46 protein-coding genes and 3 tRNA genes (2 of these 49 running past the window's edge) are annotated in these 56,907 nt (G+C 68.2%); 22 read left to right on the top strand and 27 right to left on the bottom strand.

All coding sequences use genetic code 11. The annotated features are described in order from the left end of the window. The 3 genes in view from E1J61_RS14020 to ligD are tightly spaced (at most 30 nt apart) and all read right to left on the bottom strand, a layout consistent with a single transcriptional unit that may run on beyond the window. On the bottom strand, positions 1-160 hold the 5' portion of the coding sequence (locus tag E1J61_RS14020; protein ID WP_133094638.1) for a tetratricopeptide repeat protein. It extends 659 nt beyond the left edge of the window; only the first 160 of its 819 coding nucleotides appear in the window; it begins with the start codon at positions 158-160; the stop codon falls past the left edge of the window. Next, the gene (locus E1J61_RS14025) at positions 157-1,053 is read right to left on the bottom strand and encodes a Ku protein (RefSeq protein WP_133094639.1); all 897 of its coding nucleotides are present in this window, start codon (positions 1,051-1,053) and stop codon (positions 157-159) included. Before E1J61_RS14025 ends, E1J61_RS14020 begins: the two co-directional genes overlap by 4 nt. Before the next feature lie 30 nt (positions 1,054-1,083). Then, complete coding sequence (ligD, locus tag E1J61_RS14030; RefSeq protein WP_133094640.1) at positions 1,084-3,621, bottom strand: DNA ligase D; 2,538 nt, start codon at positions 3,619-3,621, stop codon at positions 1,084-1,086. A 300-nt stretch (positions 3,622-3,921) separates the two neighbouring features. Here ligD and ilvD point away from each other — a divergent pair, with 300 nt between their 5' ends. The 3 genes from ilvD to E1J61_RS14045 all read left to right on the top strand — a co-directional run bounded on the left by ilvD (position 3,922) and on the right by E1J61_RS14045 (position 7,645). Then, on the top strand, positions 3,922-5,781 hold the full coding sequence (gene ilvD, locus E1J61_RS14035; protein ID WP_133094641.1) for a dihydroxy-acid dehydratase: 1,860 nt from the start codon (positions 3,922-3,924) through the stop codon (positions 5,779-5,781). Positions 5,782-6,060: 279 nt separating this feature from the next. Next, the gene (locus E1J61_RS14040) at positions 6,061-7,113 is read left to right on the top strand and encodes an alpha/beta fold hydrolase (protein ID WP_133094642.1); all 1,053 of its coding nucleotides are present in this window, start codon (positions 6,061-6,063) and stop codon (positions 7,111-7,113) included. An 82-nt stretch (positions 7,114-7,195) separates the two neighbouring features. Continuing rightward, entirely contained in the window at positions 7,196-7,645 is a 450-nt protein-coding gene (locus tag E1J61_RS14045; RefSeq protein ID WP_133094643.1) for a DUF3574 domain-containing protein, read from the top strand. Here E1J61_RS14045 and E1J61_RS14050 read toward each other — a convergent pair. Beyond that, positions 7,642-8,064: an NUDIX domain-containing protein gene (locus tag E1J61_RS14050; protein WP_133094644.1), complete on the bottom strand. Its 423-nt coding sequence runs from the start codon at positions 8,062-8,064 to the stop codon at positions 7,642-7,644. The genes E1J61_RS14045 and E1J61_RS14050 overlap by 4 nt on opposite strands. A 372-nt stretch (positions 8,065-8,436) precedes the next feature. Between E1J61_RS14050 and E1J61_RS14060 the strand changes: the two genes are divergently transcribed. The 3 genes from E1J61_RS14060 to E1J61_RS14070 all read left to right on the top strand — a co-directional run bounded on the left by E1J61_RS14060 (position 8,437) and on the right by E1J61_RS14070 (position 10,577). Continuing rightward, positions 8,437-8,655: a hypothetical protein gene (locus E1J61_RS14060; RefSeq protein ID WP_243736861.1), complete on the top strand. Its 219-nt coding sequence runs from the start codon at positions 8,437-8,439 to the stop codon at positions 8,653-8,655. Between the two features lie 227 nt (positions 8,656-8,882). Beyond that, on the top strand, positions 8,883-9,455 hold the full coding sequence (locus tag E1J61_RS14065; RefSeq protein WP_243736862.1) for an AraC family transcriptional regulator: 573 nt from the start codon (positions 8,883-8,885) through the stop codon (positions 9,453-9,455). 219 nt (positions 9,456-9,674) lie between these two features. Beyond that, positions 9,675-10,577, top strand: coding sequence for a LysR substrate-binding domain-containing protein (locus E1J61_RS14070; RefSeq protein WP_133094646.1), 903 nt, complete (start codon positions 9,675-9,677; stop codon positions 10,575-10,577). A gap of 51 nt (positions 10,578-10,628) precedes the next feature. On the opposite strand, the gene E1J61_RS14075 is transcribed toward E1J61_RS14070, so the two are convergent. From E1J61_RS14075 to E1J61_RS14100, 6 genes are all read right to left on the bottom strand, one after another. Then, positions 10,629-12,161, bottom strand: coding sequence for a class I adenylate-forming enzyme family protein (locus E1J61_RS14075; protein ID WP_133094647.1), 1,533 nt, complete (start codon positions 12,159-12,161; stop codon positions 10,629-10,631). Positions 12,162-12,250: 89 nt separating this feature from the next. Then, positions 12,251-13,549, bottom strand: coding sequence for a CaiB/BaiF CoA-transferase family protein (locus E1J61_RS14080; RefSeq protein ID WP_133094648.1), 1,299 nt, complete (start codon positions 13,547-13,549; stop codon positions 12,251-12,253). Positions 13,550-13,625: 76 nt separating this feature from the next. Beyond that, positions 13,626-13,943, bottom strand: a complete 318-nt coding sequence (locus tag E1J61_RS14085) for an acyl-CoA dehydrogenase family protein (protein ID WP_371704018.1) — start codon at positions 13,941-13,943, stop codon at positions 13,626-13,628. Further along, the gene (locus E1J61_RS14090) at positions 13,879-15,087 is read right to left on the bottom strand and encodes an acetyl-CoA C-acetyltransferase (protein WP_133094649.1); all 1,209 of its coding nucleotides are present in this window, start codon (positions 15,085-15,087) and stop codon (positions 13,879-13,881) included. The genes E1J61_RS14085 and E1J61_RS14090 overlap by 65 nt, the downstream gene beginning before the upstream one ends. Before the next feature lie 46 nt (positions 15,088-15,133). Then, complete coding sequence (locus E1J61_RS14095) at positions 15,134-16,450, bottom strand: acetyl-CoA hydrolase/transferase family protein (RefSeq protein WP_133094650.1); 1,317 nt, start codon at positions 16,448-16,450, stop codon at positions 15,134-15,136. A gap of 14 nt (positions 16,451-16,464) precedes the next feature. Further along, positions 16,465-17,358, bottom strand: coding sequence for a MaoC/PaaZ C-terminal domain-containing protein (locus tag E1J61_RS14100; RefSeq protein ID WP_133094651.1), 894 nt, complete (start codon positions 17,356-17,358; stop codon positions 16,465-16,467). Between the two features lie 302 nt (positions 17,359-17,660). Here E1J61_RS14100 and E1J61_RS14105 point away from each other — a divergent pair, with 302 nt between their 5' ends. Beyond that, on the top strand, positions 17,661-18,827 hold the full coding sequence (locus tag E1J61_RS14105) for an acyl-CoA dehydrogenase family protein (RefSeq protein WP_029048285.1): 1,167 nt from the start codon (positions 17,661-17,663) through the stop codon (positions 18,825-18,827). Between the two features lie 599 nt (positions 18,828-19,426). After that, on the top strand, positions 19,427-20,902 hold the full coding sequence (glnA, locus tag E1J61_RS14110) for a type I glutamate--ammonia ligase (RefSeq protein WP_133094652.1): 1,476 nt from the start codon (positions 19,427-19,429) through the stop codon (positions 20,900-20,902). 550 nt (positions 20,903-21,452) lie between these two features. Here glnA and E1J61_RS14115 read toward each other — a convergent pair. Beyond that, positions 21,453-22,190, bottom strand: a complete 738-nt coding sequence (locus E1J61_RS14115; protein ID WP_133094653.1) for an IclR family transcriptional regulator — start codon at positions 22,188-22,190, stop codon at positions 21,453-21,455. Between the two features lie 131 nt (positions 22,191-22,321). Between E1J61_RS14115 and E1J61_RS14120 the strand changes: the two genes are divergently transcribed. From E1J61_RS14120 to E1J61_RS14145, 6 genes are read left to right on the top strand one after another with little or no spacing between them, the layout of a single operon-like run. Beyond that, positions 22,322-23,941: an acyl-CoA carboxylase subunit beta gene (locus tag E1J61_RS14120; RefSeq protein ID WP_133094654.1), complete on the top strand. Its 1,620-nt coding sequence runs from the start codon at positions 22,322-22,324 to the stop codon at positions 23,939-23,941. Between the two features lie 50 nt (positions 23,942-23,991). Beyond that, positions 23,992-25,152: an acyl-CoA dehydrogenase family protein gene (locus E1J61_RS14125; protein WP_133094655.1), complete on the top strand. Its 1,161-nt coding sequence runs from the start codon at positions 23,992-23,994 to the stop codon at positions 25,150-25,152. A gap of 15 nt (positions 25,153-25,167) precedes the next feature. After that, positions 25,168-26,013: an enoyl-CoA hydratase/isomerase family protein gene (locus E1J61_RS14130; RefSeq protein WP_133094656.1), complete on the top strand. Its 846-nt coding sequence runs from the start codon at positions 25,168-25,170 to the stop codon at positions 26,011-26,013. 53 nt (positions 26,014-26,066) lie between these two features. Beyond that, positions 26,067-28,082: an acetyl-CoA carboxylase biotin carboxylase subunit gene (locus tag E1J61_RS14135; RefSeq protein WP_133094657.1), complete on the top strand. Its 2,016-nt coding sequence runs from the start codon at positions 26,067-26,069 to the stop codon at positions 28,080-28,082. Then, positions 28,079-29,908 (top strand): acyclic terpene utilization AtuA family protein, encoded by a 1,830-nt coding sequence (locus tag E1J61_RS14140; protein ID WP_133094658.1) that lies wholly within the window; start codon positions 28,079-28,081, stop codon positions 29,906-29,908. Before E1J61_RS14135 ends, E1J61_RS14140 begins: the two co-directional genes overlap by 4 nt. A gap of 30 nt (positions 29,909-29,938) precedes the next feature. Then, complete coding sequence (locus E1J61_RS14145; protein ID WP_133094659.1) at positions 29,939-30,937, top strand: tripartite tricarboxylate transporter substrate binding protein; 999 nt, start codon at positions 29,939-29,941, stop codon at positions 30,935-30,937. A gap of 53 nt (positions 30,938-30,990) precedes the next feature. Here the strand turns inward: E1J61_RS14145 and E1J61_RS14150 are convergent, their stop codons facing one another. From E1J61_RS14150 to E1J61_RS14165, 4 genes are read right to left on the bottom strand one after another with little or no spacing between them, the layout of a single operon-like run. After that, the gene (locus tag E1J61_RS14150; protein WP_133094660.1) at positions 30,991-32,142 is read right to left on the bottom strand and encodes an acyl-CoA dehydrogenase family protein; all 1,152 of its coding nucleotides are present in this window, start codon (positions 32,140-32,142) and stop codon (positions 30,991-30,993) included. Positions 32,143-32,151: 9 nt separating this feature from the next. Further along, positions 32,152-33,036: an SDR family oxidoreductase gene (locus E1J61_RS14155; RefSeq protein ID WP_133094661.1), complete on the bottom strand. Its 885-nt coding sequence runs from the start codon at positions 33,034-33,036 to the stop codon at positions 32,152-32,154. Positions 33,037-33,056: 20 nt separating this feature from the next. Further along, positions 33,057-34,052 (bottom strand): tripartite tricarboxylate transporter substrate binding protein, encoded by a 996-nt coding sequence (locus tag E1J61_RS14160; protein WP_133094662.1) that lies wholly within the window; start codon positions 34,050-34,052, stop codon positions 33,057-33,059. Continuing rightward, positions 34,049-36,211, bottom strand: coding sequence for an acetate--CoA ligase family protein (locus tag E1J61_RS14165; protein WP_133094663.1), 2,163 nt, complete (start codon positions 36,209-36,211; stop codon positions 34,049-34,051). The genes E1J61_RS14160 and E1J61_RS14165 overlap by 4 nt, the downstream gene beginning before the upstream one ends. 284 nt (positions 36,212-36,495) lie before the next feature. On the opposite strand from E1J61_RS14165, the gene E1J61_RS14170 reads away from it, so the two are divergent. The 3 genes from E1J61_RS14170 (at position 36,496) to E1J61_RS14180 (ending at position 36,755) form a co-directional block, all read left to right on the top strand. Next, positions 36,496-36,571 (top strand) — tRNA-Asn (locus tag E1J61_RS14170). A 6-nt stretch (positions 36,572-36,577) separates the two neighbouring features. Beyond that, positions 36,578-36,653: transfer RNA gene (locus tag E1J61_RS14175), tRNA-Gly, on the top strand. A 27-nt stretch (positions 36,654-36,680) separates the two neighbouring features. Then, positions 36,681-36,755: transfer RNA gene (locus E1J61_RS14180), tRNA-Thr, on the top strand. Between the two features lie 52 nt (positions 36,756-36,807). On the opposite strand, the gene tolA is transcribed toward E1J61_RS14180, so the two are convergent. Then, positions 36,808-37,563, bottom strand: a complete 756-nt coding sequence (gene tolA / locus E1J61_RS14185; protein WP_133094664.1) for a cell envelope integrity protein TolA — start codon at positions 37,561-37,563, stop codon at positions 36,808-36,810. A 183-nt stretch (positions 37,564-37,746) separates the two neighbouring features. Between tolA and E1J61_RS14190 the strand changes: the two genes are divergently transcribed. Beyond that, a complete protein-coding gene (locus E1J61_RS14190) occupies positions 37,747-38,388 on the top strand; it encodes a TetR/AcrR family transcriptional regulator (RefSeq protein ID WP_133094665.1) in 642 nt (213 codons plus the stop codon). Between the two features lie 7 nt (positions 38,389-38,395). Next, entirely contained in the window at positions 38,396-39,505 is a 1,110-nt protein-coding gene (locus E1J61_RS14195) for an alkene reductase (RefSeq protein WP_133094666.1), read from the top strand. 14 nt (positions 39,506-39,519) lie between these two features. On the opposite strand, the gene E1J61_RS14200 is transcribed toward E1J61_RS14195, so the two are convergent. The 7 genes from E1J61_RS14200 to E1J61_RS14230 all read right to left on the bottom strand — a co-directional run bounded on the left by E1J61_RS14200 (position 39,520) and on the right by E1J61_RS14230 (position 45,920). After that, positions 39,520-39,900: a response regulator transcription factor gene (locus E1J61_RS14200; RefSeq protein ID WP_133094667.1), complete on the bottom strand. Its 381-nt coding sequence runs from the start codon at positions 39,898-39,900 to the stop codon at positions 39,520-39,522. 36 nt (positions 39,901-39,936) lie between these two features. Next, positions 39,937-40,215, bottom strand: coding sequence for a XapX domain-containing protein (locus tag E1J61_RS14205; protein WP_133094668.1), 279 nt, complete (start codon positions 40,213-40,215; stop codon positions 39,937-39,939). Positions 40,216-40,246: 31 nt separating this feature from the next. Further along, positions 40,247-41,878 carry an MFS transporter gene (locus E1J61_RS14210; protein WP_133094669.1) on the bottom strand — a complete coding sequence of 544 codons (1,632 nt, stop codon included), beginning with the start codon at positions 41,876-41,878 and terminating at the stop codon, positions 40,247-40,249. Positions 41,879-41,883: 5 nt separating this feature from the next. Continuing rightward, positions 41,884-42,324, bottom strand: a complete 441-nt coding sequence (locus E1J61_RS14215) for a DoxX family protein (RefSeq protein ID WP_133094670.1) — start codon at positions 42,322-42,324, stop codon at positions 41,884-41,886. A 22-nt stretch (positions 42,325-42,346) separates the two neighbouring features. Next, entirely contained in the window at positions 42,347-44,287 is a 1,941-nt protein-coding gene (locus tag E1J61_RS14220; protein WP_133094671.1) for an amidohydrolase, read from the bottom strand. 5 nt (positions 44,288-44,292) lie between these two features. Continuing rightward, a complete protein-coding gene (locus E1J61_RS14225) occupies positions 44,293-45,114 on the bottom strand; it encodes an alpha/beta fold hydrolase (protein ID WP_133094672.1) in 822 nt (273 codons plus the stop codon). 119 nt (positions 45,115-45,233) lie between these two features. Continuing rightward, a complete protein-coding gene (locus tag E1J61_RS14230; protein ID WP_133094673.1) occupies positions 45,234-45,920 on the bottom strand; it encodes a hydrolase in 687 nt (228 codons plus the stop codon). A gap of 332 nt (positions 45,921-46,252) precedes the next feature. Here E1J61_RS14230 and E1J61_RS14235 point away from each other — a divergent pair, with 332 nt between their 5' ends. The 3 genes from E1J61_RS14235 (at position 46,253) to E1J61_RS14245 (ending at position 52,673) form a co-directional block, all read left to right on the top strand. Then, positions 46,253-46,912: a response regulator transcription factor gene (locus E1J61_RS14235; RefSeq protein ID WP_133094674.1), complete on the top strand. Its 660-nt coding sequence runs from the start codon at positions 46,253-46,255 to the stop codon at positions 46,910-46,912. Continuing rightward, a complete protein-coding gene (locus E1J61_RS14240) occupies positions 46,909-51,249 on the top strand; it encodes an AAA family ATPase (RefSeq protein ID WP_243736863.1) in 4,341 nt (1,446 codons plus the stop codon). Before E1J61_RS14235 ends, E1J61_RS14240 begins: the two co-directional genes overlap by 4 nt. 191 nt (positions 51,250-51,440) lie before the next feature. Continuing rightward, entirely contained in the window at positions 51,441-52,673 is a 1,233-nt protein-coding gene (locus E1J61_RS14245) for a TetR/AcrR family transcriptional regulator (RefSeq protein ID WP_133094675.1), read from the top strand. A 48-nt stretch (positions 52,674-52,721) separates the two neighbouring features. Here the strand turns inward: E1J61_RS14245 and E1J61_RS14250 are convergent, their stop codons facing one another. The 4 genes from E1J61_RS14250 to E1J61_RS14265 form a co-directional block, all read right to left on the bottom strand. Continuing rightward, positions 52,722-53,813: an ABC transporter ATP-binding protein gene (locus E1J61_RS14250; RefSeq protein WP_133094676.1), complete on the bottom strand. Its 1,092-nt coding sequence runs from the start codon at positions 53,811-53,813 to the stop codon at positions 52,722-52,724. Then, positions 53,800-54,777, bottom strand: coding sequence for an ABC transporter ATP-binding protein (locus E1J61_RS14255; protein ID WP_133094677.1), 978 nt, complete (start codon positions 54,775-54,777; stop codon positions 53,800-53,802). The genes E1J61_RS14250 and E1J61_RS14255 overlap by 14 nt, the downstream gene beginning before the upstream one ends. Before the next feature lie 28 nt (positions 54,778-54,805). Then, entirely contained in the window at positions 54,806-56,530 is a 1,725-nt protein-coding gene (locus E1J61_RS14260) for an ABC transporter substrate-binding protein (protein WP_243736864.1), read from the bottom strand. 66 nt (positions 56,531-56,596) lie between these two features. Further along, on the bottom strand, positions 56,597-56,907 hold the final stretch of the coding sequence (locus E1J61_RS14265; RefSeq protein WP_133094678.1) for an ABC transporter permease. The gene runs 616 nt beyond the window's last position; the window shows 311 of its 927 coding nt (coding positions 617-927); the start codon falls outside the window, past its right edge — the gene reads right to left on this strand; it ends in the stop codon at positions 56,597-56,599.

Here is a 56,907-nt window from a genome sequence, read left to right on the forward strand (position 1 = left end):
TGCGGATCAGCACCACGTCCTGGAACGAGAACACATGCTCGCCGCGCGGACCGCGCGCGGGCGTGACCAGCCCGGCGCTGACCAGGCTGCCGATCAGCCGGCGCGATACGCCCAGGCGCGCCTCCAGCGCCCGCGTGGTCAGGCCTTCGCCGCGGTTCACGCCGATTTCTTCGCGGTGCGCCGGATCGGCGTGGGCGCTGCCGGCGTTGCGGCGCGCTTGCCGGGACGGCGGGCGGACGCCGTTTCCGCGGCGGCCTTGCCCCTGGCCGCAGGCGCTCCCTTCTTCGACAGGCTGGCGCGCAGTGCATCCATCAGGTCGATGACCTCGCCGCCGGCGGCAACCTCGGCCGGCTCCGGCGACACGATCTGCTTGCCGGCGATCTTGGCGTCGATGGCGGCGAGAACCCTGGCCTTCTCTTCGTCCTTGTACTGGGCCGGGTCGTACTGGTCTTCCGATGCCTGCTCGATCAGCTGGACCGCGAGTTTCAGCTCGGCATCCGAGACCGCCACCTCATCGATATGCAGTTCCGCGATATTGCGCACTTCATCGGCGAACAGCAGCTGCTGGAACACCAGCCCGCCTTCGACCGGCCGGATCTGCACGATATGCGACTTGCCCTTGGCGGCCCACTTGGCGATGGCGCAGCGCCCGGTCCTGGCCATGGCTTCGCGCAGCAGGCTGTAAGGCTTGCCGCCGCGCTTGTCCGGCGCGATGAAATAGGCCTTGTCGTAGTACAGCGGATCGACGCTTCGCTCGGGAATGAACGCGACGATATCGACCATGTGGCTGGCGCTTTCTTCCAGCGCCTTGAGCTCGTCGGGAGAGAAGGTCACGAAGCGGCCCTTCTCGAATTCATAGCCCTTGACCATGTCGGCCCGCTCGACCACCTCCTGCGTCTGCTCGGAGATGTACTGCTGCTTCAGGCGCGAGCCTTCCTTGCTCAGCAGGTTGAAGCGCACCGCCGAGCTGGTTTCGGTGGCCGTGTAGAGCTTGACGGGGATCGATACTAGGCCGAAGGAGAGGGACAGCGAGGCGAGGGATCGGGCAGGCATGGAAGTCTCCGCAATGCAGTACGGCTGGAATCAGCTTAAGCGCTCGATGGCGGCGGTCAAAGTCTGGCGGCTGTCCCAATAGGACTGCCACGGGTCGGCGACCTGGAAGCTGAGGTACTCGCGGGCATCGCGGATAGTCCACTGTGCGCCACTTTTCAGCTTGCCAAGTTGCTCCCACGACACCGGCATCGAGACCCCGAGCCCCGGCCTGGCCCGCGCCGAGAACGCCGCTGCGGTGGTCTGGGAAAAGCCGTTGCGCAGGTAATCGACAAAAATCCGCCCCTTGCGGTTGGCCGCGCCGGAGCGGGCGGTGAAGCGGCGGGGCAGGGTGGCGGCCAGGTGCTTCACCGCCGCCCGTGAGAATGCCTTGACTTCATCGTACGAGCGGCGCGGCGCCAGCGGCACCACCACGTGTAGTCCCTTGCCGCCGCTGGTCTTCAGCCATGCCTGCAGGCCGAGCTCATCGAGCAGCGTGCGCACCAGCATGGCTGCTTCGAGCATCGATTCCCATGGCACGCCTTCGCCGGGATCGAGATCGAAGATGACCCGGTCGGGATGGTCGATATCGCGTGTGGTGGAGTTCCAGGTATGGAACTCCACCACATTCATCTGCGCCGCGGCGACGATGGCTTCGGCCGAGTCGGCCGTCAGCAGCGCGCCGTGGCCGGGCCAGAGCGACGCGGGGCGCTCGGTCAGTCCCGGCATTGCCGTTTCCGCATACTTCTGGAAAAACGTCGGCCCGTCGATGCCGTCCGGCGCGCGCACCAGCGACAAGGGGCGCTCGGCGAGGTGCGGCAGCATCAGGCTGGCGACGCTCTCGTAATAGCGCACCAGTTCGACCTTGGTGAAGCCCCCGGCCTTGTCGATGACGCGCTCGGGGTTGGTGACCTTGATGGCGGCCATGCCATGCGGCGTCACGGTGGTCTGGACCGCTTCGCGCCGGACCGACCCGGCGGGGCGGTCGGTGCGCAGGCCCTTGAAGCAGGCATGGCGGACCTGGCCCTCCGGCGTCCAGTCGGAAAACTCGACCTCCGCCACCAGCGTTGGCTTGACCCATCGCGACACGGCGGGACGGCCACGGCCCCAGCGGCGGCTGCCACGCGCTTCGTTGGCGAACGGGCTGTCGTCGACCTGCAATGCCGCCAGCCGCTTGTGCAGCTTCGCGGCCATCTCGCTGTCCCAGCCGGTGCCGACGCCGCCCACGTAGAGCAGTTCGCCCTTGTTGCCCTCGTCATAGACACCCAGGTGCAGCCTGCCGATTTCAGTCTTCGACCCTTCGCGGTCCGCGAACCCGCCGATGACGAACTCCTGGCGCAGCTTGCACTTGATCTTCAGCCAGGTCTGCGTACGAGCGGAAACGTAGGCGGCATCCGCGCGCTTGAACATCAGGCCTTCCAGGCCGAGCTTGCACGCCGCCTGGAACATCTGCGCGGCAGGCGCATCGAAGGCCTCGCTGAAGCGGACCCGCTCCGTGCCCGTGGCGACCAGCGTGGCCAGCTTTTCGCGGCGCTGCGCCAGCGGCAGGCCGCGCAGGTCGCGGCCTTCCCAGTAAGGCAGGTCGAAGGCAAAGAAGACAATGGCGTCGTGCCGCTGCCCGTCGATGGCGTTCTGCAGCGCATTGAAGTCCGGCATGCCGTCGCGCAGCACGACGATCTCGCCATCGAGCCAGCCTTGCGAGATATCGAGCTTCTCGATCTCGGCGGCCAGCGAGCCGAGCTTGCGGGTCCAGTCATGGCCGTTGCGGGTGAAGAGCGTCACCCGCGCATCGTCGATCCGCGCCAGGATGCGGTAGCCGTCGAACTTGGTTTCGATGATCCAGCCGGTGCCGCCCGGCAGCGTGGGCGAAGGCGTTGCCAGCTGCGGCGCCAGCTTCGCCGGCAGCGGCGCGCGCGGCGCGTGCCTGACCGCCTCGGCCGCGTCGTCAACCAGGCCTTGCCCGGATTCGTTCAATGCGCCCAGTGGCCTGGCGATGACGCTGTCCGGCAGCGCGGCCAGCACATCGAACTCCGACAACGGCCGCGCCCACGCGTCGCGCTTCTTGAAGAGGATCCACTGTTCCGACTGGTCGCCCGGCCTGGCGATGCGGACCAGTTCCCAGCGGCCGGCCAGCTTCTCGCCGGACAGGTCGAACACCAGCTTGCCGGCTGCCATGCCCTCACGCGCGTCGCCGACCGGCGCCCACGTGCCGCGGTCCCAGACAATGACCGAGCCGGCGCCGTACTGTTTCGGTGGAATCTCGCCTTCAAAATCCGCATAGTCGAGCGGATGGTCCTCGACATGGATGGCAATGCGCTTTTCGGCAGGGTCGTAGCTGGGTCCCTTGGGCACGGCCCAGCTCAGCAGCACGCCGTCCAGTTCCAGCCGGAAATCGTAGTGCAGGCGGCGGGCCCAGTGCTTCTGCACCACAAAATGCAACGGCTGGCGCAACGGCTGCGCCTTCCCCCTGCGCCGTGTGCCGGCGGGCTCGGGGGTAATGTGGAAATTCCGCTTTTCCTGGTAAACCTGAAGGCTGGCCGGCCGCTCCGCAGCGCGGCGCCTGGCCGTTGTCGCCCTTGGGTTCGTTGCCATAAGACTTCCGCGCCTCAGCCGCGCCACGAGAGCGCCCGCGATTCCAGTCTAGGGGGCGCGCCGGATACGGTGTATCGGGCGGTGTCTTACGTTGGAGGGAAGTGCGGCATCAGGCATTTCGAGGGAGCGCTCCCATCCACGGCCCGCATCGGCCGCCGACCCGGAGCCTGACACACGACCTGTTATGGGATAATCCCCGGTTTGCCCAGGGCGCAGCTCAAGAGGTTGTCCGCACGGGCGCGCGCAGGGCCGTTCATCCCGTGGCCCGCAACCTTTCTGGCGACATTCCTTAGCAAAACAATGCCCACATACCGTTCCAAAACCTCCACCGCCGGCCGCAACATGGCGGGGGCCCGCTCGCTGTGGCGTGCCACCGGCATGAAAGACGACGATTTCAACAAGCCCATCGTCGCGGTGGTCAATTCGTTCACCCAGTTCGTGCCCGGGCACGTGCACCTGAAGGACCTGGGCCAGCTGGTCGCGCGCGAGATCGAGGCTGCCGGCGGCGTGGCCAAGGAATTCAACACCATCGCGGTCGATGACGGCATCGCCATGGGCCACGACGGCATGCTGTACTCGCTGCCCAGCCGCGACATCATTGCCGACTCGGTCGAGTACATGGTCAACGCGCACTGCGCCGATGCCATGGTGTGCATCTCCAACTGCGACAAGATCACCCCGGGCATGCTGATGGCCGCGATGCGCCTCAACATCCCGGTGATCTTCGTCTCCGGCGGCCCGATGGAAGCCGGCAAGACGCGCCTGGCCAATCCCGTCACCAAGGCCGTCGAGTTCAAGAAGCTCGACCTGGTCGACGCCATGGTGATCGCCGCCGACAGCGCCTATTCCGACGCCGACGTGGCCGAGGTGGAGCGCTCGGCGTGCCCGACCTGCGGTTCGTGCTCGGGCATGTTCACGGCCAACTCCATGAACTGCCTGACCGAGGCGCTGGGCCTGTCGCTGCCGGGCAACGGCACCGTGGTGGCGACCCACGCCGACCGCGAGCAACTGTTCAAGCGCGCCGGCAGCCGCATCGTGGAGCTGGCACGCCAGTACTACGAGCAGGAAGACGCGCGCGTGCTGCCGCGCTCGGTGGGCTTCAAGGCGTTCGAGAACGCCATGACGCTGGATATCGCCATGGGCGGCTCGACCAACACCATCCTGCACCTGCTGGCGATCGCGCAGGAAGCGGGCATCGACTTCACCATGGACGACATCGACCGCCTCTCGCGCGTCGTGCCGCAGCTGTGCAAGGTCGCGCCCAACACCAACAAGTACCACATCGAAGACGTGCACCGCGCCGGCGGCATCATGGCGATCCTGGGCGAGCTGGAGCGCGCCGGCAAGCTGCATACCGACGTGCCGACGGTCCACGCCCCCTCGCTCAAGGATGCGCTGGAGCAGTGGGACATCGGCCGCACGCAGGACGAAGCGGTCCGCCATTTCTACATGGCCGGCCCTGCCGGCATCCCGACGCAGGTCGCGTTCAGCCAGGACACGCGCTGGCCGAGCCTGGACCTGGACCGCGCCGAGGGCTGCATCCGCTCCTATGAGCATGCGTTCTCCAAGGAAGGCGGCCTGGCCGTGCTGAGGGGCAACATCGCGCTCGACGGCTGCGTGGTGAAGACCGCCGGCGTGGACGAGAGCATCCTGGTGTTCGAGGGCACGGCGCATGTCACCGAGTCGCAGGACGAGGCGGTCGAGAACATCCTGAACGACAAGGTCAAGGCCGGCGACGTGGTGATCGTGCGCTACGAAGGCCCCAAGGGCGGCCCCGGCATGCAGGAAATGCTGTACCCGACCAGCTACATCAAGTCCAAGGGCCTGGGCAAGGCGTGCGCGCTGCTGACCGACGGCCGCTTCTCGGGCGGCACCTCGGGCCTGTCGATCGGCCACTGCTCGCCCGAGGCGGCAGCCGGCGGTGCGATCGGGCTGGTGCGCGACGGCGACAAGATCCGCATCGACATCCCCAACCGCACCATCGACGTGCTGGTGTCCGACGAGGAACTGGCGCGCCGCCGCCAGGAGCAGGACGCCCGCGGCTGGAAGCCGGCCAAGGCGCGTCCGCGCAAGGTGTCGGCCGCGCTGAAGGCCTATGCCAAGCTGGTCATGTCGGCCGACAAGGGCGCCGTGCGCGACCTGTCGCTGCTGGACGACTGACGCCAGGTTGACTGTCGTTCCCGCGCAGGCGGGAACCCGGTGACTTCAACGACGCTGGATTCCCGCCTGCGCGGGAATGACTGAGGTGAATATCACCAGACTCGGGCCGCTCCTCGGAGCGGCCTTTATTTGGCTCATTTTCCGGCCCGTTTTTGTATCGGCGTATCTGGCATCCACATCCGGATACACAGCGATACAAGACGCCGGATTCCCGACACATTGCGCTTGCCAGCGCCTCCTAGACTCGTGCCTGGTTCGATCACCAGATAGGAGAGAGAGATGTCAAACACCATCGACCTGCCGCGCCGCGGCTTTCTCGGCGCTGCCGCGCTGACGCTGGCCGCCGCGCACGCCGGCCTGGCACAAGCCGCCCGTCCCGAAGCCGGCCTGCCCAAGACCGCGCCGTTGCCGTCGACCACGCCAGGCACCCATACGAAGTTCGCCGCGCTCCGCCAGGTCAATGCCGGCGTGCTCAACGTCGGCTATGCCGAAGCCGGGCCGGCCGACGGCCCCGTCGCGCTGCTGCTGCACGGCTGGCCGTATGACATCCACAGCTTCGTCGACGTAGTGCCGTTGCTGGCGGCACGCGGCTATCGCGTGATCGTTCCCTACCTGCGCGGCTTCGGTTCGACGACCTTCCTGTCGTCCGGCACGATGCGCAACGGACAGCCCTCGGCCATCGCCGCCGACATGATCGCGCTGATGGATGCGCTGCGCATCCCGACCGCCGTGGTCGCCGGCTTCGACTGGGGTGCGCGCACCGCCGCCATCATGGCCGCGCTGTGGCCGGACCGCTGCCGTGCACTGGTCTCGGTCAGTGGCTACCTGATCGGCAACCAGGCCGCCGGCAAGAAGCCGCTGCCGCCCGAGGCAGAACTGCAATGGTGGTACCAGTTCTATTTCGCCACCGACCGTGGCCAGGCGGGCTACCAGCAATACACGCACCAGTTTGCCAAACTGATCTGGAAACTGGCGTCGCCGAAGTGGGAGTTCGACGATGCCACCTTCCATCGCAGCGCCGTGGCGCTCGACAATCCCGACCACGTGGCGATCACCATCCACAACTACCGCTGGCGACAGGGCCTTGCGGCCGGCGAGTCGCACTTCGACGAGTTCGAGAAACGCCTTGCCACGGCGCCTGTGATCAGCGTGCCCACCATCACCATGGAAGCCGACGCGAACGGCGCGCCGCACCCGGCGCCCAGTTCGTATGCGAACAAGTTCACCGGGCGTTATGAGCACCGCCAGCTGGGCGGCAAGATCGGCCACAACCCGCCGCAAGAGGCGCCGGTGGCGTTTGCGCAGGCGGTACTGGACGCCGACAGCCGCTGATGCCCGGGGGGAGGCCGGAACGTTCGCGGCTCCGGCATCCCTTACCGTTTACGCGGGCCGGTCGCTGCACTAATCTGCACGGATGCTGATTCGGTGCTCGCCTTCGTCTCGTGCCGGGAATGCCATTGCGATCGCCCCTGCCATCGCGCTGGCGCTGGCATTCGCGCTTTCGGGTTGCGCTGCCGTACCGGCTGCGCCATGCGCGGCCGGAGAACAGGCGGCCATCGGCGAACTGATCTACTTCGGCATGGCAAAGCCCGGCGGCACGGTGTCCGAGGCAGAATGGGATGCCTTTGTGCAAGGCTCCGTGGCACCGCGCTTCCCGGACGGCTTTACGGTCTGGCCGGCTTCCGGCCAATGGCGCGGCGCGGATGGCAAGGCCGTCAGCGAGGCGACACGCGTGCTCAGCCTGGTGCATGCCCCCGACGAACGCAGCGAGGCGGCGGTACGTGCCATCGCCAGCGAGTACAAGGCCCGCTTCCGGCAGGAAGCGGTGCTCAGCGTGCGCAGCCACGCCTGTATGTCGTTCTAGGACTTTCCAATCCGTGCCAGCCGCATTTCGATGGTGGACAGCGCATCCTTGTACAGCGAATGCCAGCGATCGGATGGAGCCTCGCCCAGGGGATGCCAGAAGAACTTGAACACGTGGCCGTCATCATCGGCGGTAAGGTGCTCCCAGGTGTCCGGCAGCGGCTGCGATGGCTCGCAGAGGTGCAGCGACCATATCTGCTCTTCATGACCGGATTCCCACAACCCCAGGTCGGCCGTCACTACGCCAGCAATGCCGGACTCCTCGCGCAACTCGCGCACGGCGGCATCCGCCGGCGGTTCACCCGGTTCGATCTTGCCCTTGATGATCTGGAGTCCGGAGAGGGGATGCTCGAATGCCAGGATCTCCAGGCCGTTCGGCGTGCGTCTCAGGACAATCGGACAGGCTTTGTTCGGCTTCATCTGGAAGTCCTTATCAGGAATTGATGCGAACTGTCCGCAGCACCGGCGGCTGCGATCTTCCGGTTGGACCGTCGGATATCGGGAAGAATCCGGCCTTCACACGCCAGCAGCCAGAAACGCAGGCTCGCATGGCGTGTCCGGGGGAAACCGGCTCAATTGACGAGAATATCGGACAGGATGCGTTCCGTACGGGCTGGGCATCGGCGCCGGCGGCGGTACGCCGACGCCCGCGCAGGCCGAAGATGAATCGGTGGTCTACAAGACCAAGGTGGCCGTGACGGCCATGCAGGTCGGCTTCGACCAGCGCACGGCGGGCCAGCAATGGCTGCGCCTGCGTCTCGGTGAACTGTTTGGCCAGTGAGGCGTGCCGCGATGAAACGCCTTATTTCAGCTTTCCCCCTGTTGGCACTGCTGACACTTGCCGGCTGCGGTGGCGACGATGCGCCGGGCAAGACCAGCCCGGGCGCGTCCGCGAGCCTGCCGGTCACGGACCTGGAGCCCGGCGCCTACGTCGTCAGCGTTGGCGATGCCGACAATCCCACGGTCGGCAAGTACTATGCCGCCACCGATGGCAGCCGTTTCCTTGCCTGACCGCGCAAGCGGCGGCATGGCGGCATGGCGGCCGCATCCTGAGTGCTTGCGTCACCGGGCTCCGCGGGCAGTCCCGCGGTCCCGGCAGCCTGTGCGAGCGAGCCCATGTGGTGGCGGCGAATGGGGTGTTCGGAAATTGCAGAGGCAGGAATTCTCGCGGGCGGCGATGATAGTCATCGTTACAGACCGCTTTCCGAGCCACCATGCGCGTCCATTTGCAGTCCCCCATGCATATCAGCCTGCAGCGGCTGCTGCTGGCATTTCCGCTGTCGGTCGCGGTCACGCAAGGCAGGGTGGTGGTCAGGCGGCGCGGCTTCGATCGCTTGCTGGTGGCCGGCCAGGAGATGGCGGTCGCGCCGTTCGAAGCCATCGATCTGCATCTGGACGGCAGCGGCGCCCAGCCTGCGGCATGCCATCTCGAACTGCATGGCGTGGTGCCGGCGGCGGCACAGGCGGCGCTGCATCACCGAGTCTCCAAGCGGGTTTTCCTGCAGCCGCAGTACGCCTGGAGCGCCGCATTCATCGCCGAACGGCTCGACATTTCCGCAGCGCAGGTGCGCCGCACGTTGTTTGCGCAGGGCACGGCACTGACCGACCTGTGCCGGACGCAGCGGCTCATGCGCGTGCTGTTCGAAGCCATGTCGGGGCACGTGGCGACGGCCGACCTGGCGCGCTTTGCGGGCTGGCCCGCCAATAGCGACCTCGACTGCGCCTTCTATGACCGCTTTGGGCTGTCCATGGATGCAGCGCGCCGGCTCGCGCCGCATCGCGCCCCGGAACGGCACCGTTCGGTAGCCTGAGCCGAACGACGCGTTCGTTTCGCTGCCGCCCGGCACCCAAGCGCATCTGCCTTCCAGCCCCGCGCGGCTTCCTGGCACTATTGGCTAACCTTTGCCTGTCTTGCGGACAAGGCGCCAACGCTGGGCGATATTCGCCCCGGCGGTGCGGCATTCGCACCGGCGTCGTGTACGGGCGCCGCCTTTGCGCGATAATCCCGTACCACGCTAGGGAACGATGTAATGCGCTTTGATCTGGTCGATCTGAAACTGTTCACGCATATTGCCGAGGCCCAGAGCCTGACCGGCGGCGCGCAGCGTTCCCACCTGTCGCTGGCCGCGGCCAGTACCCGCATCAAGAACCTGGAAGAGTATGTCGGCGTCAAGCTGCTGAGCCGCAGCAGCCAGGGCGTGAAGGTCACCGGTGCCGGCGAGACCCTGCTGGCGCACGCGCGCCGCGTGATCCGCCAGCTGGAGCAGCTCAGCGGCGATCTGCAGGAATACGTGGCTGGCGTGAAGGGCCATGTGCGCGTCTTTGCCAACACCACGGCGATGAGCGAGTTCCTGCCCGCGGTGCTGCGCACCTACCTGGTCAGCAATCCCGACGTCACCATCGACATGCAGGAGCGGCTCAGCCCGGACATCGTGCGTGCGGTGCAGGAGGGGATGGTCGATATCGGCATCATCGCGGGCAATGTGCGCACCGAAGGGCTGGAGGTCATGCCCTACCGGCGCGACCGGCTCGTGCTTGCGACCGCACTGAGCCATCCGCTGGCCGAGCGCGACACTGTGGATTTCATCGATACGCTCGACTACGACTTTATCGGCCTGCCGGAAGCCAGCGCCATCCACAACTTCCTCAAGCGCGCCGCGGCCGACCTGCAGCGCGAGTTGCGCTGGCGCGTCCAGGTCAGCAACTTCGAGACCGCCTGCCGCATGATCGAGGCCAATGTCGGCGTCGGCGTGCTGCCCGAGAGCACGGCTGCGCGGCACGCCGGCACGATGGCGCTGCGCATCGTCCAGCTCAACGACGAATGGGCCGAGCGCAAGCTGCAGGTGTGCGTGGCGGATGTGGGCGCGTTGCCGCTGTTCGCGCGCAAGCTGGTCGACCTGCTCGTCGAGGACGGACTCGGGCGGCAGGACTGAGCGCCGCCGCTGCCGCTATCGCCACCGTTATCGCCACCGTTATCGCCACCGCTAATTCTGCTGCGAAACCATCTGCTTGAGCTGGTGCTTGAGCAGCTTGCCGCTGGCAGTGGTCGGGATGCTGGCGACGCGCAGGATCTTTTCCGGGCGCTTGTACGGCGACAGGCGGTCGACCAGGTAGTCGTGCAGCGCCTGCGCATCGAACTTCTCGCCGTCCTTGATCTCGACAAAGGCAATCACCTGCTCGTTGCCGTCCGCGGCCGGCTGGCCGACCACCGCCGACACGCGCACCGACGGATGCGTGTTGATCACCGATTCGACCTCGATCGGATAGACGTTGAAGCCAGAGTGGATGATCAGGTCCTTGGTCCGGCCCACGATGAACAGCGCGCCGTCGGGCCCCAGCCGGCCCAGGTCGCCGGTGTTGAGCCAGCCGCCGGGGCGCAGCGCCTCGGCGGTCAGCGCCGGTGCGCGGTAGTAGCCGCGCATGACACCGGGGCCCCTGACCCACAGCTCGCCGGACTCGCCGGCCGGCACGGGCTGGCCGTCGGGGCCGACCACCCGCAGTTCGGCGCCTTCCACGATCTCACCCGCCGAGCAATCGCCGCGCGGGCGGTCCACGCGCGTGACGAACAGCGAGCCCGCGTACTCGGTCATGCCGTAGCCATGGTGCAGCGGCTGGCCGAGCATCGCTTCGACTTCCTGCTTGAGCGTCGGGTCGAGCGGTCCGCCGCCGGTGTACAGGTAGCGCAGCCTGGGTGAGGGCGCCAGCGGCATGCCGCTCGCACGCACATGCGCGAGGATGCGGCCGAACATGGTCGGCACGCCCTGCAGCAGCGTGATCGCCCCTTGCCGGATTGCCGCGATGACGTCCGCGGCGTTGAAGCGCGCGCTCAGGTACAGGCTGGCGCCGGCCTGGAAGGTCGACACCAGCAGCGTGCCCAGTCCGAACACATGCGACATCGGCATGACCGCATAGGCGCAGTCATCCGGCTGCATGCGGCGCGATTCCACCGTGACACGGGCAAAGTGCAGCAGGCCGCGGTGCGTCACCATCACGCCCTTGGGCTGCCCGGTGGTGCCGGAGGTGTAGATCAGCACGGCGACCTCGCGTGCCACGGCTTCGGGCTCGCGTTCGCTGGCGCTGTCGGCGGCGCTGGCCATCAGCGGGCCGAGTCCGGCCGGCGCGATTTCGCGGGCACGGTAGCGCACGCCGTGCCGCAGCGCGCCGGGCGAGGCACCGTGGGTAAAGAGCATCAGCCGGGGCTGGCAGTGCGAGCGGATCTCCTCGATCTCGCGCTCCGACAGGCGCGCGTTGACCACCACCGGCCATGCGCCCAGTTCGGACAGCGCGAACACCAGCGTGATCACGGCCAGGCAGTTCTCCGCCACGACCAGCACCCGGTCGCCGGTGCCGACGCCTTGCGCCTGCAGGTAGGCTTGTGCAGCCTCGATGCCTTGCCACAGCCGCGCGAAGGTCACGATGCGGCCGTCCTCGAAAACGGCCGCGCGGTCTGGGGCCTCGGCTGCCCAGTGGCGGGGGATATCGCTGATCCGTTGCGGGTTGGCTCGGTCCGGGGGCATCGCGCGGAAAGTCCTTGTGCGGGGTAGAAAACCGTCCGGCAAACCGGACGACGCCAGTGTATGTGCGCGGCAATTGCGCTGCAATCGGCTTACACTACGCCCCTGGTGCGCAGTGCTTCAACCTGCTTCGCGTCCAGCTTCAGGTAGTCGCGCAGCACTTCCTCGGTGTGCTGGCCCAGCGCCGGCGGGGCATAGCGCAGCGTGGGCGGCGTCTCCGACAGGCGCAGCGGGCTGGCGGCGGTGACGACCCGATTGACGCTCTGGCCCGCAGGCGGCTGCGCGCCAGGATAGCGCGACTGCTCGATGCGCAGCCCACGCGACTGCACATGGGGGTCGGCATACGCCTGGGCGATATTGTTGATCGGGCCGCACGGCACCGAATTGGCTTCGAGCAGCGCGACCCATTCGGCGGTGGTGCGGGTGCGCGTCAGCTCCATCATCATCGCGATCAGCACCTTGCGGTTGTTGACGCGGCCGGTGTTGGTGGCATAGCGCTCGTCGCGGGCCCAGTCCACGCCCGCGGCCTCGCAGAAGCGCGCGAACTGGCCGTCGTTGCCGATCGCCAGCAGCATGTTGCCGTCGGCGGTGGGGAAGTCCTGGTAGGGCACCACGCTCGGGTGGATATTGCCCTGGCGGCGCGGTACGTCGTCGGCATTGAGAAAGCCCGCGCCCTGGTTGGCGAGCACGGCCATCGCCACGTCAAGCAGCGCGATGTCGATATGCTGGCCGCGGCCGGTGTAGTGGCGCGCTTCGAGCGCACTCAGGATCGCGGTGGTGGCGTACATGCCGGTGAACAGGTCGATCACCGCCACGCCCACCTTCATCGGGCCGCCGCCGGGTTCGCTGTCGGCATGGCCGGTGATGCTCATCAGGCCGCTCATGGCCTGGATCAGCAGGTCGTAGCCGGGGCGGGCCGCATACGGCCCGGTATGGCCGAAGCCCGTTACCGAGCAGTAGACCAGGCGCGGATTGACCGCGCTCAGGCTCTCGTAGTCCAGGCCATAGCGCTTGAGGCCGCCGGTCTTGAAGTTCTCCACCACGACGTCGCTGTGGCGGGCCAGTTCGCGGATCAGTGCCTGGCCTTCAGGCTTGGACATGTCCACGGTGACCGAGCGCTTATTGCGGTTGGCCGCGGTGAAATAGCTCGCCTGCCGCGTGGGCACGCCATCGTCGCCCGACAGGAACGGCGGGCCCCAGTGGCGGGTGTCGTCGCCTTCGCCGGGCTTTTCGATCTTGATGACGTCGGCGCCCATGTCCGCCAGGTTCTGGGTGGACCACGGCCCGGCCAGCACGCGCGACAGGTCGAGCACGCGCAGGTGGCTCAGCGCGCCCGTGCGCGGCGAAGGGGGCGGCAGTTCGGGAAGGGAATTGGCGGCGGAATCGGTCATGGAAATCGTGGCGGTTGCGTCGTTGCTGCCCGTCGCGGTGCGGGCAGCGTGGGGGGCATATCGGCAGCGCGGCGCCTCAGGCGCCGCGCGCCTCGCAGATCATGTTGCGGGCGATGATGACCTGCTGGATCTGCGTGGTGCCTTCATACAGGCGGAACAGGCGCACGTCGCGGTAGAAGCGCTCGATGCCGAACTCGGAAATATAGCCGGAACCGCCAAGAATCCGAACCGCGCGGTCGGCCACGCGGCGACTTTCACGTCCCCTTCGGGGATGAAGACACTGGATCCCCGCCTTTGCAGGGACGACGGCTCGACGACGGTGCATGCGATCAGCAGCGCTCGAACACCGCGGCGATCCCCTGGCCGCCGCCGATGCACATGGTCTCCAGGCCATAGCGGCCGCCACGGCGCTGCAGTTCGTGCAGCAGCGTGGCCAGGATGCGCACGCCGGTGGCGCCGATCGGGTGGCCCAGCGAGATGCCCGAGCCGTTGACGTTGAGCTTCTGCTCGATCGCGTCCTGGTCGTTCCATTCCCAGCCCTTCAGCACGGCCAGCACCTGGCAGGCAAAGGCTTCGTTCAGCTCCACCAGGTCCATCTGGTCCAGCGTCAGGTTCAGGCGCTTGAGCAGCTTCTTCACCGCCGGAACCGGGCCGATGCCCATATGCGACGGCTCGCAGCCCGCTGCCGCCCAGCCCACCAGTGTCGCCATCGGGGTCAGGCCCAGCTCGGCCAGCTTGTCTTCGGCCACGATCAGGCAGGCGGCGGAGGCGTCGTTCTGCTGGCTGGCATTGCCGGCGGTGACGGTGCCGTTGGGCATCAGCGCGCGCAGCTTGCCCAGGCTTTCCATCGAGGTGCCGGGGCGGAAGCCCTCGTCACGCGCGAACGTGACCGGGTCGCCCTTGCGCTGCGGCACCTGCACCGGCACGATCTCGGCGTCGAAGCGGCCGGCTTCCCAAGCGGCCGCGGCGCGTTCGTGGCTGCGCACGGAGAAGGCGTCGGCCCGCTCGCGCGTAATGCCGTAGTCGCGCGCGAGGTTTTCGGCGGTCTCGATCATCCCGGAGATCTTGCCGAAGCGCTCGACCGGCTGCGAACGCTCGCGGCCGCGGTCGAGGCGGTCGTAGAACTTGACGTTGCCCGAGCGCGAGCCCCAGCGCATGTCGGTGGTGTAGTACTCGATATTGCTCATGCTCTCGACGCCGCCGGCAATGACCACGTCGGCAGCGCCGCTCTGCACCATCATCGACGCCGTGACGATGGCCTGCAGTCCGCCGCCACAGCGGCGGTCCAGCTGCATGCCCGGCACTTCAACCGGCAGGCCGGCCTGCAGCGCGGCCCAGCGGCCCACGCAGGGCACCTCGCTGTTGGCGTAGGACTGGGCAAAGACCACGTCATCGATGCGGGCGGGGTCGATGCCGCTGCGTTCGACCACGGCGCGCACGGTGGTGGCGGCCAGTTCCTCGACGGACACGGGGCGCAGGCTGCCGCCGAAGGTGCCGACGGGAGTACGGAGGGGGGTGACGATTGCGGCTCGGCGCATGGAAGTCTCCTTGGAAATTCTGTTGGGTAGCGAGGCAGGCGCGCGGTCAGGCCATGCTCGCCGCGGCAACGAAAACCGCGCCGCACTGGCGCAGCAGGGCGTGGGCCTGGCGCTCCAGGTCCTCGCGGTGTTCGGGGGCGGCGATGTCCAGCATGCGGCGCACGCGCTGCGACAGGGTCTGGCCGCGCAGGTCGGCGACGCCGTGTTCGGTGACGATCAGGCCGGCATCCGAGCGCGGCGTGCTGACCGGCCCGGACAGCTGCGCCACGATGCGGCTGGCGCCCTTGGCGGTCGCGGGCAGGGCGACGATGGGCAGGCCGCCGCGGCTGCGCGCGGCGCCGCGCAGGAAGTCGACCGCGCCGCCCACGGCGCCGACATAGACGCCCGCCGCCACTTCGGCATTCACCTGTCCGGTCAGGTCGACCTCGATCGCAGAATTGATCGCCGTGAGCTTGTCGATGCTGGCCAGCACTTCGGGATGATGCGTGTAGCTGGTCTCGCGCAGTTGCAGCTTCGGGTTGCGATGGGCCCAGCGGCGCACCCGCTCGCTGCCCATCAGGATGCCGCCGATGCCGATGCCGGTATCGATAGTCTTGCGCGCGTTGGTCAGCACGCCGGCCTCGGCCAGCGCGGCAATGCCGTCGCCCACCGCGCCGCTGTGCAGGCCCAGGTCGCGGCGGTCGTGCAGCGCGGCCACCACGGCCTCGGGCAGGTTGCCGATGCCCATCTGGAGCGTGGCACCATCCTCGACCCAGCCGGCGATATGGCGCGCGATCGCCTGCTCCGCCGCGCCGGGGGCGCCGCGGTCCAGGCTGATCGGTGGATGCGCGGCATCGACCAGCAGGTCGATCTCGTCCGCGGTGAGATGGCGGCTGCCATAGGTCCACGGCACGTCGGGGTTCACCTCGGCCACGATCACGCGGGCCCGGTCCAGCGCCGCCGGAATGTACTCATGCACCAGGCCCATGCTGTAGCGGCCTTCCTCGTCGGGCGGCGACACCTGCACCAGCACCACGTCGGCGCGCAGCGCGCCCTGGCGGATCAGGCCAGGCAGATGCGAGTAATGGCTGGGCACGATGTCCAGCACGCCGGCCTTGGCCAGCGCGCGATGCGGACCGCTGGCGGCATAGCCGAAGAAATCGATCACGTCGGCCTGCGCCGGCTGCAGCGTGTCTGACTGGCCGATGCCGACAAACACGCTCAGCCGGCTGCCCCGGGCCAGCGCGTGGCGATGCCCGACCAGCGCGCGCGTCAGCGTCAGCGGCTCGGCGGTGGCCTGGCCCCACCAGATATGGTCGCCGGGGCGCAGCAGTGCCTGCAGCGCGGCGCCAAGTTCGTTGTTATCCACGGTAGCAGGATGCATTGGGCGGTGCAGGCTCAGGCGATCTCGGCCCAGCCATGGCTGAGCACTACCTTGTCGCGCTCGGCCACGCGTGCGCGCAACCGGAAGTGGTTAGGATTGTCCGGCGTGCGCCAGATCTCGGTGACCAGCGTCTCGCCCGGGAACACCGGCGCGGTGAAGCGGATATCCAGCGCGCGCAGGCGGGCGGGATCGTGGTCCGCGCACTGGCGCACCAGCGCATGCGCGACCAGCCCGTAGCTGGCCAGGCCGTGCAGGATCGGACGCTCGAAGCCTGCGGCCCTGGCAACTTCCGGGTCGGCATGCAGCGGGTTGAAGTCGCCCATCAGGCGATACAGCAGCGCGGCCTCGGGGCGGATTGCCTGCGCGTCGGTGAAGTCCGGCGCGCGGTCTTCCGGCGTGGGGCGCAATGCGGGCAGCGGCTCGTCGCTGGGCTGGCCGCCGTCGCGCTGGCTGTAGCCGCCATCGCCGCGCAGGAAGCTGACCTGCTGCACCGTCGCCAGCAACTCGCCGTCCGCCGTTTCGAGCCGGCGCTCGGTCACCATGATCGCGCCCTTGCCTTCACCCTTGTCGGTCAGGCGCGTGATGCGGTTGTGGCCGACGATGTCGGCGCTGGCCGGCAGCGGGCGGTGCAGCCGCATGCGCTGCTCGCCGTGCAGCAGCTTGACCCAGTCGATGCCGGTATCGGCCTCGCGCGCCCAGAAGCCCGGATAGCCCAGCACCACGGCCTGCGACGGCAGCGTGCGCAGCCCGCCCGCGGCGCCCTCGAACACGAAGGGCAGGGCGGCCGCATCCAGCGGATCGTTGCCCAGCCCCAGGCTGAGTGCGTACAGCATGGTGTCGCGCTCGGTATAGCGCTGGCGTACGGGGGCGAACGGTCGCTGCTTGAGGTGCTGGTAGCTCACTGCCATGTCCGGGGGTCCTATGTCTTCATCAGGAGATAGCCGTGAGGATGTCGCCAAAGTGGGTTTTGCGCTATTTGACAATGCCAATGGTCGGCTTCGGCGTTCGCGAAAACGGCACTCGGCGGCCCCGGATGCCGGCCTTAAGCGCAGTGGAAGGCGCGCTTTCGCAATGGCTGATTGCCCGGGGCGGCGATCGCAGCGACCATTGCGGCCAAGACAACATCGGCGGTCGCCGCGGGCATTCCGTGGGACCGATGCGCCGCAAATTCCGTCCGCAATTTCGTCCGTACCCAAGCCAACGACGCGCCATGATCGAACAGACCCAATCGAACAACTACCAAGAAATCCGCGATGCCGTGCGCGCGCTTTGCGCCGAATTCCCGGATGAATACTTCCGCAAGGTCGACGAGCAGCGCGCCTACCCCGAAGCCTTCGTCAATGCACTGACCGCGGCCGGCTGGCTGGCAGCGCTGATCCCGCAAGAGTACGGCGGTTCCGGCCTGGGCCTGACCGAAGCCTCGGTCATCATGGAAGAAATCAACCGCAGCGGCGGCAACTCCGGTGCCTGCCACGGCCAGATGTACAACATGGGCACGCTGCTGCGCCACGGCTCCCAGGCGCAGAAGGAAAAGTACCTGCCGAAGATCGCCTCGGGCGAATGGCGCCTGCAGTCGATGGGCGTGACCGAGCCCACCACCGGCACGGACACCACCAAGATCAAGACCTCGGCGGTCAAGAAGGACGGCCGCTATGTCGTCAACGGCCAGAAGGTGTGGATCAGCCGCGTGCAGCACAGCGACTTCATGATCCTGCTGGCGCGCACCACCGCGCTGGCCGACGTGAAGAAGAAGAGCGAAGGCATGTCCATCTTCATGGTCGACTTGCACGAAGCGCAGAAGAAGGGCCTGACCGTGCGGCCGATCCCGAACATGGTCAACCACGAGACCAACGAGCTGTTCTTCGAAGACCTGGAAATCCCCGAGGAAAACCTGATCGGCGAAGAGGGCAAGGGCTTCAAGTACATCCTCGACGGCCTCAACGCCGAGCGCACCCTGATTGCCGCCGAGTGCATCGGCGACGGCTACTGGTTCATGGACCGCGTCACCAAGTACGTCAGCGAGCGCGAAGTCTTCGGCCGCCCCATCGGCCAGAACCAGGGCGTGCAGTTCCCAATCGCCGAGTCCTTCATCGAGCTGGAAGCCGCCAACCTGATGCGCTGGAAGGCCTGCGAACTGTTCGACAAGCACGAGCCGATGGGCGCCCAGGCCAATATGGCCAAGTACCTGGCGGCCAAGGCCAGCTGGGAAGCCGGCAACGCCTGCCTGCAGTTCCACGGCGGCTTCGGCTTTGCGTGCGAATACGACGTCGAGCGCAAGTTCCGCGAGACGCGCCTGTACCAGGTCGCGCCGATCTCGACCAACCTGATCTACTCGTACGTCGCGGAACATATTCTCGGCCTGCCGCGCTCGTTCTGAGCGGGCGGGGGGCCGGCGCGCTTGCGCGCCGGCTTTTGCAAGCTGGCCGGCGCTTGATGGGCTGGCGAGCCAGCGCGGCCGGCGCGACGCGACTCCGCTAGCGGGTGGGCGTTGCAGGGCGGGTGTCGCGCGCCGTGCCGGGCGCCGGATATACCTCGTCGCCAGCCGCAATCGGCAAGCGTGGCGGCGGCGGAGTCATGGAGGTATCGCGAGGCGGGGCTTCACATCCAGCCACGGCTGCCGCAAGCAGTGCAATACAAAACGCATGGCCTGGCCAGCAGCGCCAGGTGCGGTACCGGTTGAAGATGAACGTGTCTGGCATGGAGCGGCCCTCTTTGCGCGGAGTGCGTTCAGTGTAGCCAAAGGTGACAGCTACCATTGCCAGGACGACGATTTGCCGAGTGCTCCGCGAGCCGCACTGATCCATTCCCAACACCTGCTTCCAGGTTTCCGTATTGCGGCGATCTGGCTGGTGAGAGCGCAGACTTCACACATGGGGCCGCATCGGAGATGCCTGCACGGTTCGCGAGGCACTTTGCAATCGGAACCTGACAGGCTAATGTTGGACTATGCTCCGGGGTCAGACGACGGAGGCGCTTATGAGCACGGTCTCAATAGAACCCGGCAGCTATCACGTTGCACCGCCGCAAAACCCTGGTGAAGTCATCGCTCTGATCAAGGAGCATGCGATCCAGGTCATTGACCTCAGGTTCACGGACTTGCCCGGCGTGTGGCAGCACTTCTCGATCACGCTGCCGGAAGTCAATGACGATTTATTCTCAGCCGGCATCGGGTTCGACGGGTCGTCCATTCGTGGGTTCCAGCAAATACACGAATCCGACATGCTGGTCAGGCCTGACCCGGCCACGGCATTCATCGATCCGTTTTGTACGGCACCAACGCTGGTCCTGATCTGCGACGTGCTGGACCCTGTCCTGCACCAGCCATATTCGCGCGATCCGCGCCACATTGCGAGAAAGGCGGAGCTTTATCTCCAGCAAACCGGTCTTGCCACGGTTTGCTACATTGGCCCCGAACTGGAGTTTTTCATTTTCGACTCCATTCGCTTCGGCCAGGACCAGCACTCTGGCTACTACCATGTCGAATCCGCCGAAGGCGAATGGGCCTCCGGCCGTGACGAAGGCGCCTATGGCGGAGGCAATCTTGGGTACAAGCAGCACTACAAGGGAGGATATTTTCCCGTGCCGCCAAGCGATACGCTGCAGGATATCCGCTCCGAAATCGTACTCGCGCTGATGCAGGCTGGCGTCCGGGTCGAGGTGCATCACCATGAGGTAGCCACGGCGGGCCAGAATGAGATCGACATGCGCTTTGCACCGCTGACCCGAATGGCGGACAACGTGATGATGTATAAGTACTTCTGCAAGAATGTTGCACGCCGCCACGGCAAGGTCGCCACATTCATGCCTAAGCCCCTGTTTGCCGACAACGCGAGCGGCATGCATTGCCACCAAAGCCTCTGGCGCGGCGACGAGAACCTCTTCTACGACGAGAATGGCTGGGCGCAGACGTCCCAGATGTGCCGGTGGTACATAGGCGGCTTGCTCAGGCACGCCCCCGCCCTGATGGCGTTCTGTGCGCCGAGCACAAACTCCTACAAGCGACTGGTGCCCGGTTACGAGGCGCCTGTCAATCTGGCCATGTCGCAGCGCAACCGATCTGCCGCCGCCAGGATTCCAATGGTTTCTGATTCCCCAAGCGCCAGGCGCGTTGAATTCCGCTGCCCTGACCCGTCGGCCAATGCCTATCTCGCCTTCTCGGCAATGCTGCTTGCCGGCCTTGACGGTATTGAAAACCAGACGGACCCCGGCGACCCGCTCGACAAGAACATCTATGATCTGCCACCGGAGGAAGCCGCCGGCATCCGGCAGGTTCCAGGTTCTCTCGAAGAGTCGCTTTCCGCACTGGAATCCGATTCTGCATTCCTGCGAAAGGGAGATGTCTTCACTGAAGACCTGATCAGGACCTGGATTGACTACAAGCGCACGCACGAGATCGATACATTGAAGTTACGCCCGCACCCGTGGGAGTTCTATCTGTACTTCGACATCTGATCACCTGCGCACGGCTCTGGCGTTTGCTGGTGGCAACGAAATTCTACCGGCTGATGGGCCGCTTGCACCTCCGGAAGATCCGTCTGGCCCCGGTATCCCATGCTGGTGGCATCGCCATCCGCACCCGTTACCCCGGCACCGCGCGGCGATGACCGAAGCATCGAGCTGCATGACCAGCGACAGATATGGCGCGATGATGCTGGCGCGCGTGACCTGGTCCACCCTCCGGCGAAACAAAAAAAAGCCACGCTCCGACGTCGGGGCGTGGCCTGGAATGCCGACCCTCCCTCTGGCCGGCGGGGGAATTTATTGTTCTGGCACCTGGACTGATCCCGCCTTCCAGTGAAGGCGGCCTGGCCCGGCCGATGCCAGGGCGGCGGGCGCGTTCGTGCGTATCTCTGCTTGCGTCACCATTGAACGCCGCCGACGTGGTGCGGCTCTGTGCGGCCTCTGACAGAGGCGCGTTTCAAAACCGAGGTGGGCGGCCGCTCAGTGCGGCAACAGGTCGCGCAAAGCCGGGGGTTCGCGCGGCCGCGCCGCTTCATCCTTGCTACGCGAACATCGCCACGATGATCCCGCCCATTTCATGCCGGCGTGCCGCCGACATCCGCGACGCAGTCGAAACGATGCTGATGGCCGCGTCCGCGCCCATTGCCAGCGGCAGGGCGTAGCCCACGCCCGCCACGCCTTCCGCGCCGGCCAGCGCGTAGCCCAGCTTGCGGCTGCGCTCGACGCCGCGCATCAGCCGGAGCAGGCTGAGGCCGCCGGCTTCGTACTCGGCGCGGTGGCGTTCGTAGTGCGCGCGGACCGCGTCGTTGTCCATCTTGGCAAGCAGCGCCATGCTGCCGGTGCCCTGGCCCAGCAGGCGCGAGGTGCCGGTCAGCATGTGGAAGGTCTTGATGCGGTGGCTGCCTTCCTCGGTATGCAGGCAATGACCATGGTCGCCGATGCGCACGATCAGGAAGACCGCGTCGCCGGTCAGCCGCGCCAGTGCCTTCATCTTGCTGACGAGGGCGCTGTTGGGCGGCGGCCGGTTCATCGCGCGCAGCCCGAGCGCCATCGCCGCGGTACCGAGGTGATAGCGCTTGCCGGCCGATTCGCGCTCGATATACGCGCCGGCTTCCAGGAAGCGCGCCATGCGGTGGGCGGTGGTGCGGTCGATGCCGGCCATGGCGGCAAGGTCGGGCAGCGCCAGCCCGGCGTCATGGTGTTCGGCCAGCAACTGCAGCAGGGTGAAGGCGCGCGCCAGGCTCTGGACGCCGCCGGGGGCAGGGGATCTGGGGGGCATGGCTGGATGCGTCGGCGGCGCCGTGCTGGTTCGGCAGATTGTGCACATTATGCACAATCTGAGCGATTGCGGTTGTCGCGCCGTGCGCCGTGGTTTGCAATCCATCCATCACGGAACCACAGGCACGCGCCATGATCCCCATCGAATCCCGCATTGACCCGTCCTCCGACACCTTCGCCGGCCAGCGCGCCGGCATGCAGGCACTGATCGACCGCCTGCACGGCCTGGAGCAGCGCGCCGTGGCCGCGTCCGAGCGCTCGCGGCCCGCCTTTGCAAAGCGTGGCGCGCTGCTGCCGCGCGAGCGCGTCGGCCGCCTGCTCGACCCGGGTGCGCCGTTCCTGCCGCTGTCCACGCTGGCGGGCTTCTGCATGGACGATCCCGATCCGGAGACCTCGGTGCCCGGTGGCTCGCTGGTGGCCGGCATCGGCTTCGTGTGCGGGGTGCGCTGCATGGTGCTCGCCACCGATTCCGGCATCGATGCCGGCGCCATGACCGAGGCCGGCAACATGAAGCTGGTGCGCTGCCAGGAAATCGCGCTGGAAAACCGGCTGCCCTTCATCCACCTGGTGGAGTCGGCCGGCGCCAACCTGCGCAAGTACCGCGTCGACAAGTTCGTGCGCGGCGGCGCCATCTTCTACAACCTGGCGCGGCTGTCGGCGGCCGGGCTGCCGGTAATCACGGTCGTGCACGGCTCGTCCACGGCGGGCGGCGCCTACATGCCCGGCCTGTCCGACTACGTGGTGATGGTGCGCAACCGCGCCCGCGCCTTCCTGGCCGGGCCGCCGCTGCTGAAGGCCGCCACCGGCGAGATCGCCACCGACGAGGAACTGGGCGGCGCCGACCTGCATGCCACCGCCACCGGCCTGGCCGAATACCTTGCGGAAGACGACGAGCACGCCATCGCCACCGCGCGCGACATCGTCGCCAGCCTGGACTGGCCCCGTGTGGAGCCCCAGCCAGCACAGCCGGCGCGCCCGCCGCGGCTGGACCCGTCGGAACTGGACGGCGTCATGACGCTCGACATGAAGCGCCCGGTCGACATGCGCGAGGTGATCGCGCGCATCGTCGACGATTCGGCGTGGCTGCCGTTCAAGCCCGACTACGGCCCCGGCACGGTGTGCGGCCATGCCCGCATCGAGGGCAATACCGTAGGATTGATCACCAACAACGGCCCGATCGATCCCGCCGGCGCCACCAAGGCCGCGCAGTTCATCCAGCTGTGCAACCAGTCCGGCACGCCGATCGTATTCCTGCAGAACACCACCGGCTTTATCGTCGGGCGCGCCTCGGAAGAGGCCGGCATGATCAAGCACGGCGCCAAGATGATCCAGGCGTTGTCCAACTCCAGGGTGCCGCAGATTACGCTGTACTGTGGCGCCTCGTTCGGCGCGGGCAACTTTGGCATGTGCGGGAGGGGCTTCAAGCCGCGCTTCTGCTTTTCGTGGCCGAACGCGCGCACCGCGGTGATGGGCGGCGAGCAGGCCGCCATGACGCTGGAGATCGTGGCGCGCCAGCAGGCGGCGCGCAAGGGCAAGCCGGTCGACGAGGCGCAGCTGGCCGGCCAGACCACCGAGATCGTCGCCAACTTCGAGCGGCAGGCGAGCGCCTTCGTCACCAGCGGCCTGCTGCTGGACGACGGCGTGATCGATCCGCGCGACACGCGTGCGGTGCTGGCCTTTGTGCTGGCCACCGCGCGCGAGGCGGCGCTGCGCCAGCCGCATGCCATCCAGTTCGGCGTCGGGCGCTTCTGAGCGCCGCCGCCTCCAGACAACCAGAACGCAACGAAATCCGGGAGACCAGCATGCTTTACACCGAAGACCACCGCAACATCATGGACAGCATCCGCCGCTTCGTCTCGGCGGAGATCGATCCCTTCGTCGACGAATGGGAAGCCGCCGAGGTGTTTCCGGCGCACGAGCTGTTCAAGAAGATGGGCAACCTCGGCTTCCTCGGCATCACCAAGCCGGTGGAGTATGGCGGCATGGGGCTCGACTTCTCCTATGCCGTTGCCGCCGCCGAGGCGCTCGGGTATGCGCGCGCACAAGGCGTCGGCATGGGCGTGGGCGTGCAGACCGACATGGCCACGCCGGCACTGACTGCGTTCGGCTCCGATGAACTGAAGCGCAACTACCTGGCGCCCGCCATCGCCGGCGACATGGTGTGCTCGATCGGCGTGTCCGAGGCGGGCGCGGGTTCCGACGTGGCCTCGCTCAAGACGCGCGCGGTGCGCGACGGCGACGACTATGTCATCTCCGGCTCCAAGATGTGGATCACCAACGGCACCCAGTCGGACTGGATCTGCCTGCTGTGCAACACTTCCGACGGGCCCGTGCACAAGAACAAGTCGCTGATCGTGGTGCCGATCAAGGAAGACGGCAAGCGCGTGCGCGGCGTGGAAGTGCAGAAGATCAAGAAGTTCGGCATGTGGTGCTCGGACACTGCGCAGATCTTCTTTGACGAAGTGCGCGTGCCGGTACGCAACCGCATCGGCGAGGAGGGCATGGGCTTTATCTACCAGATGAAGCAGTTCCAGGAAGAGCGGCTGAACGGCGCGGCGCGCCGGCTCGCCTGCACCGCGCTGATCGAGGAAACCGCCGAGTACCTGCGCCAGCGCATCGCCTTCGGCAAGCCGCTGCTGGACAACCAGTTCATCCAGTTCAAGCTGGCCGAGCTGAAGACCGAAATGGAAGCGCTGCGCGCGCTGGTCTACCTGGCCACGCAGACCTATATCGCCGGCGGCGACGTGGTCGAGCTGGCGTCGATGGCCAAGCTCAAGGCCGGGCGCCTGTCGCGCGAGGTGGCCGACTGGTGCATGCAGTTCCAGGGCGGCATGGGCTACACGTGGGACAACCATGCATCGCGCGCGTACCGCGACTTCCGCCTGGGCTCGATCGGCGGCGGCGCGGACGAAGTGATGCTGCAGGTCATCGCCAAGCAGATGGGCCTGATGTCGCGCGGCTGACAGGCAGGAGGCGCCATGACCGACCCAACGCAAACCGAATCCGTGATCGTACGCCGCGCCGGCGGCGTGCTGTTCGCCACCCTCAATATCCCGGCCACGCGCAATGCGCTGGCGCCCGAGGTCGTTGCCGCGCTGGCGGCGGCGGTCGAGCAGGCCGAAGCCGGCCCCGAGGTGCGCGCGCTGGTGCTGCGCGGCGCCGGCGGCATGTTCAGTGCCGGCGGCAATGTCGGCAACTTCCAGGCGCGGCTCGATGCCGAAGCCAGCCGGGAAGACCCGGTCGCCACGCGCAACCGGGAATTCGGCTATTTCATGCAGCGGCTGGGCGCATTGACGGTGCCGGTCATCGCCGCCGTGGATGGCGCCGCAATGGGCGGCGGCATGGGCCTGGCGTGCGCCGCCGACATCGTGCTGGCCACGCGGGATGCGCGTTTCGCGCTGTCGGAAACCACGCTCGGCATCATCGCCGCGCAGATCGCGCCGTTCGTGGTGCAGCGCATCGGCGCGGCGGCCACGCGCCGCCTGGGCCTGACCGGCGAGCGCATCGGCGGAGAGGCAGCGGTGGCGATCGGGCTGGTCGACCAGCTGGCCGCCGACAGCGCCGAGCTGGACGCGCTGGTCGCCGAATGGCTGACGCGCATCGGCCGCTGCGCCCCCAATGCCAACCGCGTGTTCAAGACGCTGGTCAGCCGCTGCGGCCAGGAGCCGGCGGGACCGCTGCTGGACGAAGCCTCGCGGCTTTTCGCCCAGTGCATGCGCAGCGAAGGCGCCGAAGGCGTGGCGGCCTTCCGCGAGAAGCGTGACGCGAGCTGGACCGTGCGCTTCGATGCCGATGCCGTGCGCGCAGCGCAGTCGCCGAGCTGAGCTGAACTGAGGGCTGCCGCCTGCCAATTTCCGGTAATTCAAAGGATTCCCACATGTCTGCAACCAGCCGACCCTTCCATACGCTGCTCGTCGCCAACCGCGGCGAGATCGCGGTGCGCATCATGCGCACCGCGCGCCGCCTTGGGCTGGCCACCGTGGCCGTCTACTCCGAGGCCGACCGCCACAGCCCGCACGTGGGGTTCGCGGACCGCGCGGTCTGCATCGGCGCCGCCGCGCCGCGCGAGTCGTACCTCAACATCCCCGCCATCATCGAGGCCGCCCGTGCCAGCGGTGCCGATGCCATCCACCCGGGCTACGGCTTCCTGGCCGAGAACGCGGGCTTTGCCGAGGCCGTGGTGGCGGCGGGCCTGGTCTTCGTCGGCCCGCCCGCCGGGGCGATCCGCGCCATGGGCAACAAGGCCGAGGCCAAGCGCCTGATGCTGGCCGCCGACATGCCCTGCGTGCCGGGCTACCAGGGCGCGGCGCAGGACGACGCCACGCTGCTGGCCGAAGCCGGCGCGATCGGCTTTCCGTTGATGGTGAAGGCCGCGGCCGGCGGCGGCGGGCGCGGCATGCGGCTGGTGCGCGAGGCGGCGGCGCTGCCCATCGCGCTGGCCAGCGCGCGCTCCGAGGCCGCGGCCGCGTTCGGCTCCGACGAGCTGATCCTGGAGCGCGCCGTGATCGCGCCGCGCCATGTGGAGATCCAGGTCTTCGCCGATACGCAGGGCCATGTCATCCACCTGGGCGAGCGCGACTGCTCGGTGCAGCGCCGCCACCAGAAGGTCATCGAAGAGGCGCCGTCGCCCGCGGTCAGCCCGGCGCTGCGCGCGCGCATGGGCGAGGCCGCGGTCCGCGCGGCAAGGTCGATCGGCTATGTCGGGGCCGGCACCATGGAGTTCCTGCTCGATGCCGACGGCAACTTCTACTTCATGGAGATGAACACGCGCCTGCAGGTCGAGCATGCGGTGACCGAAGCCATCACCGGTTTCGATCTGGTCGAATGGCAGTTGCGCGTGGCGGCGGGCGAGCCGCTGCCGGTGACGCAGGAGCAGGTGAAGCTCGACGGCCATGCCATCGAGGTCCGCCTGACCGCCGAAGACGTGCCCGCCGGCTTCCTGCCGCAGGGCGGGCCGCTGCTGCGCTGGCGCCCGCCCGCCGCCGGCCGCGATGTACGCGTCGACCATGCGCTGGAAGAGGGCGGCGCCATCCCCACGCACTACGACTCGATGGTGGCCAAGCTGGTCGCCCATGGCACCGACCGCGAGGAAGCGCGCTGCAAGCTGCTGCGCGCGGTGGAAGACTGCGCGCTGCTGGGCGTGCCGAGCAACCAGGGTTTCCTGGCCGACTGCCTTGCACATCCGGCCTTCGCGGGCAATGACGTGCACACCGGCTTCGTTGATGCGCACATGCAGGGCGCGCTGCAGGCGCCGCTGCCGCCGCTGCACGTGATGGCCAGCGCCGCGCTGGCCGCGTCGGGGCTGCTGGGCGACAACGGCAAGCCCGCCACGCTTGCACGGGCCGCCGCCAGCGTGGTGCTGTACGCGGCCGGCACGGCATGGGAAGCGACCTTGCGCGTCGCCGCCGAAGGCTGGCGCGTGATGCTGCGCCAGCGCGAAAGTGATCAGCAACCCGGCCAGCAACCGGTCGCCTGCGCGCTGCGCGTGCTGCGCGCCGACGGCGACAGCGGCACGGCCCTGGTCGAGTGCGACGGCGTGGCCTATCCGCTGGTGTTCGCCGCCGACAAGCAGGTGCTGCACCTGTTCCAGTCCGGCCGCGCCTGGCAGTTCCCTCTGCACGACCCGCGCCGCCGCCGCGATGCCGGTGAAGCCGGCGGGGTCCTGCAGGCGCCGCTGACGGCGCGCATCGTCGCGGTCCACGTGGCCGAAGGCGAGCGTGTGGAGGCCGGCCAGCCGCTGGTGGTGCTGGAGGCAATGAAGATGGAGCACACCATCGCTGCGCCGTTTTCCGGCGTGGTCGCTGAACTGGCCGCGCGCGCCGGCGGGCAGGCCAGCGCCGGCTCGCTGCTGGCGCGCGTCGAAGCCGATGTGGTGGCGAAGGAGCCGGCATGAGCGAACTGGCACATTCCGCGGCAACTACCGCGGCAAATACCGCGGCACACACCGGCAAGACCGTTCGCATCGGCGGCGCCTCCGGCTTCTGGGGCGATTCCGCGATCGCCACGCCGCAGCTGCTGACCGTGCCCGGCCTGCAGTACCTGGTCTACGACTACCTGGCCGAGACCACCATGTCGATCCTGGCGCGCGCCCGCGCCAAGGACCCGGCGCTCGGCTACGCCACCGATTTCGTGCAGGCGGCGATGGGGCCCAACCTGGCCGGGATCCTGCAGCGCGGCGTCCGCGTGGTCGCCAACGCCGGCGGCCTCAACCCGCAGGCCTGCCGCGACGCGCTGCTCAAGGTGGCCGCGCAGCAGGGCCTGCATCCGCGCATCGCCGTGGTCACCGGCGACGACGTCCAGCCCAGCTTCGCGCAATGGTGCGCCGACGGGCTGACCGACCTTGCCGGGGCGCCGGTGCCGACCACCGAGCCGTGGTCGGCCAACGCCTACACCGGCGCGCAATGCATTGCCCGCGCGCTGGCGCTGGGCGCCGATATCGTCATCACCGGGCGTTGCGTCGACAGCGCCGTGGTAGTCGGGGTGCTGGCGCACGAGTTCGGCTGGGACTGGACCGACTGGGACCGCCTTGCCGCCGGCACGCTGGCGGGCCACGTGATCGAGTGCGGCGCGCAGGCCACCGGCGGGTTGTTCACCGACTGGGAGCGCGTGCCCGGCTGGGAGCGGATGGGCTACCCGGTGATCGACTGCGCGCACGACGGCAGCTTCGAGCTGAGCAAGCCGGATGGCACCGGCGGGCTGGTCGACCCCGCCGCGGTCGCAGAGCAGGTGCTGTACGAGGTGGGCGATCCCGCCAGCTACCTGATGCCGGACGTGACCTGCGACTTCCGCATGGTGCGTACCGAGCTGGTCGAGCCGGGCCGCGTGCGCGTGGCTGGCGCGCGCGGCAGGGCGCCCGGCACCCGCTACAAGGGCAACGCCACCTGGCAGGACGGCTTCCAGATCAGCCTGATGATGGCGATCCGCGGCATCGACGCCCCGGCCAAGGCGCGCCGCACCGCCGACGCGCTGCTGGCGCGCACCCGCGCCATGCTGGCCGAGCGCGGCATGCCCGATTACACCGAGACCGTGGTCGAGCTGCTGGGCTGCGAATCGCAATACGGCGCCCATGCGCGCGAGTTGCCGACGCGCGAAGTGGTGCTGCGCATCGGCGCGCGCCATCCGCAGGCGCGGGGCCTGAGCTTCCTGCAGCGCGAATGCTCGTCGGCGGGGACATCGATGGCAGCCGGGACGCGATCTTCCTTTGCGGGGCGTGTCGATATCCAGCCGGTGGTGAAGGTGTTCTCCTTCCTGGTGCCCAAGGCCGACGTGCCGATGCGCGTGGAATTCGAGGGCGGCGTGATCACGCTCCCCAACGCCGCGGCCAGCGGGGCACCGAAAATGCCTGCCGTGGTCGATGGCCCGGCACCGCCGCGGGTGCCCGACGAACCGCGCGTGCACCGGCCGCTGGTCGCGCTTGCCTACGCGCGCGGCGGCGACAAGGGCGACGACGAGAACATCGGCGTGATCGCGCGCAAGCCGGAGTACCTGGCGCTGCTGCGCGAGCAGCTGACGCCGCAGGCCGTGCGCGCGTACTTTGCCCACCTGGTCGCGGGCGAGGTCGAGCGCTTCGACGTGCCCGGCCTGCATGCGCTGAACTTCCTGATGCATGGCGCGCTGGGCGGCGGCGGCGTGGCCAGCCTGCGCTCCGACCCACTGGGCAAGAGCTATGCGCAGATGCTGCTCGATTTCCCGCTTTCCGTACCGCACAGCTGGGCATAGACCCGGCCAACCCTGACAAGGAGGAGACACATGACCCGATCCAGGCGCAACGCGCGCGTCCACCGCCTGCTGACGCTAAGCCTGCTCGCCGGCAGCCTTGCCGGCGCCATCCCGGCCCTGGCGCAGGGCGACGCCTATCCGAACCGGCCGGTCCGCGTGGTCGTGCCGTATACGCCCGGCGGCGTTTCCGACGCGGTGACGCGGCTGGTCATGCAGAAGCTGTCCGAGCGCATCGGCCAGCCGCTGGTGGTGGAAAACCGTGCCGGCGCCAACGGCATGATCGGCTCGGAAAACGTCGCAAAATCGGCGCCGGATGGCTATTCGCTGCTGGTCGTTGTCGCCGCCCACGCGATCAACCCGAGCCTGTACGGCAAGATGAGCTATGACCCGGTCAAGGACCTGACCGGCGTCAGCATGATCGGCCGGATCCCGCTGCTGCTGGTCGGCAGTGCGCAACTGCCGCCGACCAACGTCAAGGAGCTGGTGGGCTGGGGCAAGGCCAATCCGGACAAGATGACCTTTGCGTCTAGCGGCACCGGCTCGGGCGCGCACCTGGCGGGCGAGCTGTTCGCCCAGGCGGTCGGCATGAAGATGACGCACGTGCCGTACAAGGGTATCTCGCCCGCGTTGCCCGACCTGTTCTCGGGGCAGGTCGCGGTGATCTTCGATTCGGTGCAGACCATGATGCCGCAGGTGAAGGCGGGCAAGGTGCGCGCGCTGGCGATTACCAGCCCGACGCGCTGGCCAGCCGCACCGGAGGTGCCGACCATGGCCGAGGCCGGCTTCCCGGCAGTGACGGCGGGCAGCTGGATCGGCCTGCTGGCACCGGCCAGGACGCCGCCGGCGGTGCTGGCGAAGCTTTCGGCCGACATGGATGCGGTGCTGCGGCAGCCGGACGTGCGCGCGCGGCTGATCGACTACGGCATCGAGCCGGTCGGCGGCAAGCCGGAGCAGTTCCAGGCCTTTATCAGGACGGAAGCGGTGCGCTGGGGCGAGGTGGTGAAGAAGAGCGGGGTGAAGCTGGAATAAGCAGGACTTGCGTAGGGAAAGCGCCCGCGGCAGAAGCCGCGGGCGCTAGGCGCTTAAAGCCCCAACTGCTTCGCCGCCAGGTCCTTCATGATTTCCTCGGCGCCGCCGCCGATCATCATCACCTTGACCTCGCGATACAGCCGCTCCACGCGGCTGCCGCGCATATAGCCCATCCCCCCGAGCAATTGCACCGCGCGGTCCGCGCAGAACTGGAAGGTCCGCGTGGCCATGTTCTTGGCCATCGCGATCTGTGCCACCGGCGCGGCGCCGTCGTCCAGCCGCGCGGCGAGGTCGTCGAGCAGGGCGCGCGTGGATTCGATGCGCGTGGCCATGTCGACCAGCTGGTGGCGCACCACCTGGTGGTCGGCCAGCCGCTTGCCGAAGGTATGGCGGTCGCGCGCCCACGCCAGCGCGTCGTGGAAGCAAACCTGGGCATAGCCGCAGGCCGCCGCTGCCAGCGCCAGGCGCTCGTGGTTGAAGTTGCGGGTGATGGCGGCAAAGCCCTTGCCTTCCTCGCCGACCAGGTTTTCCACCGGCACGCGGCAGTCCTCGAAAAACAGCTGCGCGGTGTCGGACGCCCACCAGCCCATCTTCTTCAGCGGCGTCCGGCTCAGCCCCGGCGTATCGCCTTCGATCAGTAGCAGCGACACGCCACCCGCACCCGGGCCGCCGGTACGCACGGCCACGGTGATGTAGTCGGCGCGCATGCCGGAGGTGATATAGAGCTTGGTGCCGTTGACGACATAGTGGTCGCCCTCGCGGCGCGCGCTGGTCGACAGCCGGGCCACGTCGGAGCCGGCGTCGGGCTCGGTGATCGCCAGCGCGGAAATCTTTTCGCCCGACAGGATCTGCGGCAGCACGCGCGCCTTCAGCGCCTCGCTGCCCACCGCGGCGATCGGCGGTGCGCCGATGGTGTGCGAGAACAGCCCCGAGGCGATCCCGCCCGAGCCGCCCCAGGCGCGCTCCTCGAACAGGATCATGCGGTAGAAGGCATCGCACGGCGCGCCGCCGTACTCCTCGGGAAAACCGGGCGCCAGCAGGCCGGCTTGCGCCGCCTTGCGGTACAGCTCGCGCGGGAAGCTGCCGGCTTCGTCCCAGGCCTCGGCATTGGGCGCGACTTCCTTTTCAAAGAAGCGCCGCACGCTGGCGCGGAATGCTTCATGGTCCGCGCTGTAGTAGCGCGGGTTGGGCGGTTGCAGGGTCATGGTGTTCGCTTACTCGTTGGACGGCGCCAGGCATTGCGGCAGCGTGTAGAGCGGGAAGCCGTTGTACGGCTGCGAGCGCTGGTGCTGGGGCTGCGCCCAGGTGTGCTTGGCGTTGGGCACGCCGCCGTCGACGCGCAGGGTCGAGCCGGTGATGAAGGCCGCCGCCGGCGACAGCAGGAACACCACCGCCGCGGAGACCTCGGCCTCGGTGCCCAGCCGCTGCAGCGGCACCTTGCGCGCCAGCTGGCGGATCTTGACCTGGAATTCGGGCGGATAGGTGTCAAAGCCGCTGGACGCGATCCATCCCGGCGCCACGGCGTTGACGCGCACGCCTGCGGCGGCCCATTCGCACGCCGCCGTTTCGGTGAACGACAGCATGCCGGCGCGCGCCGCGCCCGAATGGCCCATGCCCGGCATGCCGTTCCACATGTCGGCGATGATGTTGACGATGGCGCCGCCGTTGGCTTCCATCCATTGCGTGAAGCATTCGCGCGCCACCAGGAAGCCGCCGGTCAGGTTGTTGCGCACCACGGCTTCCCAGCCCTTCAGGCTGATGTCGCGCAGCGGCGACGGGAACTGGCCGCCGGCGTTGTTGAAGAGGCCGTCGATGCTGCCGTGCGCCGCCAGCACCGCGGCCACGGTCTCGCGCACCTGCGCCTCGTCGCGGATATCGCAACTGTGCAGCGTCAGCCGGTCTGCGGCGTCGGGCTCGGCGTCGAGGATTTCGTCGCGGACCTGTTCCAGCTTTTCCAGCTTGCGGCCAGCCAGCGCCACGCGCGCGCCCAGGCTGGCCAGCTCGTGCGCGGTGCAGCGGCCGATGCCGCTGCCGGCGCCGGTGACCAGTACGGTACGGCCGGCGAACAGGCCGGCGTGGAAGACGGATCGATATTGCATGCGGGCTCCGGAATCAGGCGTCATGGGTTGGCAGTCAGGCCCAGGCGCTTGACCAGCTTGCCCTGGCTTTCGTAGCGCTGGCGCGCGAAGGCGGCGTAGTCGGTGCTGTTCAGGTAGGCGTTCTCCTGGTCGAGCCGCTCCAGCAGCTTCTGCATCGCCGGCTCGTTGAGCGCCTTGCGGAAGGCGTCGTGCAGCACCTGCACGGCCTGCGCGTCCATGTCGCGCGGGCCGGCGATGCCGAACGGCGAGGTGGACACGATGTCGACGCCGACATCGCGCAGCGTCGGCACGCGCGGCCAGCGGCGCGAATGCTCGGCGGTCCAGAGCACCAGCCAGCGCGCCTTGGCGCTGTCGACATAAGGGCCGATGCCGCCGGCCGTGACACCCAGGTCGATATGCCCGCCCATCAGCGCGGCGATGATCTCGGCCTCGCCCTTGTAGGGCACATGGTTGAACTGGACGCCGAGCTTCTGCCCGATCTCTTCCATGGTCACGTGCATGGTGCCATTGGTGCCGGTGCTGCCGTAGCTGATCTTGCCGGGACGGCGGCGCGCATCGTCGATCATTTCCTGCCACGATTTCCACGGCGCGTCGGCGCGCGCCGCGACGCCCAGCGTGTAGCCGGTCAGGTGGATCACGTAGGTGAAGTCGCGCAGCGGGTCGTACTGCGTCTTCTGCAGGTGGGGCAGCCGGAACACGGGTTCCGGGATCACCGTCAGCGTGTAGCCGTCAGGTTTGGCGCGCGCGACTACATTGGCGCCCAGCACGCCGGCGGCGCCGGGCTTGTTCTCGACTACCACGGGCTGGCCCAGCGTCTTGCCGGCGCTGTCGGCCAGCGTGCGTACCAGCGTATCGGTGGCGCCGCCGGCCGCGAACGGCACGATCAGCGTGACCGGCCGCATAGGGAAATCGGCCGCCCGCGCGCCGGAGGACAGTGCTCCCAGTGGCGCCAGCGCGCCCAGGCCCAGCAGCGCCAGCGTGTCGCGGCGGCGGGTGTCGATGGTGTCGTCTCTCATTGCCGGTCTCCGTCGTGGTTCGGCTGCTGCGTCAGCACCAGTGCGTCGAGCGCGACCGCACCGCGGCCGGCTTCGCGCACCAGCAGGGGATTCACTTCCATTTCAGCGAGCGAGTCGCCGAGCGCCATCGCGGCGTCGGACAGCGCGGCAATCGCGTCCGCGGCCGCGTCGATATCCGCGGCGGGCTTGCCGCGGAAACCGGTCATCAGCCGGTAGCCGCGCAGGCCAGCGAGCATCTCGCGGGCCATGGCGCGGTCCACCGGCAGCAAGCGGTGCGCCACGTCGTGGAAAACCTCGGTAAAGATCCCGCCCAGGCCGACCGTCATGGCCGGGCCGAACACCGGGTCGCGCGTCACGCCGACGATCAGCTCGCAGACGCCGCTGGCCATCTGCTGCACCAGCACGCCGCGCTGGCGTGCGTCCGGCCTGGCGCGCGTTGCGGCGGCAACCACTTCTGCGGCGGCGTCGTGCACCTGCTGTGCATCGCGCAGTCCCAGCCGCACGCCGCCGATTTCGGTTTTGTGGGCGATGTCGGGGCTGAGCACCTTGACCGCCACCGGGAAGCCGAGGCTCGCGGCGGCGCGTGCGGCGTCGGCGGGTGTGGCCGCGACCGCTTCCACGCCGATCGGCACCCCGAAACCGGCGAGCCAGTGCTTGGCCTGATACTCGTCCAGTGCGTGAGCGGGCAGTTCTGCGGCCTGCGGATGGTCGGTGGCGCGCGCGCGCAGTCCGATCCAGTGCGCGGTCCGGGCCTGCGTGCCGAGCCAGTCGACATACGTGCCCAATGCCCTGGCGGCGCGCGCCACGTCCGGGAACAACGCCACGCCGGCCGCCGCCAGCCGGGCGCGGCTGGCCGGCTCGCCGGTGGTGGCGACCACGATCAGCCGGCCGGTCTTGCCCGCCACGTCGATCAGTTCATCCGCCACGCGGTCGAGCAGGTAAGCGGTGGCGTACAGGAAGATCACATCCACGCCGTCGAACGCCGCCAGGTTGTCGAGCACGGCATAGGCGAGGCCGCTGCGGTTGAACAGCTGGCCGGTCAGGTCGACCGGGTTCGCCACCGAGCCGATCTCCGGCACGGCCGCCTGCAGGCGCTGCTGCACCGGCCCGGGCAGGCTCGGCACGTCCAGGCCGGCGGCGCTGAGCAGGTCGGCGGAGAGCGCACCCATCGCGCCCGACACCGATGCCACCACCACGCGGCGGCCCGCGCTGCGCTGGCGCAAGCCCGACAGGTAGGCCAGGTCGGTCAGGTGGGTCGGATCGCTGGCCTGCATCGCGCCGGCCTGGGCGAAAGCGGCGCGGTAGATGGCCTGGTTGCCGGCCAGCACCGCCGTGTGCGATTGTGTGGCTGCCGAACCGGCCTCGCTCTCGCCGGCCTTCAGCACGATCAGCGGCTTGTCCGCCGCGCGCATCCGCGCCGCGGCGTCGATAAAGCGCGGGCCGTTGCGCAGGCCCTCGACGTAGCCGACCACGGCGCCGGTCTGGGCATCGTCGGCGAGGTAGCCGAGATAGTCGGCATAGTCCAGGCAGGCTTCGTTGCCGGTATTGATGAACTGGTGAAAGCCCACGTCCATCTGCCGGCCGGTGGCATAGACGATGGCGCACACATTGCCGCTCTGCGTCAGCAGGCTGACGGCGCCGGGGCCGTCCTGCGGCGGGTAGGCGCGGAAGGTGGTGGCAAAGGCGGTGATGGCGCGCGTGGTCAGGTTGGCCAGCCCCATGCAGTTGGGCCCGGCGATGGCCATGCCGCTTGCGCGCGCGAAAGCGGTCAGCGCCGCCTGGCGCGCGACGCCGGCTTCGCCCGCCTCGGCAAAGCCCGACGCATAGAGGATGGCGGCGCGGATGCCGCGGGCATGGCAGCGCTGCAGCTGCGGCAACACTTCGTCGGCGCCGAGCGCCAGCACCGCCACGTCCGGCACCGCCGGCAGGGATTCGACATCGGGATAGCAGGCCAGCCCGGCGATCTCCGCGTAGCGCGGATTGACCGGGTAAACCTGGCCTCGGTAGCCAAGACGCTGCAGGTGGTCGAGCGCGACGCCGCCGATGCGGCTGGTATCGCGCGAGGCGCCGATGATGGCGATCGAGGCGGGCTCAAGCAGCTGCGCCAGTTCGGTGCGGCCAGCGCGTACCGGTGGCCGCGCCGTGTTGGAAAGTGGCATCTTTGTCTCCATCCTTCCTCTGCCGGAAGGGTGACCCGATTCAAGCGTATCGGGTGGATGGGGACAAGCGGACGGACGCTCGGTGTGCACAATGTGCACAATTTCCGGTTCGGCCGGCAGCGGGGATGCTGCAACGGCCTGTAGCAGGATTTCAGTTGGCTTGAGAGCAGCGACGCCACCAAGCCCGACGATCGAAGCACGTTCTGCGGATTTTTGTCGTTGCCCCCTTTCAAAACCCGCCAACGTTGATGTAGAATCCGCGCTTCGCTGAAAACGCGATGAATTCCCCGATAGCTCAGTCGGTAGAGCGACGGACTGTTAATCCGCAGGTCCCTGGTTCGAGCCCAGGTCGGGGAGCCAAAGTACGCGGGAGTAGCTCAGTTGGTAGAGCGCAACCTTGCCAAGGTTGAGGTCGCGAGTTCGAGACTCGTCTCCCGCTCCAGATCTTCCGGTGTTCGCCGGAGCGTGCGCCCATGTGGCTCAGTGGTAGAGCACTCCCTTGGTAAGGGAGAGGTCGGCAGTTCGATCCTGCCCATGGGCACCACCCCCTTTCGTTTCCCTTCTGTTTTTTCGTTTCGCCCCGCACGGCGCCGCGGCTAGCCGCCGTGGTCCTTTGGCCAGAACGTGATGTTGATGCTCGACGGCGCGACACCGTTCTCGTCGCGCGGCAACGGGTCCGAGCGCGCGACCGCGCGCAGCACGGCGTTGTCCCACCCGGCGTTGCCGCTCGACTTGGCCAGCCGCGTCGACAGCACCGAGCCGTCCGGCGCCATGTGCACCGCCACCACCGCCGCCGGATTGCCGGCGACGTCTTCGTTGAAGATGATGTTCGGCTTGACCCGCTGCCGGACCCGTTCTGCATAGCCCGACGAAGGCCGCGCGGAGGTGCCGGAACCGGTCCCCGCGTTGGCGTGGCCCGCCTGTGCCTGCAACCGCGCCAGTTCGCCCTGGCGCCGCGTGTTGTCGGCCTGGCGCAGTTCTTCCTGCGCCTTGCGTTGTGCTTCCTTGCGGGCCGCGTCGGCGCGGGCCTGGTTTTCACGCTGCCGGGCCTGCTGCGCTTCGTCGCGGGCGGCACGTTCGGCCTTGCGCTGCTTTTCCTGCAGCGAGATATCGGCGTCCTCCTCCTCGACGGGCTTTGGCGTCGGCGTCGGCGTGACCGCCGGCGGGGGGATGACCACTTCAGGCACGGACTCCCACAGTTCGGCTGTCACGCCTTCCGGCACGGCGTTGCGCCAGCGCACGCCGTAGTAGAGCAGGGCACCCAGCAGCAGGTGCATCAGCAGGGCCAGCAGGAAGCAGCGCATGGTGCCCCGTTCCGGCACCGGCTGGTAGGGATAGGCGACAGCTTGCATGGCGGTGGCTGCGGCGGAACCCCGGCCGCTTGTCCAGGAATCAACTTCATTCTATGAAGTGCGGCGTGCCGAACCAAGGTAGAGGGAACGGCACCTTCCCAGGCCAATCTGTACGTACAGTGTCGGAATCGGCGCAAAATCGCCGTTTGACTTTTCAAGACGACTGGTCATATTATTCCAGCCATGGCCCGCACCGCAGACAAGACCGACATCCCGAACCGCCTGACCAAGGCAGGGCGCGAACTGTTTTCGCGCCACGGCTACAACGCCACCGGCATCCAGCAGATCACCGACCATGCCGGCGTGCCGAAGGGGTCGTTCTACAACCATTTCGACAGCAAGGAAGCGTTCGCCGCGGCGATCATCGCGCAGTACGCGGCGTACCTGCAGCGGTCGTGGGAAGCCATGATGGAAGCGGCGCCGCCGCAGCCGATGGCGGCGATCCGCTATGTCTTCGAGCGGATGATTGCCCACCACGAAGCCAAAACGGAGCGCGCCGGCTGCCTGGTCGGCAATTTCGCCGCGGAAATCGCCTCGTCCAGCGACACCTGCCGCGTGGCGCTGCAGGCGGCGCAACTGGCCTGGCGCGAGCGCCTGGCCGGCATGATCGCCGACGCCCAGGCGGATGGCGCCATCCGCACGGATATCGCGGCCGCCGAACTGTCCGGCCTGGCCTGGGATACCTGGGAAGGCGCCTTGCTGCGCATGAAGCTCGAACGCTCGGTCGAGCCGTTGCGCCGCAGCGTCGACCTGATGTTCAACCACCTGTTCCAGCCGGCCGCTGCTGTTTCTGCTGCGGACGGCCAATCACCAACCTCGGAGTAAGCCATTCATGGGTGCACAGAACGAAGCCTTTCTCGCCGATGCGCTGTTCCAGCCGGTCAGGCTGGGCAAGCTTGAACTCGCCAACCGCATGGCCATGGCGCCGCTGACGCGCAGCCGCGCCGACGACGACCTGGTGCCGACCGACATGGTGGTCGAGTACTACAGCCAGCGCGCCAGCGTGGGCCTGATCATTGCCGAGGCCACGCAGGTCTCGACCACGGCCCAGGGCTACACCAACACGCCGGGCATCTATACGCCGGAGCAGATCGCAGCCTGGAAGCAGGTGACCGACGCGGTGCACGCGAAGGGCGGCAGGATCTTCCTGCAGATCTGGCACACCGGGCGCATGTCGCACACGCATTTCCAGCCGGACAACCAGGCGCCGGTGGCGCCGTCGGCCATCGCGGCCAACGCCAAGACCTTTATCAACGGCCAGGGCTACGTCGAATGCTCGCTGCCGCGCGCGCTGGAGGCTGGCGAGATTGCCGGCATCGTCGATGACTTCCGCACCGCCGCGGCCAACGCCATCCGCGCCGGCTTCGACGGTGTCGAAGTGCACGGTGCCCACGGCTACCTGCTCGATGCCTTCCTGCGCGACGGCACCAACAAGCGCACCGACGCCTACGGCGGCAGCGTCGAGAACCGCGCGCGCTTCCTGCTCGAAGTCATGGCCGCGGTGATCTCGGAGATCGGTGCCGATCGTGTCGGCGTGCGCCTGGCGCCGGTGTCGCCGGTCAACGACGCGCTGGAAAGCAACCCGAAGCCGCTGTTCGAGCACGTCGTGCGCGAACTGGAAAAGCTGCACCCGGTGTATATCCATGTGGTGGAAGGCCACACCGGCGGCCCACGCGACAACGTGCCGTTCGACTACGAAGCGCTGCACCGCCTGTACAGCGGCGTGTGGATGGTCAACAACGGCTACTCGAAGGAAATGGCCGAGGAAGCCATCCGCAGCGGCCGCGCCGACATGGTGTCGTTCGGCCGCAAGATGATCACCAACCCGGACCTGCCGCGCCGCTTCCGCGAAAACCAGCCGCTGAACAAGCCGTTCGAGGACGCATCGCTCTACGGCGGCAACGGCCCGCACGGCTACGTCGACTATCCGGCGCTGGCCTGAGCCGGCCCCGAGCGTCAGGAACTCCGGTGCGTCGCCAGCGCACGCTCGATGCACCGGAGCATCTCGGTTTCGTCAAGCGGCTTGCCGAGGAAGCAGGCCGCACCGGCGGCCCGTGCGCGCAGCGCGAAATCCTGCAGGTCGAACGCCGTCATGAAAATGACCGGCACGCGCAAGCCGCGCGCACGCAGCGCTTCACACAGCGCGAAGCCGTTCATGCCCGGCATCTGCACATCGGTGATCACGCAGTCGATGCGGTCGATCGACGACGACTGCAGCAATGCCGGCCCATCCGCGTACAACTCCACCGCCATGTCGAAGGCGCGCACCAGCCTGCCGATGGCATGCCGCACGGCAGCGTCGTCGTCGACGATGGCAATGACCGGCGTGGCATTCACACGGTCTCCCCGGGCCGGGCGCGTGACCGGAGCCGGTCAGTGCGTTGCGTCGTCCACGGGCACCTTGCTGGCGGCGTTCAGCGTCGGGCCTGGGGTGCCGGTGATCTTGGGCACGCATTCCGAATGGAACCATGCAATGGTGACCGGCTCGCCGGCGAGCAGGCGCTTGACCGGCGGCACCACCTGTTCGCCGATCAGCATGCCGAGCAGTCCGACCAGCGCCACCACGGGCGGCGCCGGCGAACGGACCTGCATCAGCGCGTAGATGATGCCGACAAGAATGCCGGCGCCGAGGGAGACAAGGTAAAGCTTCATCGGAAAGCCTCCAGCAAGAAATACATGAGGATCAGTGACGCGCTGCCGGGGCAGGCGGCAATCCGACGCCGAGCAGGTGCCGCACGCGCGGCGGCTTGTCGCCGGCATGGAAGCGGGTGACCTCGCGCTGCAGGTCGGCATCGGCATGAGGCACGCGCTCGTGCTGGCGCAAATGCTCGGCCCACGATTCGACCAGGAACCACTCTGTCAGCAGCTCCGGGTTGGCCGGGTCTTCCAGCACTCCCCAGTTGAAGGCCCCGTCGCGCAGGCGTTCTTCGGAAAGCTGGTGGACCGCGCGCAGGAAGGCATCGCGGTCCGGCGCGCGCACGCAGTATTCGATCAGGATCATGACCGGGCCGCGGTCATGCGCGATATCGGCGGCGCCTTCGGGTTCGGGCCAGTGCCGTGCCGGCCCCAGGTCCTCTTCGCCGCGGGGCAGGCGCAGCCGGTGCAGCAGCAGCGCTGCCGCCAGCATGCCGACCGCCGCCACCAGCAGCCCGCCGGGCGTGCCTAGCGCCTGCGCGACAAAGCCCCACACCAGGCTGCCCGCCGCCATTGCGCCGTTGAACACCATCTGGTAGACCGCGAGCGCGCGGCCGCGCACCCAGTTGGGCAGGATCGCCTGCGCCACGCCGCCGAGTGTCGTCAGCGCGATGATCCAGGCCGCGCCCAGGAACAGCAGCAGCAACAGGGCGATCCAGACCGGCGGCGCCACGCATAGCCCGGCCATCACCACCGCGGTGGTGATGGCAGACAGCAGCATCAGCCCGTCGGCGTCCAGCCGCCGCTGCAGCCGCGGCAGGACCAGCGCACCCAGGATCGCGCCCAGCCCGACCGCGCCCAGCAGCACGCCATAGAGGCTGGCGCCGCCTTTCAGCAGTTGCCTGGCCACCAGCGGCAACAGCGCCCAGATGCTGCTGCCGAAGGCAAAGTGCACCGCGGCCCGCGCCAGCACCACATGCAGCTTGCTGTGGGCGCGGGTAAAGCGCAGCCCGGCGCGGAACGCGCCCAGGAAATGCTCGCGCAGCGGGTCGGCGGCGCGCACCGGGCGTTTCCACCACAGCAGCGCGGCGACCACGAAGACATAGCTGAGCAGGTCCATGCCATAGGTGACGGCCGCGCCGAACGCCGCCAGCAGCAGGCCGCCGGCCGCCGGGCCGATCGCGCGGGCGATGTTGACACCCAGGGAATTGAGCGCCACCGCGCGCTTGAGCTCTTGCTGCGGCACCAGCTCGGGCACGATCGATTGCCACGTCGGCCCCATCAAAGCCGCACCGACACCGCCCAGGAAAGCCATGCCGATCAGGATCTCGATCGTCAGCGCATTGCGCCAGGCCAGCATCGCCAGCGTGCCGCTGACCAGCGCCAGCCCGACCTGGATCGCGATCAGGAAGCGGCGCCGGTCGAGGATGTCGGACAGCACGCCGGCCGGGATCGCCAGCAGGAATACCGGCAACGTTGCGGCGGCCTGGATCGTTGCGACCGCGGCCGGCGACGACGACAGGTCGGTGGCCAGCCAGGCACTGGCCACGTCGCGCATGAAGCTGCCGACGTTGCCGAGGATGGTGGCCGCCCACAGCACGGCAAACGTCGCCTGCGCCAGCGGCGCGAAGGCGCCGCCGTCGGCGGTGCGGGACGGGGAGGGTGTTGCTTGCTCTGCCATTTTGGTCAGCCGTGCCGGGTTGCGCGCTCGTGCAGGTCGTGCCAGGCCACCAGCAGGAAGCCGCCGGCCAGGCCGAGGTGCTCGAAGAACGCGTTGGTTATCATGAAGCGGGCTTCCGGCGGGGTTTCCCAGAAGCGGTTGGCGATGAAGGTCGCGCCGACCGTGAACGCCGCCAGCGCCAGCGCGCCCAGCCAGCGCCGCCAGCCCAGCAGGATCATGGCGCAGGCGCCCAGTTCCAGCACGATGGTGGCGGCCGCCATCGGCACCGGCGGATTCAGCCCGAAGTGCCGCATCTCTGCCACCGCGCCGGGAAAGTCGGCCAGCTTGAACAGGCCGCCCTGCAGGTAGGCCGCACAAAGCAGCAGCAGGGCCAGCCAATGCATCCAGCGCGGCAGCCCGGTGGCGCCGGTGGACGCCTGGGGAAGGGAAGTCATCGGTTCAGGCATGGCCGGTCTCGGTTGGCTAAGGTCAGAAGGCCCAGCACGAGCAGCCCAGCGCGCCCCAGAACGTGCTCTCGTCCGAGGCCGGCACGCCGGCGGTCCAGGCCCTGGCGTGCGCATGGCCATGGACGCCGCACGAACTCGCGCATCCGCACGCCGTGTTCAGCGCCAGCTTGCGCGCTTCGGGCCGCGGCTGGTAGCCGCCCACGTGGCGCACCGGCGACCAGTCCGGCATCGGCGGAGGCAGTGCCGGCGACAGCTTGCTGAAGTCGGCGTCGCCATAGACCACTTTGCCGCCCAGGATAGTCAGCACCGAGGTGATGTCCTGGATGTCGTCGCCGGGCACGCTGAAGTAATCGGCCGACAGCACCGCGAGGTCGGCGAGCTGGCCGGCCTTGATCTGGCCCTTCTTGCCGACTTCCGAGGAGAACCACGTGTTGGCCTCGGTCCACAGCCGCAGCGCGGTCTCGCGGTCGAGCAGGTTGGCCTGCGGGTACATCGCCATGCCGCCCACGGTCTTGCCGGTGGTCAGCCAGTACAGCGACACCCACGGGTTGTACGAGGCCACGCGCGTGGCATCGGTGCCGGCGCCCACCTTGACGCCTTTTTCCAGCATCTTCTTCACGGGCGGCGTAGCCTCGGCGGCGCGTGCGCCGTAGCGCTCGACAAAGTACTCGCCCTGGTAGGCCATGCGGTGCTGCACGGCGATGCCGCCGCCGAGCGCGGCGATGCGGTCGATATTGCGGTCGGAAATGGTCTCGGCGTGGTCGAAGAACCAGTTCAGGCCGTTGAACGGAATGTCTTTCGCGACCTTCTCGTAGACATCCAGCGCACGGGAGATAGTCTGGTCATAGGTCGCATGCAGCCGCCACGGCCAGCGCTTTTCCGCGAGCAGGCGGATCACCGGCTCGAGGTCGGCCTCCATCGACGGCGCCATGTCGGGGCGCTCGACGCGGAAGTCCTCGAAGTCGGCCGCGGTGTAGACCAGCATCTCGCCCGCGCCGTTGTGGCGGTAGAGGTCGTCGCCCTGGCCCGGCTTGACCTTGGCGGTCCAGGTCTTGAAGTCGTTGAGCTCTTCCTTGGGCTTCTGCGTGAACAGGTTGTACGCCAGCCGCACCGTCAGTTGGCCTTCCTTGTGCAGTTCCTCGATGATGCTGTAGTCCTCGGGGTAGTTCTGGTACCCGCCGCCCGCATCGATCACGCCGGTCACGCCCAGCCGGTTAACCTCGCGCATGAAATGGCGCGTCGAGTTCTTCTGGTATTCGGGCGGCAGCTTGGGGCCCTTGGCCAGCGTCGCGTACAGGATGGTGGCGTTCGGCTTGGCCAGCAGCAGGCCCGTGGGATTACCGCGCGCGTCGCGCACGATCTCGCCACCCGGCGGGTTGGGCGTGTCCTTCGTGTAGCCGACCGCGCGCAGCGCCGCGCCGTTGAGGATGGCGCGATCGTACAGGTGCAGGATGAATACCGGGGTATCGGGTGCCGCCGCGTTCAGTTCGTCGATGGTCGGCAGCCGCTTCTCGGCGAACTGGTGCTCGGTGAAGCCGCCGACCACGCGCACCCATTGCGGTGCCGGCGTGCGCGCGACCTGGTCCCTGAGCATGCGCATGGCGTCGGCCAGCGAGCGCACGCCGTCCCAGCGCAGCTCCATGTTGTAGTTCAGGCCGCCGCGGATGATGTGCATGTGGCTGTCGATCAGCCCGGGAATGCCGCGCCGGCCGTTCAGGTCCACGACCTGCGTCTGCGCGCCGGCCAGCTTCATCACGTCCTGGCGCGTGCCGACGGCGACGAAGCGCCCGTCGCGGATGGCCACGGCGTCCGCCTGCGGGTTGGCCTTGTCGAGCGTGGTGAACTTGCCGTTGACAAGGATGAGGCTGGGTGCGGCGCTGGGTTGCATGCCGAAGATCTCCGGGGAAACGGCCGCGCCGAGCGCGGCCGCGGTGCCAATGAATTGCCGGCGCGTGAATGACATCGAACTCAGCCCTTCAGGAAGGCGAGCAGGTCGGCATTGACCTGGTCGGCATTGGTCACGCACATGCCGTGCGAGGCGCCGGGGTAGACCTTGAGCGTCGCGCCCTTGACCAGATCGGCGGCGCGCCGGGCCGAGGCGTCGATCGGCACGATCTGGTCGTCGTCGCCATGCAGGATCAGCGTGGGCACGTCGATCTTCTTCAGGTCCTCGGTGTAGTCGACCTCCGAGAATTCGCGGATGCAGGCGTACTGTCCGACGATGCCGCCCGCCATGCCCTGCGCCCAGAAGGCATCGATGGTGCCCTGCGAGACCCTGGCGCCGGTGCGGTTGAAGCCGAAGAACGGCACCGCCAGGTCCTGGTAGAACTGCGAGCGGTTCTCGGCCACGCCCTTGCGGATGCCGTCGAACACGTCCAGCGGCAGCCCGCCCGGGTTGGCGTCGGTCTGCAGCATCAGCGGCGGCACCGCGCCGATCAGCACCGCCTTGGCCACGCGTCTGGTGCCGTGGCGGCCGATGTAGTGCGCCACCTCGCCGCCGCCGGTAGAGTGCCCGACCAGCACCACGTCGCGCAGGTCCAGCGCCTCGATCAGCGCGGCGAGGTCGTCCGCGTAGGTGTCCATGTCGTTGCCCTGCGCGGGCTGGTCCGAGCGGCCGTGGCCGCGGCGGTCATGGGCGATCACGCGGAAGCCCTGGCGCGCGAGAAACAGCATCTGCGCGTCCCATGCATCGGCATGCAGCGGCCAGCCATGCGAGAACACGACCGGCTGGCCCGCGCCCCAGTCCTTGTAGAAGATGCGGGTACCGTCCTGGGTGGTGATGGTTTTCATCGATCAGGCCCTCCTGGAAGCAGGAAGTGGAAGAAGGCACCCTGGCGGTGCCTGGCAGGTTGGCTTGCGCGCCGCCGTAGTGGGCGCGCGCAAGCCGCGGTCATTGCGGGATGCCGGGATCAGCGCGCCGGCACCGGCGCCACCGACTCGTGCGGCGTGGCGGTGCGCTGCGGCGCCTTGTGCACCATCGTGTAAGCGTAGTCGACGCCCATGCCATAGGCGCCGGAATGTTCCTTGACCAGTTTCATCACGGCGTCATACGTGTCGCGGTGGGCCCAGTCGCGCTGCCATTCCAGCAGCACCTGCTGCCAGGTCACCGGCACCGCGCCGGCCTGGACCATGCGCTGCATGGCATAGTCGTGCGCTTCCTTGCTGGTGCCGCCGGAGGCATCGGCCACCATGTAGATCTCGTAGTTGCCTTCCAGCATCGCGCACAGCGCGAAGGTGGTGTTGCAGACCTCGGTCCACAGGCCGGCGACGATCACCTTGTTGCGGCCGTTGGCCTTGAGCGCGTCGCGGACCTTCTGGTCGTCCCACGAGTTCATCGAGGTACGCTCCAGCGTCTTCTGCCCGGGGAATACGTCGAGCAGCTCGGGATAGGTGAAACCGGAGAACGATTCGCTTTCGACCGTGGTGATGGTGGTCGGGATATTGAAGATCCTGGCGGCCTTGGCCAGGCCGATGACGTTGTTCTTCATGGCCTGCCGGTCCATCGACTGCACCCCGAAGGCCATCTGCGGCTGGTGGTCGATGATGATCAGCTGGCTGTTTTGCGGGGTCAGGACTTCGAGCTTTGGGTTGGACATGGAGTCGATCCTCGGGACAGGGGTTTGAGCGCAGGCGCAGGCCGACGGCGGCCGCCGGCATGCGGAACGGCAAGCCACGGCAGCGCGGCCCGGATAAGAAGACTAGATGGCAGGCGCAGGAATCGCCATTGCATGATGGTATTAATCGGTCCGGCGACGCTTGCACCGGAAGCGGGGCGAGCAGTTCGGCGCCGGCGCGCGCCTGACTAATACAATGGTATTAGTGACGCGCACTTCTCCCGTGCTGGCAATGACGGTCATTGCCGATGGCGGCCTGCTGGTTATAATCCGCTGCTCGTGCGCCCCCGCACGCGCGCCCTGGAGAGCAGACCGTGACATCCCCAAGCCTGGAGCCTGCCGACGACAGTGCCTGCGATGACGCGACCGTACTGGTCGTCGACGATGATGCCGGCGTGCGCCATGCGCTCGGCAACCTGTTCCGCTCGGTCGGCCTGAGCGCGGTGCTGTTCGAGTCCGCCGCCGAGCTGCTGGCCTTTCCGTTGCCCGATACCCCATGCTGCCTGGTGCTCGACGTCAGGCTGCGCGGCCCCAGCGGCCTGGACCTGCAGGGCCGGCTGGCGCGCATGGGCGTGCCGCTGCCGATCATTTTCATGACGGGCTACGGCGACATCGCCATGAGCGTGGCCGCGATGAAGGCGGGCGCCGTGGACTTTATTCCCAAGCCGTACCGCGACCAGGACCTGCTCGACGCGGTCAGCGCCGCGCTGGCCAGGGACCGCCTGCGCCGCAAAGGCGTGCGCAAGGCCGACGAATTGCGCGCCAGCTACGAGACCCTTTCGCCACGCGAGGCCGAGGTCATGGGCCTGGCGGTGTCCGGCCTGCTGAACAAGCAGATCGCGGCCGAAATCGGCATCAGCGAGGTGACGGTCAAGATCCATCGCGGGCAGGCCATGCGCAAGATGAAGGCGCGCACCTTTGCCGAGCTGGTGCTGATGGCACAGCAGCTGGGCCTCTGCCAGGTCGGCCAGTGACGGACAAGCCGTCGCCACCGGCGCTGCAAGTCCCGGCGCGCCTTGTGGGGCGCGCGCGCGAGATGGCGCTGCTGACCGATGCGCTCGGGCGCGTGTGCCTCAGCGGCAAGTCCGAACTGGTTCTGGTCGCCGGCGGTGCCGGCACCGGCAAGTCCGCGCTGGCCAATGCCTTCTCGCGCCAGGCCGCGGCGCAGACCGGCGCCCGCATTGCCGCCGGCAAGAGCGACCAGCTCCAGCTCGATATTCCGTATGCACCGGTGGCGCAGGCCATCCTCGGGCTTACGCTTGGCTTGCTGGATGCGCCGCCGGCCACGCTGGCGCCGCAGCGCGCGCGCTGGCTGGGCATGCTGGCGGGCCAGGGCCGGGTGGTGGCCGAACTGGTGCCGGAGGCCGAACAGGTGCTGGGCCGCACGGCGCCGCTGGCCAACGTGCCGGCACAGCAGGCGCAGGCCCGCGCACTCGGGGCACTGCTGGCCACCTTTTCCGCCTTTGCCGCGCCGGGCCAGCCGCTGGTGCTGTTCTTCGACGACCTGCAGTGGGCCGACGCGTTCACCGTCGCGCTGCTGGAAGCCTTTACGGTGCAGCGTCCGGGCGGCATCCTGCTGATCGCCGCGTACCGGGACCACGGCCAGGACGTCGAGCAACGCTTCTCGTGGCTGCTGCATGCCAATCGCGGCGGCGCGCTGGCGGTCACGCGCATCCCCGTCAGGCCGCTGGCGCCCGCTGACCTGGCCGAGCTGGTCGGCGCCGCGCTCGACGAGCCGCCCGCGCGTATCGCGGCGCTGGCGCACGCCGTGCACGACCGGACCGCGGGCAACCCGTTCTTTTCCTACCAGTTGCTGCGCACGCTGGTCGACGACGGCGTACTGACCAGGCAGGCCTGCGGCACCGGCTGGGACTGGCATGCCGCCAAGGTCGACGACCAGCATTACACCGGCAACGTCGTCGACCTGATGATCCGGCGCTTTGCCAGGCTGCCCCGCGCCGGTACCGGACTGCTGCAGCAGCTGGCCTGCGTCGGGCTGCGCGCCGACGCCGGCCTGCTCGCCCGCGTGGCCGGCGTCAGCGCCGCACAGCTGGCCAGCCAGCTGCAGCCGTTCGTCGACGCCGGCTTGCTGGTGCAGGCGCCGTGCGGCTACGCGTTCCAGCACGACCGCATACTGGAATCCGCATATTCGATGATCGAGCCGCATGCGCGCCCCGCCGAGCACGCGCGCATCGCGCGGATCATGATTGAGCACTGGCGCGGCCAGCTGGCGGACCATGCGTTCGAGATCTGCAACCAGATCGAGCGCGTAGCCGTCCGGGCCAGCCAGCCGTTGCCGATGCCGCAGCGGGTGGCCTTCATCGAGGTGCTGCTGGTGGCGGGGCGGCGCGCCTGGCGCTCGGGCGCGATCGGGCAGGCGCTGCACTACATGGACACGGCCCAGGCGCTGATGCAGCCGGACTGGTGGGAAGCGCACTATGGCCTGGCCTACGCCGCCAACCTGCTGCGTTGCGAATGCCTGCTGGCGCAGGCCCGGCTCGATGCCGCGTCGGAGGGCATCGATGCACTGCTCGCTCGCGCGCATGACGCGCTCGACCAGGCCGCCGTGTACCGCCTGCGCGCCAGCCTGCAGACCGTGCGCTCGGACTACGAAGGCGCGATCAATGCCGCGTTGTCCGGGCTCGCGCTGCTCGATGTACACCTGGAGCGCGCGCCGTCGTCGCAGCGCATGCGCGACGCTTACGACGCCGTGCGCGCCGCGCTCGGCACGCGCCCGATCGCCACCCTGGCGTCGCTGCCCGCCACCGATGACCCGCGCATCCATGCCGTGATGGGGCTGCTGTCCACGCTGATTTCTTCGCTGTTCGTGCGCGATGGCATCAGCTTCCTGCATGTGGCCAAGATGGTCGAGCTGACCCTCGACCATGGCGCCACGCCGGAATCTCCGTACGGCCTGTCATGGTTCGGCGTGTTTATCGCCAGCCTGTACGAGGCGTACGAGGACGGGCTCGCGTACGGGCAGGCGGCGATGGCGCTGATCGACCACCATGGCTATGAAGCGGGACGCATCGCGACGCTGGTCGCCGTGGACCAGGTCAGCGCCTGGACGCGTCCGCTGTCGTATGCGCTGAGCCACGCGCAGCAAGCCGTGACGCTCGGGCGCGCCTCCGGCGACATCGGCATGGCCTGCTATGCCTGCAACCATATCGCGTCCGACCTGCTGGCCATGGGGGAGCACCTGTGCCTGGTGGCGGAAGAGATCGCGCGCGGCCTGGCGCTGACGCGCCAGGTCCAGTACCGGGACATAGAGCTGATTTTGCATTCGCAGCTGCATTTCGTGCAGCGGCTGCGTGTTGGCGACGAAGGTGGCGACGAACGTGGAGAGGGCGGCGACGGTGTCGAAAGCAGCAGTTGGCAGGAGGACGCCGCACACTGCGGCACCGCCGCGCAGCGGCTGGCACGCAGCAACTCGTTGCCGACCCGCTTCTGGATCTACCTGTACGACGGCATGGCCGCGGTGTTCCTCGGTCAGTTTGCGCAGGCGGCGCACAGCCTGCGCCAGGCCGAGACACTGATCTGGTCCGCGCCCGCGCATATCAATGTGGCCGACTGCCGCCTGTTCCTCGGCATTGCGCTGGCGCACGCGCAGGCACCGCAGGCGGCCGCCGACATTGCGGCACACCGCGCCTGCTTCGCGCGCTGGGCAGCGCTCAATCCGCTGACGTTCCGCAACAAGCTGCTGCTGGTCGATGCCGCGCTGGCCCAGGCGGATGGCGATCCGCTGCGCGCGCTGGCCTGCTACGAGCAGTCGGCCGAGGCGGCAGCTGCAGCGGGCTTCGTGCATGAGCAGGCGCTGGCGCATGAACTGGCCGGCATGCTGTGCGCCCGGCACGGCCTGCATACGGCGGCCCGGCAGCACCTGGCGCTGGCGCGCGCGTGCTACCAACGCTGGGGCGCCGAACACAAGGTGACGCTGCTGGCCGCGCAGTATCCGCAGCTCGGCGCACCCGTGGCCGACGGCACGCCGGCACCGCCGGCCGCCAGCTGGGAACTCGGCCGGCAGGCGGCGCGTGCGTTGTCCAGCGAGATCGTGATGGATCGGCTGGTCGAGAGCCTGCTGAGCACCGTGATCCTGCACGCGGGCGCCCGCTACGGGCTGCTGGTGCTGATGCGGGATGACGAGCCGATGATCGAGGCCTCGGGCCGCGTGCTCGACGACAGGGTGACGGTGGCACTTGGCTCGGCACCGCCTACCGAGCACGCGCTGCCGCTGGCGGTGCTCAACAGCGTGCTGCGCACGCGCCAGACGCTGGTGCTAGCCGACGCCATGGTCGACGCACCGTCGATCCGCACCAGGGCAGCCATCGACAGCGGCGTGCGCTCGGTGCTGTGCCTGCCGCTGGTGCGTGGACAAAGCCTGATCGGCGCGGTCTACCTGGAGAACAACAACGCTCCGGGCGTGTTCGGCGCGAACCATGTCGCCGAACTGGAGATGCTGGCGCCGCAGGTCGCGATCTCGCTGGAAACGGCGCGGCTGTACGAGCAGCTGATCGGCGAGAACAACCGCCGCGTGGCCGCCGAGATCGGCCTGCGCGATGCGCGCGCCGAGCTGGCCCGCACCTCGCACCTGACCGTGATGGGAACGCTGGCGGCATCGATCGGCCATGAAGTCAACCAGCCGCTGACAGCCATTGTCGCCACCGCCGATGCCAGCGTGCGCTGGCTGAAGCGGCCGCAGCCGGAGTTCGGAGAGGCGCTGGAGGGCCTTGCCTTTATCCGCCAGCATGCGCTGCGCGCCGCCGACATCGTGCGTGCGCTGCGCGCGCTGGCGCGGCAGGCGCCGGCGGTGCTCGCGCCGCTTTCTCCGGACGAGGTACTGCGCGAGGTGCTGGAGATGGTGCGGCCCGATCTGGACGCGCACCACGTCAGGGCCGTGACCCGGCTGACTGCCGGCGCCACGCAGGTGGAAGCGGACCGCGTGCAGCTCCAGCAGGTGGTGCTCAACCTGGTCACCAACGCGCTCGACGCCATGGCCGGCACGCCGGTCGAGCAGCGCGAGCTGCTGGTGGCTTCGTACCGCGAGCAGGAGGCCCAGGAGATGGTGGTGGTCAGCGTGCAGGATCACGGGACCGGCATTGCCGAAGATGTGCTGCCGCGCGTCTTCGATGCCTTCTTCACCACCAAGGACGACGGCATGGGGATGGGGCTTGCGATCTGCCGCTCGATCGTCGAGGCGCACGGCGGTACGCTGGTGGCCAGGCGCCGCCGCAGTGGCGGCAGCGAGTTCATGTTCCGGCTGCCGGTGTTCCACTCTCCGGCACCGGCTGCGGCTTTGGCGCACGAGCCCTGACGGGCTTGCGCGGTGCACATGCCTCAGGTCTTCGGGGCCGATGCCACCAAGATGCCGAATACTGTCTGGATAATAAGGTACGTGCGGCAAAGCGGGAACATCCCGATATCTCACGCGCAAAACCCCCGCTTATAATCCCTGGTACCGTATCTTCGAAAAACCGGTCCGCCCATCCGCGCACCGGACCGCTCATGCTCACGGACCAGTCGGAAGCCAGGCAGACCCGCCGTTATGTCGAAAAGCGCGAAGGCATCCTCGATGCCGCCGCGGCGCTGTTCAACCGCAAGGGCGTGCGCGGCACGACGCTGTCGGACGTCGGCCAGCTGGTGGGGTTGAACACCAACAGCATCACGTACTACTTCCGCAAGAAGGAAGACCTGGTGCTGGCCTGCCTGATGCGCACCATCGAGGAAATGCGCGGCCTGGCCGGCGCGGCTGCGCAGCACGGCAGCGCCGGCGAGCGCGTCGCCGCCTTTATCGCGCTGTTCGTCGCGCGGCTGGCGCGCACCGCGGCGGGGGAGCGGCCGGAGCTGATGAGTTTCCGTGAGATCCGCGCGCTGCCGGCCAGCCATGCCGACGTGGCGTTCTCCGCCTACAACGACATGTTCCGGCAGATCCGCGGGCTGCTGCGCGATGCCACGCCCGCCGACCCGGCACAGCGCAGCGCGCTGAGCGCGCGGGCCCACCTGCTACTGTCACTGACCAGCGGCGCGATGAGCTGGATCGAACGCTACGAACCGGCGGACTACCCCAAGGTCGCGCAGACGCTGGCGGACATCGTGCTCAATGGCATTGCCGCGCCCGGCACCGCGTGGCAGCCGGAGCTGGATGCCGAAGCGCTGCTGCCGACGCTGGGACAGCCGGAAACAACGCAGCAGGCGTTCCTGCGCGCCGCCACCGAGCTGCTGAACGAGCAGGGCTACCGTGGCGCCTCGGCGGACCGGATCTCGGCGCGGCTGAACCTGACCAAGGGCGCGTTCTACCACCACAACGAGAACAAGGACGACCTCATCTCCGCATGCTTCGACCGCATGTCGGCGGTGATCCGCGACACCCAGACGCTGGTCGACGAGATGCCCGGCACCGGCTGGGACAAGCTGTGCGCGGTGTCGCGCGCGCTGGTGCATTACCAGTTCTCCAGCCAGGGACCGCTGCTGCGGCTGACCATCTACGGCGCGCTGCCGGAAGAGATGCGCATCGCCAAGATGCAGGACATGGCGCGTCTGTCCACGCGCTTTGTCCGCTTCCTGGTGCAGGGCATGCAGGACGGCTCGATCCGGCCGCTGGACCAGTCGATCGCCGCGCTGCAGGTGCATGGCATGATCAACGCCGCGGTCGAGCTGCGCCGCTGGGTCCGCGACGCGACCGCCGACAACGCCGCCGATCTGTTCGTGCGGCCCATGATGATGGGCCTGCTGCGCTGAACTGAGCTGAACCGGCGCGGCAGCGCCCGGGGGGTTTGCCGCGAGATGTCAGTCGTACAGGTGGCAGGCCACCATCTGGCCGTCGCCCTGGTCGCGCAGCACCGGGTCGGCGCTGCGGCACTGGGGCATGGCCGAAGGGCAGCGCGTATGGAAGCGGCAGCCCGAAGGCGGATGCATCGGGCTGGGGACTTCGCCCTGCAGCACGATGCGCTGGCGCTGGCGTTCAGCGCGCACGTCGGCCACCGGCACCGCCGACAGCAGCGCGCGCGTGTACGGGTGGCGCGGCTCCGCGTAGAGCTGGTGCCGGCTGGCGATCTCGACGATGCGGCCGAGGTACATCACCGCGATGCGGTCGCTGATATGGCGCACCACCGCCAGGTCGTGGGCGATGAACAGGTAGGACAGGCCCAGGCTGCGCTGCAGCGCCATGAACACATTGACCACCTGCGCCTGGATCGACACGTCCAGCGCCGACACCGGCTCGTCGCAGACGATCAGGCTCGGTTTCAGCGCCAGTGCGCGGGCGATGCCGATGCGCTGCCGCTGGCCGCCCGAGAATTCGTGCGGATAGCGGTCGGCCATGTAGGGCAGCAGGCCGACCATGTCGAGCAGCTCGGCCACGCGCGCCTGCAGCGCGGCACGATCGCCGGCCAGGCCGTGGACGTGCAGCGGCTCGGCGATGATGTCGCGCACCTTCATGCGCGGGTTCAGCGACGCGAACGGGTCCTGGTAGACCATCTGCACGCTGCGGCGGAAGCGCTTTTCGCGCGCGCCGCTGAAGCCGGCCAGGTCTTCGCCATCGAAGGCGATCCGGCCCGCGCTGGCGGGCAGCATCTTCATGATGGCCAGCCCGGTGGTGGACTTGCCGCAGCCGCTTTCACCCACCAGCCCCAGCGTCTCGCCGCGGCGCAGCGTGAACGAGACGCCATCGACCGCCTTGACCGAGCCGACCTGCCGCTTGAGCAGCACACCGCGCGTCACGGGGAAATGGACCTTCAGGTCTTCGACCTGGAGGATCGGGTCGCCGGCCTGGGACGGTTGACGACTGGCCGGCGCCTCGGCGCCTGCGCTGCCATGCGTGCGATCCGTGCGCTCAGGCGGCGCGACGCTGCGCGCCAGGGGCGTGTCAATGGGCGTCATGGAGGAAGCAAGCCTTGAGGTGTTGATCGGAAACCGCGCGCAGCTCGGGCGGCGTCTGCCGGCACTGTTCCTGCGCCAGCCGGCAGCGCGGCAGGAAAGCGCAGCCCGGGCCCAGCGCGGTCAGGTCGGGCGGCTGGCCGTCGATCGGCACCAGCGGCTGGCTGGTGTCGCCGTCCAGGCGCGGCACGCACGCCATCAGCCCGCGCGTGTAAGGATGCGCGGGATGGCGGTACAGTTCGTCCGCGGTTGCCGTCTCCACCAGCCGCCCGCCGTACATCACCGCGACGCGGTCGGCATAGCGCGCCACCACGCCAAGGTCGTGCGTGATCAGGATCAGCGCCGTGCCGGCCTGCTGCGCCAGCCCCTTGAGCAGATCCAGGATCTGCGCCTGCACGGTGACGTCGAGCGCGGTGGTCGGCTCGTCGGCGATGATCAGCTTCGGCTTGCAGGCCAGCGCCATCGCGATCATCGCGCGCTGCCGCATGCCGCCCGAGAACTGGTGCGGATAGGCGTGGACGCGGCTGCGCGGCTCCGGGATCTGCACCTGCGCCAGCAATTCCGCGGCCTCTTCGTAGGCATCGCCCCAGGCGCGGCCCTGGTGCACGCGGATCGGCTCGGCGATCTGCTTGCCCACCGTCAGCGCCGGGTTCATCGACGACATCGGCTCCTGGAACACCATCGCGATGCGGTTGCCGCGGATGGCGCGCATGGCCACCGGCTTGAGCCTGAGCAGATCCTGTCCCTCGAAACGGATCTCGCCGGATTCGATGATGCCGGGCGGCTGCGGGATCAGGCCGAGGATCGACAGCGCGATCACGCTCTTGCCCGAACCCGACTCGCCGACGATCGCCAGCGTCTCGCCGGCGGCCACGTCGAACGAGACCCGGTCCACCGCGGTGACCACGCCGCGGTCGGTGCGGAAGCGCGTGGTCAGGTTCTTCACCTGCAGGATTGGCTTTGCCATGGTTGCGTCCCGGTTGTCGGTGGGAAAATCAGAAGCCGAGCTTCTTCTTCATCTCCTGGTCGATCCAGGCGCGCGCATAAATGGGCCCATTGCGCACCGCGCCGGCGCGCAGCTCGCCATCGTAGTTCTTGACCCACGGCCACCACGCGGTGAACAGGTAGGGCGTCGGCAGCCAGATATACGGCGCTTCGGCCAGGATGTCGCGCGTCATGGCACGCAGCGCTTCCTGGCGCTTGCCCAGGTCGCGCATCTGGAAGGCCTGGTTGACGCGGGCATCGAACCTGGGGTCGTTCCACTGCGAGGCATTCCACACCTGTCCGGCGACGAAGCTCTTGCGGATCGTCGTGGTCGGGTTGGTATGGCCGTTGCTCATCATGTAGCCCGGCGCATTGGTCTTGGTGGTCATCGCCGACAGGAAGGCGCCATACTCCATCGGCTGGATCTCGATGCGCACGCCTACCTGCTCCAGGTACGCTGCGATCAGCGGCAGCATTTCCATATGGTCCTGGCTGCAGGCGCAGACCTGCACCTTGAACTTGAAGCCCTTCGGGTAGCCGGCCTCGGCCAGCAGCTTCTTCGCCTTCTCCGGGTTGTAGGTGAACAGCTCCTTGACCGATTCCGGCATCGCGCTCAGCGGCTCGAAATAGCCGGTGTAGTCCGGGTGCTGCGGATAGGCGAACAGCTCGGCATTGCCGCCGTAGTACTGCTTGACGATCTCCTGCTTGTTCACCGCCATGTTCAGCGCGCGGCGCACGCGGATATCGTTGAACGGCCTGGTGTCGACGCGCAGGGCCAGGTACTGCCCGGTGTAGGACAGCCAGCGGGACCACTTGAGTTGCGGCGCGCTCTTCTTCAGTTCATCGACGGCGGTCCAGCGCACCATTTCCAGCACGTCGAGCTTGCCGGTGCGCAGCATGGTATTGCGGGTGGCCTCGTCCTTGACGGTGCGCAGCACCACCTTGTCGGAAAAGGGCAGCTTGTAGTCCTTGCCACCGATCTTCTCGGTGTCCCAGTACTGCGCGTTCTTCGCATACGTGCTGGAATTGCCCTGCACGAACTGGGTCAGCGTGAACGGGCCGGAGCCGGTGACGTTCTTCCAGTTCGCGGCGCCCGCGGTGGCGACCTCCTTGGGCATGATGCCGGAGTAGTAGCCCCAGCCGAAGCGGTAGTCCCATTCCGCATTGAATTCCTTGAAGCGGAACACGACCGTATGCTTGTCCACGGCCTCGACCTTGCTCAGGTGGTCGAAGTAGGTGGGAATCTTCTTGGCGCTGGCGTTCTGGCGGCTGTAGCTGAACACCACGTCCTCGGCGGTCAGCTCGCGCTCTTCCATCACGCCAGGCTTGGCCGGGAAGCGTACGTTCTTGCGCAGCTTGACCTCGAGCGTAAGCGGGTCGGTCCATCTCCAGCTTTCGGCGAGTTCGCCGCGGATGGCATCTTCGGGCAGCCAGGCGTCGGCCTGGAAGGCGTACTTGCCGCCGTTGCGGCGGGCCTTGGACAGGTCGGCGGCGAAGAGCTGCTCGTAGACCTGGCCGGTGTCGTAGTTCTGCTTCCAGTTCCAGTCGCCCAGGTCCCACGACAATGCGGAGATGGTGGGGTAGACCGAGCCGACTTCGATGGTGCCGCCATACTTCGGCGCTTCCGCCTGCGCGGCTGCCGTGCCGCAGGCGAAGGCCGCGGCCATTGCCGTCGCCACCGCCACCAGGGAAGCCCGCCTCGTCATCCTGTCGTCCGTCTTCACGCTGCGCACCATCGTCTGCTCCTTTGGGGATCATGATGTGCCGGCTCGTCATGCCGGCCGCTCGTCAATCTGCTGTTCTCAGCGGCTGCCCCGCATGCGCGGGTCGAGCAAATCGCGCAGCGCATCGCCATACACGTTGATCGCATAGACCACGATGGTCAGGCAGGCGCCTGGCGCCAGCGCCAGCCACGGGCCCTGGAACATAAAGGTGCGGCCGTCGCCCGACAGCATGCCGCCCCAGGTCGGGGCCGGCGGCGGCACGCCGAGGCCGAGGAAGGACAGGCCCGACTCCGCCAGGATCGCGGTGCCCACGCGCGTGGTGAACAGCACGATCACCGGCGGCAGCACGTTGGGCAGGATGTGGCGCCACAGGATGCGGCTGGTCGACG

Origin of the sequence: Cupriavidus sp. L7L, assembly GCF_004353535.1 — a bacterium.
GTDB lineage: Bacteria > Pseudomonadota > Gammaproteobacteria > Burkholderiales > Burkholderiaceae > Cupriavidus > Cupriavidus oxalaticus_A.

Excerpts from the sequence above, each read along its gene's own strand:
- E1J61_RS14060 (WP_243736861.1), top strand. The coding sequence starts at position 8,437 with ATGAAACGCCTTATTTCAGCTTTCCCCCTGTTGGCACTGCTGACACTT.
- E1J61_RS14065 (WP_243736862.1), top strand. The coding sequence starts at position 8,883 with ATGCATATCAGCCTGCAGCGGCTGCTGCTGGCATTTCCGCTGTCGGTC.
- E1J61_RS14225 (WP_133094672.1), bottom strand. The coding sequence starts at position 45,114 with ATGAAAACCATCACCACCCAGGACGGTACCCGCATCTTCTACAAGGAC.
- E1J61_RS14160 (WP_133094662.1), bottom strand. The coding sequence starts at position 34,052 with ATGAGAGACGACACCATCGACACCCGCCGCCGCGACACGCTGGCGCTG.
- E1J61_RS14125 (WP_133094655.1), top strand. The coding sequence starts at position 23,992 with ATGCTTTACACCGAAGACCACCGCAACATCATGGACAGCATCCGCCGC.
- tolA (WP_133094664.1), bottom strand. The coding sequence starts at position 37,563 with ATGCAAGCTGTCGCCTATCCCTACCAGCCGGTGCCGGAACGGGGCACC.
- E1J61_RS14150 (WP_133094660.1), bottom strand. The coding sequence starts at position 32,142 with ATGACCCTGCAACCGCCCAACCCGCGCTACTACAGCGCGGACCATGAA.
- ligD (WP_133094640.1), bottom strand. The coding sequence starts at position 3,621 with ATGGCAACGAACCCAAGGGCGACAACGGCCAGGCGCCGCGCTGCGGAG.
- E1J61_RS14040 (WP_133094642.1), top strand. The coding sequence starts at position 6,061 with ATGTCAAACACCATCGACCTGCCGCGCCGCGGCTTTCTCGGCGCTGCC.
- E1J61_RS14205 (WP_133094668.1), bottom strand. The coding sequence starts at position 40,215 with ATGAAGCTTTACCTTGTCTCCCTCGGCGCCGGCATTCTTGTCGGCATC.
- E1J61_RS14080 (WP_133094648.1), bottom strand. The coding sequence starts at position 13,549 with ATGACCGATTCCGCCGCCAATTCCCTTCCCGAACTGCCGCCCCCTTCG.
- E1J61_RS14230 (WP_133094673.1), bottom strand. The coding sequence starts at position 45,920 with ATGTCCAACCCAAAGCTCGAAGTCCTGACCCCGCAAAACAGCCAGCTG.
- E1J61_RS14085 (WP_371704018.1), bottom strand. The coding sequence starts at position 13,943 with ATGGCCTGGAGACCATGTGCATCGGCGGCGGCCAGGGGATCGCCGCGG.
- E1J61_RS14165 (WP_133094663.1), bottom strand. The coding sequence starts at position 36,211 with ATGCCACTTTCCAACACGGCGCGGCCACCGGTACGCGCTGGCCGCACC.
- E1J61_RS14140 (WP_133094658.1), top strand. The coding sequence starts at position 28,079 with ATGAGCGAACTGGCACATTCCGCGGCAACTACCGCGGCAAATACCGCG.
- E1J61_RS14075 (WP_133094647.1), bottom strand. The coding sequence starts at position 12,161 with ATGCCCCCGGACCGAGCCAACCCGCAACGGATCAGCGATATCCCCCGC.
- E1J61_RS14025 (WP_133094639.1), bottom strand. The coding sequence starts at position 1,053 with ATGCCTGCCCGATCCCTCGCCTCGCTGTCCCTCTCCTTCGGCCTAGTA.
- glnA (WP_133094652.1), top strand. The coding sequence starts at position 19,427 with ATGAGCACGGTCTCAATAGAACCCGGCAGCTATCACGTTGCACCGCCG.
- E1J61_RS14070 (WP_133094646.1), top strand. The coding sequence starts at position 9,675 with ATGCGCTTTGATCTGGTCGATCTGAAACTGTTCACGCATATTGCCGAG.
- ilvD (WP_133094641.1), top strand. The coding sequence starts at position 3,922 with ATGCCCACATACCGTTCCAAAACCTCCACCGCCGGCCGCAACATGGCG.
- E1J61_RS14215 (WP_133094670.1), bottom strand. The coding sequence starts at position 42,324 with ATGCCTGAACCGATGACTTCCCTTCCCCAGGCGTCCACCGGCGCCACC.
- E1J61_RS14250 (WP_133094676.1), bottom strand. The coding sequence starts at position 53,813 with ATGACGCCCATTGACACGCCCCTGGCGCGCAGCGTCGCGCCGCCTGAG.
- E1J61_RS14155 (WP_133094661.1), bottom strand. The coding sequence starts at position 33,036 with ATGCAATATCGATCCGTCTTCCACGCCGGCCTGTTCGCCGGCCGTACC.
- E1J61_RS14090 (WP_133094649.1), bottom strand. The coding sequence starts at position 15,087 with ATGCGCCGAGCCGCAATCGTCACCCCCCTCCGTACTCCCGTCGGCACC.
- E1J61_RS14130 (WP_133094656.1), top strand. The coding sequence starts at position 25,168 with ATGACCGACCCAACGCAAACCGAATCCGTGATCGTACGCCGCGCCGGC.
- E1J61_RS14220 (WP_133094671.1), bottom strand. The coding sequence starts at position 44,287 with ATGTCATTCACGCGCCGGCAATTCATTGGCACCGCGGCCGCGCTCGGC.
- E1J61_RS14145 (WP_133094659.1), top strand. The coding sequence starts at position 29,939 with ATGACCCGATCCAGGCGCAACGCGCGCGTCCACCGCCTGCTGACGCTA.
- E1J61_RS14260 (WP_243736864.1), bottom strand. The coding sequence starts at position 56,530 with ATGGTGCGCAGCGTGAAGACGGACGACAGGATGACGAGGCGGGCTTCC.
- E1J61_RS14255 (WP_133094677.1), bottom strand. The coding sequence starts at position 54,777 with ATGGCAAAGCCAATCCTGCAGGTGAAGAACCTGACCACGCGCTTCCGC.
- E1J61_RS14195 (WP_133094666.1), top strand. The coding sequence starts at position 38,396 with ATGGGTGCACAGAACGAAGCCTTTCTCGCCGATGCGCTGTTCCAGCCG.
- E1J61_RS14045 (WP_133094643.1), top strand. The coding sequence starts at position 7,196 with ATGCTGATTCGGTGCTCGCCTTCGTCTCGTGCCGGGAATGCCATTGCG.
- E1J61_RS14095 (WP_133094650.1), bottom strand. The coding sequence starts at position 16,450 with ATGCATCCTGCTACCGTGGATAACAACGAACTTGGCGCCGCGCTGCAG.
- E1J61_RS14120 (WP_133094654.1), top strand. The coding sequence starts at position 22,322 with ATGATCCCCATCGAATCCCGCATTGACCCGTCCTCCGACACCTTCGCC.
- E1J61_RS14115 (WP_133094653.1), bottom strand. The coding sequence starts at position 22,190 with ATGCCCCCCAGATCCCCTGCCCCCGGCGGCGTCCAGAGCCTGGCGCGC.
- E1J61_RS14135 (WP_133094657.1), top strand. The coding sequence starts at position 26,067 with ATGTCTGCAACCAGCCGACCCTTCCATACGCTGCTCGTCGCCAACCGC.
- E1J61_RS14245 (WP_133094675.1), top strand. The coding sequence starts at position 51,441 with ATGCTCACGGACCAGTCGGAAGCCAGGCAGACCCGCCGTTATGTCGAA.
- E1J61_RS14105 (WP_029048285.1), top strand. The coding sequence starts at position 17,661 with ATGATCGAACAGACCCAATCGAACAACTACCAAGAAATCCGCGATGCC.
- E1J61_RS14190 (WP_133094665.1), top strand. The coding sequence starts at position 37,747 with ATGGCCCGCACCGCAGACAAGACCGACATCCCGAACCGCCTGACCAAG.
- E1J61_RS14210 (WP_133094669.1), bottom strand. The coding sequence starts at position 41,878 with ATGGCAGAGCAAGCAACACCCTCCCCGTCCCGCACCGCCGACGGCGGC.
- E1J61_RS14050 (WP_133094644.1), bottom strand. The coding sequence starts at position 8,064 with ATGAAGCCGAACAAAGCCTGTCCGATTGTCCTGAGACGCACGCCGAAC.
- E1J61_RS14100 (WP_133094651.1), bottom strand. The coding sequence starts at position 17,358 with ATGGCAGTGAGCTACCAGCACCTCAAGCAGCGACCGTTCGCCCCCGTA.